Source organism: Virgibacillus sp. NKC19-16, assembly GCF_021560035.1.
GTDB classification, from domain to species: Bacteria; Bacillota; Bacilli; order Bacillales; family Amphibacillaceae; genus Virgibacillus_L; species Virgibacillus_L salidurans.
This window is the reverse complement of the sequence record NZ_CP074373.1, coordinates 3,171,188-3,228,858: the sequence shown is the minus strand read 5'-3', so window position 1 is coordinate 3,228,858 and position 57,671 is coordinate 3,171,188. Positions and strand designations below refer to the sequence as shown.

55 protein-coding genes and 6 pseudogenes (2 of these 61 running past the window's edge) are annotated in these 57,671 nt (G+C 39.3%); 33 read left to right on the top strand and 28 right to left on the bottom strand.

Going from position 1 to position 57,671, the window contains the following annotated elements; genetic code table 11:
- On the top strand, positions 1-76 hold the 3' portion of the coding sequence (locus KFZ58_RS16240; protein WP_235792330.1) for a peptidoglycan-binding protein. 3,371 nt of this gene lie to the left of the window's left edge; only the last 76 of its 3,447 coding nucleotides appear in the window; the start codon falls outside the window, past its left edge; it ends in the stop codon at positions 74-76.
- Positions 77-316: 240 nt separating this feature from the next.
- Positions 317-1,357 carry a YheC/YheD family protein gene (locus KFZ58_RS16235; protein ID WP_235792329.1) on the top strand — a complete coding sequence of 347 codons (1,041 nt, stop codon included), beginning with the start codon at positions 317-319 and terminating at the stop codon, positions 1,355-1,357.
- Between the two features lie 24 nt (positions 1,358-1,381).
- Here the strand turns inward: KFZ58_RS16235 and istB are convergent, their stop codons facing one another.
- Positions 1,382-2,110 (bottom strand): IS21-like element helper ATPase IstB, encoded by a 729-nt coding sequence (gene istB / locus KFZ58_RS16230; RefSeq protein WP_235792328.1) that lies wholly within the window; start codon positions 2,108-2,110, stop codon positions 1,382-1,384.
- Complete coding sequence (gene istA, locus KFZ58_RS16225) at positions 2,103-3,596, bottom strand: IS21 family transposase (protein WP_235792327.1); 1,494 nt, start codon at positions 3,594-3,596, stop codon at positions 2,103-2,105. The genes istB and istA overlap by 8 nt, the downstream gene beginning before the upstream one ends.
- Before the next feature lie 203 nt (positions 3,597-3,799).
- Between istA and KFZ58_RS16220 the strand changes: the two genes are divergently transcribed.
- The 6 genes from KFZ58_RS16220 to KFZ58_RS16190 all read left to right on the top strand — a co-directional run bounded on the left by KFZ58_RS16220 (position 3,800) and on the right by KFZ58_RS16190 (position 9,194).
- The gene (locus KFZ58_RS16220; protein WP_235792326.1) at positions 3,800-3,943 is read left to right on the top strand and encodes a hypothetical protein; all 144 of its coding nucleotides are present in this window, start codon (positions 3,800-3,802) and stop codon (positions 3,941-3,943) included.
- 191 nt (positions 3,944-4,134) lie between these two features.
- Positions 4,135-4,725, top strand: coding sequence for a GrpB family protein (locus KFZ58_RS16215; protein WP_235792325.1), 591 nt, complete (start codon positions 4,135-4,137; stop codon positions 4,723-4,725).
- Positions 4,726-4,870: 145 nt separating this feature from the next.
- A complete protein-coding gene (locus tag KFZ58_RS16210) occupies positions 4,871-5,314 on the top strand; it encodes a VOC family protein (RefSeq protein ID WP_235792324.1) in 444 nt (147 codons plus the stop codon).
- Positions 5,315-5,498: 184 nt separating this feature from the next.
- Positions 5,499-6,329, top strand: coding sequence for an aminoglycoside phosphotransferase family protein (locus KFZ58_RS16205; protein WP_370642319.1), 831 nt, complete (start codon positions 5,499-5,501; stop codon positions 6,327-6,329).
- 562 nt (positions 6,330-6,891) lie between these two features.
- The gene (locus KFZ58_RS16200; protein ID WP_235792323.1) at positions 6,892-8,235 is read left to right on the top strand and encodes an RNA-guided endonuclease TnpB family protein; all 1,344 of its coding nucleotides are present in this window, start codon (positions 6,892-6,894) and stop codon (positions 8,233-8,235) included.
- A 269-nt stretch (positions 8,236-8,504) separates the two neighbouring features.
- Positions 8,505-9,194 (top strand): nucleotidyltransferase domain-containing protein, encoded by a 690-nt coding sequence (locus KFZ58_RS16190; protein WP_255695126.1) that lies wholly within the window; start codon positions 8,505-8,507, stop codon positions 9,192-9,194.
- 130 nt (positions 9,195-9,324) lie between these two features.
- Here KFZ58_RS16190 and KFZ58_RS16185 read toward each other — a convergent pair whose 3' ends face one another.
- Together KFZ58_RS16185 and KFZ58_RS16180 are read right to left on the bottom strand one after the other, a co-directional pair.
- The gene (locus tag KFZ58_RS16185) at positions 9,325-9,780 is read right to left on the bottom strand and encodes a CBO0543 family protein (RefSeq protein ID WP_235792321.1); all 456 of its coding nucleotides are present in this window, start codon (positions 9,778-9,780) and stop codon (positions 9,325-9,327) included.
- Between the two features lie 565 nt (positions 9,781-10,345).
- Entirely contained in the window at positions 10,346-12,289 is a 1,944-nt protein-coding gene (locus KFZ58_RS16180; protein WP_235792320.1) for an LTA synthase family protein, read from the bottom strand.
- A gap of 453 nt (positions 12,290-12,742) precedes the next feature.
- On the opposite strand from KFZ58_RS16180, the gene KFZ58_RS16175 reads away from it, so the two are divergent.
- The 3 genes from KFZ58_RS16175 to KFZ58_RS16165 all read left to right on the top strand — a co-directional run bounded on the left by KFZ58_RS16175 (position 12,743) and on the right by KFZ58_RS16165 (position 16,209).
- Entirely contained in the window at positions 12,743-14,266 is a 1,524-nt protein-coding gene (locus KFZ58_RS16175; protein ID WP_235792319.1) for a flotillin family protein, read from the top strand.
- A 156-nt stretch (positions 14,267-14,422) separates the two neighbouring features.
- Entirely contained in the window at positions 14,423-14,932 is a 510-nt protein-coding gene (locus tag KFZ58_RS16170) for a YfiT family bacillithiol transferase (RefSeq protein WP_235792318.1), read from the top strand.
- Between the two features lie 191 nt (positions 14,933-15,123).
- The gene (locus KFZ58_RS16165) at positions 15,124-16,209 is read left to right on the top strand and encodes a glycosyltransferase family 4 protein (RefSeq protein ID WP_235792317.1); all 1,086 of its coding nucleotides are present in this window, start codon (positions 15,124-15,126) and stop codon (positions 16,207-16,209) included.
- A gap of 52 nt (positions 16,210-16,261) precedes the next feature.
- Here the strand turns inward: KFZ58_RS16165 and KFZ58_RS16160 are convergent, their stop codons facing one another.
- On the bottom strand, positions 16,262-17,299 hold the full coding sequence (locus KFZ58_RS16160) for an LCP family protein (RefSeq protein ID WP_235792316.1): 1,038 nt from the start codon (positions 17,297-17,299) through the stop codon (positions 16,262-16,264).
- Between the two features lie 200 nt (positions 17,300-17,499).
- Positions 17,500-17,904 carry a glycerol-3-phosphate cytidylyltransferase gene (gene tagD, locus KFZ58_RS16155; protein ID WP_235792315.1) on the bottom strand — a complete coding sequence of 135 codons (405 nt, stop codon included), beginning with the start codon at positions 17,902-17,904 and terminating at the stop codon, positions 17,500-17,502.
- A 150-nt stretch (positions 17,905-18,054) separates the two neighbouring features.
- Between tagD and KFZ58_RS16150 the strand changes: the two genes are divergently transcribed.
- A complete protein-coding gene (locus KFZ58_RS16150; protein WP_235792314.1) occupies positions 18,055-18,372 on the top strand; it encodes a hypothetical protein in 318 nt (105 codons plus the stop codon).
- 377 nt (positions 18,373-18,749) lie between these two features.
- Here KFZ58_RS16150 and KFZ58_RS16145 read toward each other — a convergent pair whose 3' ends face one another.
- Genes KFZ58_RS16145 through KFZ58_RS16135 form a run of 3 tightly spaced genes read right to left on the bottom strand, consistent with a single transcriptional unit; the run spans position 18,750 to position 22,308 of the window.
- A complete protein-coding gene (locus KFZ58_RS16145; protein WP_235792313.1) occupies positions 18,750-20,624 on the bottom strand; it encodes a PTS fructose transporter subunit IIABC in 1,875 nt (624 codons plus the stop codon).
- Positions 20,625-20,644: 20 nt separating this feature from the next.
- Positions 20,645-21,562, bottom strand: a complete 918-nt coding sequence (pfkB, locus tag KFZ58_RS16140; protein ID WP_235792312.1) for a 1-phosphofructokinase — start codon at positions 21,560-21,562, stop codon at positions 20,645-20,647.
- Complete coding sequence (locus tag KFZ58_RS16135; protein WP_235792311.1) at positions 21,559-22,308, bottom strand: DeoR/GlpR family DNA-binding transcription regulator; 750 nt, start codon at positions 22,306-22,308, stop codon at positions 21,559-21,561. Before KFZ58_RS16135 ends, pfkB begins: the two co-directional genes overlap by 4 nt.
- 133 nt (positions 22,309-22,441) lie before the next feature.
- Between KFZ58_RS16135 and KFZ58_RS19410 the strand changes: the two are divergent.
- From KFZ58_RS19410 to KFZ58_RS16120, 4 genes and pseudogenes are all read left to right on the top strand, one after another.
- Positions 22,442-22,901, top strand: a pseudogene (locus KFZ58_RS19410) (DUF4274 domain-containing protein).
- Positions 22,902-22,991: 90 nt separating this feature from the next.
- Positions 22,992-23,201 (top strand): annotated as a pseudogene (locus tag KFZ58_RS19405) (T7SS effector LXG polymorphic toxin); the annotation flags it as partial.
- Positions 23,167-23,622: pseudogene (locus KFZ58_RS16125) on the top strand (YrhA family protein). The pseudogenes KFZ58_RS19405 and KFZ58_RS16125, both read left to right, overlap by 35 nt.
- 220 nt (positions 23,623-23,842) lie before the next feature.
- Positions 23,843-24,127, top strand: coding sequence for an SMI1/KNR4 family protein (locus KFZ58_RS16120; protein WP_502654442.1), 285 nt, complete (start codon positions 23,843-23,845; stop codon positions 24,125-24,127).
- Positions 24,128-24,463: 336 nt separating this feature from the next.
- On the opposite strand, the gene KFZ58_RS16115 is transcribed toward KFZ58_RS16120, so the two are convergent.
- Positions 24,464-25,411 (bottom strand): glycine betaine ABC transporter substrate-binding protein, encoded by a 948-nt coding sequence (locus KFZ58_RS16115; protein ID WP_235792309.1) that lies wholly within the window; start codon positions 25,409-25,411, stop codon positions 24,464-24,466.
- Positions 25,412-26,197: 786 nt separating this feature from the next.
- Here KFZ58_RS16115 and KFZ58_RS16110 point away from each other — a divergent pair.
- Positions 26,198-26,812 carry a PH domain-containing protein gene (locus KFZ58_RS16110; RefSeq protein WP_235792308.1) on the top strand — a complete coding sequence of 205 codons (615 nt, stop codon included), beginning with the start codon at positions 26,198-26,200 and terminating at the stop codon, positions 26,810-26,812.
- Between the two features lie 176 nt (positions 26,813-26,988).
- Here KFZ58_RS16110 and KFZ58_RS16105 read toward each other — a convergent pair whose 3' ends face one another.
- From KFZ58_RS16105 to KFZ58_RS16065, 9 genes and pseudogenes are all read right to left on the bottom strand, one after another.
- On the bottom strand, positions 26,989-27,843 hold the full coding sequence (locus tag KFZ58_RS16105) for an aldo/keto reductase (protein WP_235792307.1): 855 nt from the start codon (positions 27,841-27,843) through the stop codon (positions 26,989-26,991).
- A 683-nt stretch (positions 27,844-28,526) separates the two neighbouring features.
- Positions 28,527-29,267: an SDR family NAD(P)-dependent oxidoreductase gene (locus KFZ58_RS16100; RefSeq protein WP_235792306.1), complete on the bottom strand. Its 741-nt coding sequence runs from the start codon at positions 29,265-29,267 to the stop codon at positions 28,527-28,529.
- 283 nt (positions 29,268-29,550) lie between these two features.
- A complete protein-coding gene (locus KFZ58_RS16095) occupies positions 29,551-30,009 on the bottom strand; it encodes a hypothetical protein (RefSeq protein WP_235792305.1) in 459 nt (152 codons plus the stop codon).
- Between the two features lie 89 nt (positions 30,010-30,098).
- A complete protein-coding gene (locus KFZ58_RS16090; RefSeq protein ID WP_235792304.1) occupies positions 30,099-30,428 on the bottom strand; it encodes a type II toxin-antitoxin system PemK/MazF family toxin in 330 nt (109 codons plus the stop codon).
- Positions 30,418-30,588, bottom strand: a complete 171-nt coding sequence (locus KFZ58_RS16085) for a hypothetical protein (protein ID WP_235792303.1) — start codon at positions 30,586-30,588, stop codon at positions 30,418-30,420. Before KFZ58_RS16085 ends, KFZ58_RS16090 begins: the two co-directional genes overlap by 11 nt.
- Positions 30,589-30,681: 93 nt before the next feature.
- Positions 30,682-31,450: pseudogene (locus KFZ58_RS16080) on the bottom strand (tyrosine-type recombinase/integrase).
- Positions 31,451-31,675: 225 nt separating this feature from the next.
- The gene (locus KFZ58_RS19265) at positions 31,676-32,155 is read right to left on the bottom strand and encodes a methylated-DNA--[protein]-cysteine S-methyltransferase (RefSeq protein ID WP_304956802.1); all 480 of its coding nucleotides are present in this window, start codon (positions 32,153-32,155) and stop codon (positions 31,676-31,678) included.
- On the bottom strand, positions 32,145-32,717 hold the full coding sequence (locus tag KFZ58_RS16070; protein ID WP_235792302.1) for a bifunctional transcriptional activator/DNA repair enzyme AdaA: 573 nt from the start codon (positions 32,715-32,717) through the stop codon (positions 32,145-32,147). The genes KFZ58_RS19265 and KFZ58_RS16070 overlap by 11 nt, the downstream gene beginning before the upstream one ends.
- A gap of 37 nt (positions 32,718-32,754) precedes the next feature.
- A complete protein-coding gene (locus KFZ58_RS16065; protein WP_235792301.1) occupies positions 32,755-34,002 on the bottom strand; it encodes an APC family permease in 1,248 nt (415 codons plus the stop codon).
- A gap of 634 nt (positions 34,003-34,636) precedes the next feature.
- On the opposite strand from KFZ58_RS16065, the gene KFZ58_RS16060 reads away from it, so the two are divergent.
- Positions 34,637-35,506, top strand: coding sequence for an AraC family transcriptional regulator (locus tag KFZ58_RS16060; protein WP_235792300.1), 870 nt, complete (start codon positions 34,637-34,639; stop codon positions 35,504-35,506).
- A 182-nt stretch (positions 35,507-35,688) separates the two neighbouring features.
- Here the strand turns inward: KFZ58_RS16060 and KFZ58_RS16055 are convergent, their stop codons facing one another.
- Positions 35,689-37,347: an amidohydrolase gene (locus tag KFZ58_RS16055; RefSeq protein WP_235792299.1), complete on the bottom strand. Its 1,659-nt coding sequence runs from the start codon at positions 37,345-37,347 to the stop codon at positions 35,689-35,691.
- 27 nt (positions 37,348-37,374) lie between these two features.
- Positions 37,375-38,820: a sodium:solute symporter family protein gene (locus tag KFZ58_RS16050; protein WP_235792298.1), complete on the bottom strand. Its 1,446-nt coding sequence runs from the start codon at positions 38,818-38,820 to the stop codon at positions 37,375-37,377.
- A 92-nt stretch (positions 38,821-38,912) separates the two neighbouring features.
- Here KFZ58_RS16050 and KFZ58_RS16045 point away from each other — a divergent pair, with 92 nt between their 5' ends.
- Together KFZ58_RS16045 and KFZ58_RS16040 are read left to right on the top strand one after the other, a co-directional pair.
- Positions 38,913-39,242: a hypothetical protein gene (locus tag KFZ58_RS16045; RefSeq protein WP_235792297.1), complete on the top strand. Its 330-nt coding sequence runs from the start codon at positions 38,913-38,915 to the stop codon at positions 39,240-39,242.
- Positions 39,243-39,319: 77 nt separating this feature from the next.
- The gene (locus tag KFZ58_RS16040) at positions 39,320-40,816 is read left to right on the top strand and encodes a BCCT family transporter (protein WP_235792296.1); all 1,497 of its coding nucleotides are present in this window, start codon (positions 39,320-39,322) and stop codon (positions 40,814-40,816) included.
- A gap of 284 nt (positions 40,817-41,100) precedes the next feature.
- On the opposite strand, the gene KFZ58_RS16035 is transcribed toward KFZ58_RS16040, so the two are convergent.
- Positions 41,101-41,652, bottom strand: a complete 552-nt coding sequence (locus KFZ58_RS16035; RefSeq protein WP_235792295.1) for a TetR/AcrR family transcriptional regulator — start codon at positions 41,650-41,652, stop codon at positions 41,101-41,103.
- Positions 41,653-41,828: 176 nt separating this feature from the next.
- Here KFZ58_RS16035 and KFZ58_RS16030 point away from each other — a divergent pair, with 176 nt between their 5' ends.
- The gene (locus KFZ58_RS16030) at positions 41,829-42,740 is read left to right on the top strand and encodes a DsbA family protein (protein WP_235794762.1); all 912 of its coding nucleotides are present in this window, start codon (positions 41,829-41,831) and stop codon (positions 42,738-42,740) included.
- A gap of 263 nt (positions 42,741-43,003) precedes the next feature.
- Here KFZ58_RS16030 and KFZ58_RS16025 read toward each other — a convergent pair whose 3' ends face one another.
- Positions 43,004-43,723: a GntR family transcriptional regulator gene (locus KFZ58_RS16025; RefSeq protein ID WP_235792294.1), complete on the bottom strand. Its 720-nt coding sequence runs from the start codon at positions 43,721-43,723 to the stop codon at positions 43,004-43,006.
- 63 nt (positions 43,724-43,786) lie between these two features.
- Positions 43,787-44,803, bottom strand: coding sequence for an LCP family protein (locus KFZ58_RS16020; protein ID WP_235792293.1), 1,017 nt, complete (start codon positions 44,801-44,803; stop codon positions 43,787-43,789).
- A 224-nt stretch (positions 44,804-45,027) separates the two neighbouring features.
- On the opposite strand from KFZ58_RS16020, the gene KFZ58_RS16015 reads away from it, so the two are divergent.
- From KFZ58_RS16015 to KFZ58_RS15995, 6 genes and pseudogenes are all read left to right on the top strand, one after another.
- A complete protein-coding gene (locus KFZ58_RS16015) occupies positions 45,028-45,252 on the top strand; it encodes a DUF1659 domain-containing protein (protein ID WP_235792292.1) in 225 nt (74 codons plus the stop codon).
- 106 nt (positions 45,253-45,358) lie between these two features.
- On the top strand, positions 45,359-45,577 hold the full coding sequence (locus KFZ58_RS16010; protein WP_235792291.1) for a DUF2922 domain-containing protein: 219 nt from the start codon (positions 45,359-45,361) through the stop codon (positions 45,575-45,577).
- 795 nt (positions 45,578-46,372) lie between these two features.
- Positions 46,373-46,508, top strand: a pseudogene (locus tag KFZ58_RS16005) (YvrJ family protein).
- 159 nt (positions 46,509-46,667) lie between these two features.
- Complete coding sequence (locus KFZ58_RS16000) at positions 46,668-47,576, top strand: Rpn family recombination-promoting nuclease/putative transposase (protein ID WP_235792290.1); 909 nt, start codon at positions 46,668-46,670, stop codon at positions 47,574-47,576.
- A gap of 51 nt (positions 47,577-47,627) precedes the next feature.
- Complete coding sequence (locus KFZ58_RS19210; RefSeq protein WP_255694936.1) at positions 47,628-47,759, top strand: hypothetical protein; 132 nt, start codon at positions 47,628-47,630, stop codon at positions 47,757-47,759.
- Between the two features lie 62 nt (positions 47,760-47,821).
- Positions 47,822-47,908 (top strand): annotated as a pseudogene (locus KFZ58_RS15995) (YvrJ family protein); the annotation flags it as partial.
- Between the two features lie 170 nt (positions 47,909-48,078).
- Here KFZ58_RS15995 and KFZ58_RS15990 read toward each other — a convergent pair.
- A complete protein-coding gene (locus KFZ58_RS15990; protein ID WP_235792289.1) occupies positions 48,079-48,465 on the bottom strand; it encodes an SDR family NAD(P)-dependent oxidoreductase in 387 nt (128 codons plus the stop codon).
- Positions 48,466-48,657: 192 nt separating this feature from the next.
- Between KFZ58_RS15990 and qoxA the strand changes: the two genes are divergently transcribed.
- From qoxA to KFZ58_RS15970, 4 genes are read left to right on the top strand one after another with little or no spacing between them, the layout of a single operon-like run.
- Positions 48,658-49,605 (top strand): cytochrome aa3 quinol oxidase subunit II, encoded by a 948-nt coding sequence (qoxA, locus tag KFZ58_RS15985; RefSeq protein ID WP_235792288.1) that lies wholly within the window; start codon positions 48,658-48,660, stop codon positions 49,603-49,605.
- Positions 49,606-49,626: 21 nt separating this feature from the next.
- The gene (qoxB, locus tag KFZ58_RS15980; RefSeq protein ID WP_235792287.1) at positions 49,627-51,564 is read left to right on the top strand and encodes a cytochrome aa3 quinol oxidase subunit I; all 1,938 of its coding nucleotides are present in this window, start codon (positions 49,627-49,629) and stop codon (positions 51,562-51,564) included.
- Position 51,565: 1 nt separating this feature from the next.
- Positions 51,566-52,171, top strand: coding sequence for a cytochrome aa3 quinol oxidase subunit III (gene qoxC / locus KFZ58_RS15975; protein WP_235792286.1), 606 nt, complete (start codon positions 51,566-51,568; stop codon positions 52,169-52,171).
- 1 nt (position 52,172) lies between these two features.
- Positions 52,173-52,541 (top strand): cytochrome C oxidase subunit IV family protein, encoded by a 369-nt coding sequence (locus KFZ58_RS15970; protein ID WP_235792285.1) that lies wholly within the window; start codon positions 52,173-52,175, stop codon positions 52,539-52,541.
- A gap of 123 nt (positions 52,542-52,664) precedes the next feature.
- On the opposite strand, the gene KFZ58_RS15965 is transcribed toward KFZ58_RS15970, so the two are convergent.
- Positions 52,665-52,937 (bottom strand): spore morphogenesis/germination protein YwcE, encoded by a 273-nt coding sequence (locus tag KFZ58_RS15965; RefSeq protein ID WP_235792284.1) that lies wholly within the window; start codon positions 52,935-52,937, stop codon positions 52,665-52,667.
- A gap of 817 nt (positions 52,938-53,754) precedes the next feature.
- On the opposite strand from KFZ58_RS15965, the gene KFZ58_RS15960 reads away from it, so the two are divergent.
- Positions 53,755-54,057: a hypothetical protein gene (locus KFZ58_RS15960; protein ID WP_235792283.1), complete on the top strand. Its 303-nt coding sequence runs from the start codon at positions 53,755-53,757 to the stop codon at positions 54,055-54,057.
- Between the two features lie 172 nt (positions 54,058-54,229).
- Here KFZ58_RS15960 and KFZ58_RS15955 read toward each other — a convergent pair whose 3' ends face one another.
- Positions 54,230-55,594 carry an IS4 family transposase gene (locus KFZ58_RS15955; protein WP_235792282.1) on the bottom strand — a complete coding sequence of 455 codons (1,365 nt, stop codon included), beginning with the start codon at positions 55,592-55,594 and terminating at the stop codon, positions 54,230-54,232.
- A 175-nt stretch (positions 55,595-55,769) separates the two neighbouring features.
- Between KFZ58_RS15955 and KFZ58_RS15950 the strand changes: the two genes are divergently transcribed.
- Positions 55,770-57,011: an Nramp family divalent metal transporter gene (locus KFZ58_RS15950; RefSeq protein ID WP_235792281.1), complete on the top strand. Its 1,242-nt coding sequence runs from the start codon at positions 55,770-55,772 to the stop codon at positions 57,009-57,011.
- Positions 57,012-57,140: 129 nt separating this feature from the next.
- Here the strand turns inward: KFZ58_RS15950 and KFZ58_RS15945 are convergent, their stop codons facing one another.
- Positions 57,141-57,671, bottom strand: the final stretch of a protein-coding gene (locus tag KFZ58_RS15945) for an SEC-C metal-binding domain-containing protein (RefSeq protein WP_235792280.1). It continues 1,383 nt past the right edge of the window; the window shows 531 of its 1,914 coding nt (coding positions 1,384-1,914); its start codon lies beyond the right edge, outside the window; its stop codon occupies positions 57,141-57,143.

Genomic DNA, 57,671 nt, shown 5'->3' with positions numbered 1-57,671 from the left:
AGTATCTACAATCTATAATTTATATGAGGAATTAGGAATCTTTAACCTAGTCTTAGATATACCAATGTATAAATAATGATTAGTGGCCCCTCAAAAACAATTCACTTTACACTCTAATAGTCTAGCTCTCTTTTAAAGAGACTAGGCTATTTTTACTATATAAAATTGCTATCCCAATTTTAAAGAGTATAATGAAGGTGCATACGTATCTGTTATACTATATAAGTACATAATTATATTAGATGAAGAATTAAATCACATTTAATGAGAAAAAGACTACTTTAGAATAGAGGAAAGTACAATGATTGTCGGCTTCATGAGAAACTTTAATAATCCGCCCATTATGGCTAAAATAACAGCTATGTTATGTCAGTCTCAGGATATTGATCTTATCTATTTAAGACCTTGGGACGTTGATATACATACCAATATAGTTAAAGGGAAAATGTTTATAAATAATAAATGGGAAGTAGTCAATACAAAATTACCGCTTTTAATTGACATTGCCCCCTATTGCTTTATCAGTAAACATAAAGAAATCATAGAACACCTGCGAGATAATACTGTTTTAACCTATGATCGGAAAAATTCTATAGACAAAGAACGACTGCAGCGGGAATTGTTGAAAGATAAGGACTTTAAACATCTTGTTATACCAACTTGTAAGATACGTGAGTTTAGTGATATTGAATATTTTTTAGATAAATATTCATCTATTGTAATGAAACCAATTGGTGGTGAACGCGGCAGAGGCATATATATTTTAAGAAAAGACGCAGATACCTATATACTCGGTCATCAAAAAGAAGAACAAAGGTTATCTAGAGAAGAGTTACTTACACACTATAAAAATTACATTGAAGGTAAGAGGTATATTTTACAGAAGTATATTTCTTCCAAAACAAAGGATGGGTACCCTTTTGATTGCAGGATTCATGTACAAAAAAGTCGAAAAGGAAAATGGGAAGTAGCCAGGAATTTCATTCGAATTGGTATTGGACAGAAAGTCATATCCAATGTGAATCAAGGTGGTGGCATCAGTGATCCGAAACCATTCCTAAAGGCTAATTTCGGGGAAAGCTGGAAAGATATTAATAAAAGATTAAATCAATTGGCCACAACACTGCCATATAAATTAGAAGAGATTAAAAAGACCCCTGTTATGGCATTAGGATTTGATGTAGCAATTGATACACAAGGAGATCTATATTTATTTGAATCGAATGGTGCTCCAACTACAGCTCCTCTAATAGCTCAGTCTGCTATGTTAAGAACGGAATATTATATGTACATGCTTGAAAATGAAATAGATGTGTTTTGCAAGCAAAAAGTCGAGAATAATGCAAAGAAAAGTTGAGAACTTTGCCAGCCCTTATTTCGGTTAGGAGTGATGATTCGATAATGCATGTTTTACACGGTAACTATCTCCAGTAAAACTCAAGATATGAGCGTGGTGAATGATACGATCTACCAAAGCAGCGGTTAACCGCGCATCCACAAATATTTTATTCCATTGGCTAAACTCTAAGTTAGATGTAATGACAAGGCTGCGCTGTTCATACCAATCAGAGATGAGCTGAAATAGTAATTCAGCACCATCCTTGCTAAACGGAACGTAGCCCATTTCATCTAAAATAATCATACTAACTTTATTAAACTTGTTGCGAAATTGTTGGTAGCGTCCTTCTCTCCACGATTTCTCAAGCAATTCTACCAAATCGGCCACTCGATAAAAACGAACATCATATCCATTTCTACAAGCTTTCCTGCCCAATGCAGTCACAAGATGCGACTTCCCGGTGCCTGGCGCTCCAGTCAATACTAAATTCTCTTTTCTATCTATAAAATGGAGCGATTCAAGTGCGCTTCTGTCAAGTTGTGGAGGGAATCGAACATGATCACTCCACTGATAATTTTCTAATTCCTTTTCATTCATAAACTTAGCCCTTTTGATTAATCGTTCTCCTTTTGCGGCTTCTCTTAAATCCAATTCTTCCTGTAATAGTGTTGTCAAGAACTGCTCTGGATTTTCAAAAGGTACTTTCTCATACACATCTGCCAGATGTGCTAATCGTAGTGCTTTACATTTTTCACGTATTGAATTAGACATGTGACACCTCCACCTTGGTTTTCCTATTTTCCGTAGGTTGAAGTGAGTCGTAAATGCTCCAATTCACATCATAAGGATGATCAATGGTGTTCTGGGATGATGCTCCTTCCACTTCCTCGATAGGTGCTAATTCATAGAATCTATCATTTATTTCCACCATGTCATACTTGGTTATGAAACTAAAAAGCCATTTAACCCGTTCTTTTCGCAGTTCCGTCGATTCAATATTTAAGTGATGGGCGATCCTTCCAGGTAAATAAGGGAAATACCGTGAATATACAATGGATCTTGGTTTTCGCATCCAATTATTTAGTATCGATTTCCATGGTATTTCTCTCGTTTTATTCATATAGGCTCGTGGCCCTTCGGAAAGCATTTCCCCATGCATCGAAACTACCTTATATCGGTCCCAATAGGTGATTAAATGTAATTTGTTATAGTGATAACTATTTGGGACATGCACCGCCTGTTTATCAATGATTACTTCACCATATTTATTAGCAGTAACCGTGGATTCTTTAAATACGGGATATTCATTCTCAGGTAATGCCAAGCCATATTTCTTTTCTTCTTCCATTAAATCAGCAATGATATACCCTTTCTTATAATGTTTTCGCTGATGATCTTTTTTACTATGTTCCAGCAATAAACAGCGCAAGTGCGTTAAATCTTCTATGACAGGTGACGGTGTGAAGAAATTATATCGAACATAGCCCACCTTATTTTCAACATGCCCTTTCTCATTGCCTTTTCTCGCATTGCAGGCTTGTGGCTCAAATCCATAATGGCTGCTGAAACGTTGAAAGGCATCTGTGAAAATAGTTTCCTGCCCTCGTCCTCTAGCTTGAACCACTGCAGCTGAAAGATTATCCAAGCGCAGCTTTCTTGGAACATATCCAGCCTGTACAAAAAGCATTTTAATGCCTTCTAAAAAACATTCCTGATTTTCTGCAGGTAAAGGAACTACTAATCCACCATTACTATATGGGAAACTCATAATTAAACAATGAACATCCTTCACTTTTCCCTCTTGCACAACCTCTGTGACGCCAAAGTCTACCTGGGCTTCCGCCGGTGGATGTGTTAGCCTTTCTGCTTCTTCTTTTATTTCATCAGACTCATCTAACACCTTATCTTTCCACTCTTTCACATAGACGCATACCGTCCGGTATGAACCTGGAAAACCCAACTTCTGTAGCTGTTCAAAAATGTTTTTATTATTTCTTCTTAATTTCTTTTTAAGCGCATAGTCCTCTGTTAACCAATCCGATACAATTTCGCCCCACTTTTCTTCATACATCATTCCTCTCTTTTTCGATTCTCTTTCCTTCGGTAACTGATCCTCATCCGCATACTTCTTCACCGTTTCCCAACAAAAACCAGTACGTTTTACAATTTCGTTGATCGATAGTGATTTAATATTCCTTAATTTTTTGATATGATTAATTTCAGGCATTGCCAGCATTCCTTTCATTACTCCCATCATTAACAGTTTAGTCGCTATTAACGATAGGGTTTTTTGATCGGGCTGGCAAGCCTTTTTTATTTGTGCAACCTTCTAAGATTTTAGTTGCAATACTCTCTACTTTTATTATGCACTAAACAATAGACAAGGATTTATTAGTTCAGTTCAAAAATGAGACGGATACCAAAGGAAAAAGTGATTTAGAAAATGAAAATAAAGCTCTTATGAGAGAAGTAGAAAAATTAAAACAAGAGAAAGAGTTATATGAGAAAAAATATACTGCTATCGAGCACAGCAGAGCATGGCGTGCTACTGCGCCTGTACGTAAAGTGGGGAGTTTTTTGAAGGATAAAGCTAGATTTAAATAGAAATGGCTAATGTTTACGTTACTCCATTCCCCATATTTTCTGATCTACTGCCTTACCTCATTTCATCCAATTTCGGCAGTTATAAATGGTAAAAACTTTATAAAATGGTTACTCAGATTGAGGCCAAAGCGGTCTACTTGGTTTGATAAATTCTTGTAAACAATAATGGTAATATTGAGGAGGTGAATGAATTGTCATCAACTCCGGACAATTCAAATTCAACATCTAAAAATGATGCATATCTTACGAAGGTAACGGTAGGAAATCGTAAAGTCCATAATGCGCCGATTACCCTTTCAGAGTATGATCCGCGCTGGCCAAAGTTGTTTGAACAAGAGGCCAGACGGATTCAATCCGTACTTAGAAATAAGGCATTACAAGTAGGACATGTTGGATCAACTTCAGTGCCTGAACTATGCGCCAAGCCAATTATTGATATTCTGCTGGTTGTGACGGACTCTTCCGATGAGGAGTCGTATATTTCCTCTCTGGAAGAAGCTGGGTATACGTTACATATCCGGGAACCCGAATGGTTTGAACATCGATTATTCAAGGGTCTCGACAAAGACGTCAATCTCCACGTATTTAGTAAAGGTGCATCTGAGATTGACCGAATGCTGCAATTCCGTGATCGGCTACGTTCCAACAATACGGATAGGGATGAATACGCACGAGTTAAACACAACTTGGCTCAGCGTAAATGGCGACATGTGCAAGACTACGCAGATGCGAAAAATTCGATAGTCCAGGAAATTATGGAGCGAGCAAATGCAGTCGATTAGAAAGTATGACTAATCCTGTTTCTGTTTATTCATCTTCGGCATTATCAAATATCAATATAAATGAGAAAGTAACCATTAAAAAAAAGAAAGTCTATTCATGTGTCGAATTCTTACTAAGGAACATACTTAAAGGAGTTGATATCGTATGAATCGAATTAATCTCATTACTTTAGGTGTAAAAGATATTGGAAATTCACTTAAATTTTACCGTGACATCGGTTTTGAAGCATCGGTCACAGGAGACGAGGAAAAACCTGCTATTGTGTTCTTTAAAAATGAAGGATCAAAGTTAGAGTTATTTCCACTTGAAGAATTGGCAAAGGATATTAATGAAGAAGATCCTCCCGAATTATCAAAAGGAGGTTTCCCGGGCATCACTCTTGCTTATAATGCGAAATCTGAAACTGAGGTTGATGATATTCTTCAATCAGTTAAGAAAGTAGGTGCCGAGGTTGTTAAGGAGCCGAAAAAATTATCATGGGGAGGATATGGAGGATATTTCATTGACCCTGATGGTTATTATTGGGAGGTTGCTTACGGCTCAAACTGGGAATTTGATGAATCAAACATGTTGATTATTAAAGATTAGAGTTACAAAACAACATATATCCAATCGATAATGGATGAAACTCGTTTAAAATAATACCGCTCTTCAATTAAAGGTGCAATAATTGAATATATATGTGTCGCAATAGGGCCAGATTGTAGCATAATACTTTAAAGAAAAAGGGGGGGTTGGATGTTAAATCGAGTCATTCAACAATTCGAATTGAATGTGTTATCAATTAACGAGTGTTGAAGATTCCCATAGTTCAACAGTTTATAAATGCCATTTGCTTAACGGGGATAATATTTATTTAAAAATACCTTATATAAAGTTGAAATGTCAGCGAGAGTTGGAAGCCTATGAAATCATAAAAGATAGAGTTTCCATTCCTAAAATGTTGGATTATTGGTCTGGTGATGAAGAGTGTCCCGGCGCGTTTTTATTATCTGAATTAAAAGGGCAACCGCTAACAAATAAAGCTTTACCAACAGTAGCATTTCAGGTTGGGGTCCTCCATGCTTCTATGCACCAAATTCAGCCGCCTACTACGTTACAGTTAACCGGCATACAAAATGAATTTCCGGACTGGTTTAATTTTGTAGAACGTCAATTTTATAGTTTTGCTGAAGATGTAAAGGAAATTTTGGATGGTAGTTTATACAAACAGTCTCTTGAAAGGTTTGAAAATATGAAACTACAGCTTCCTCCTTCAGACGGCCCGTGCTTTATACATATGGATTTTCGTCCAGCAAATATTATTGTTGATGGAGATAAAGTCTCAGGCATGATAGATTTTGAAAGTGTACGATTTGGCTCAACAGAAATCGATTTCACCAAACTGTATCGTGATTTTTTAAGCTTCGATTTTACCTTGTATCAATCCTATCAAGAAGGCTATAACACCATAAGACCATTAATTGATTTAGGAGTAGTGTTGCCTTTTTATCAATTTACAGATGCTTTTAATAGTATTGGCTGGTGTAAACGTCGTGGAATTGAAAAGAACGCTTCATTTCTTAGGAAGAATTTTTCAATCCTAAAAAAAGTGTTATTATAAGCCTCAATCGGACGCAAGAATGGAATTAGAATGTTGAGCTATATTATGGAACAACAGTTAATTTCGTTGGATACAAAGATTGTCATCTTACTGGATCAGTTTATATGAAAGGGTGAAAAAGGGAGGCTGGATATTGAAATGGGCTATTTACAATCTGGGCATGGTCTTGACGAGAATGGGTATATTCTAAGTGATGTTTCTGTAGATAAAATTACTGTTGATTACGATCGGTGCATAGGAAATGCTGTTGAACGGCTCTCTAAGTTATTTCCAAATGAATTACACAGTGTTTATCCCTTTCGGCAAGAAGACTCCATCTGAATTGTGTTTCGGGCGCCAGCCCAACAATTCAGGTGGAGATGAATTGTCGTCAGTCGATAGGCTGAACACGTTTCTTGTATTTTCTTACTTTTTTGGCGAACAAAAATTCGCATACCCCTTTGTCCAATGATATAATAGTCATAGATAAGAAGTGTATTATTATGATAAAGAAATTAGACAATAGGTGCCACGTCTATCAAAATAATCCCTATTTGACTCGCTGAGAAAGGTGGTGAACACAATGACTAGAAAGAAAGCCGTTAAAGTATTGCGTAAACAAAAGAAAACCGAAAACATTCAACGTTTTACACAGAAACAAAATATTGGACGTAGTAGTCTTACGGCTAAAGAGTTCCGTCTGCTTCAACGTATGTCGCATAGCTCAAAGGCATTGCGTAATGTTGGATTATACACGATTAAACAAAACTATTTAAACAACGGTAAGATCCCGGCCGCAAAGGAAGTTGACGCTGCAATGCGAGCTGATGTTAACTATTGGGCCGTTCAATCAAACTCCGTTCAAGCCATTCGCAGAACATTGTATGTAGAAGTGAAGAGCTTTTTTGAAGCTCTGAAAAAATGGAAAAAAGACCCAGAGGAGTTCACTGGTCACCCTAAATTTCCGAAATATTCATACGCTACAGATAAACGCATCATTGAAATCTACCAAATTCCAAAAGTGGATAAAGACGGATACTGGGCTATTCCGATGAACGTGGCATTTCGAAAACGTTTCGGTTCTATTAAAATTCGTATGCCTAAAAACTTGTTTAACAAGAAAATATCATACATTGAAATCGTACCAAAGCAAAAAGGTCGGTTCTTTGAGGTGCATTACATTTATGAAATGCAGATCTCTCAGATGAAGAAACAACCAACGACAACGACGAACGCTTTGAGTTGCGATTTAGGTGTAAACCTAATGATGAGTTGTGCAACAAACAATGGCGATACGTTCCTGATTGACGGCAAAAAATTAAAGTCCATCAACCAATACTTCAACAAAACGATAAGCAATCTGCAACAGAAAAATATCGAAAACGGTATTTCAAAACGTGTCGTAACGAACCGTATGGCGAAACTTTGGCACAAACGTGACAGTCAAATCAACGGTTATATTTCACAAGCTGTAGGACTCCTGTTCAAAAAAGTAAAAGCATTAAACATTGATACGATTGTTGTCGGCTACAACGCTGGTTGGAAGCAAGCATCCCGTATAGGGAAAAAGAGCAATCAGAAGTTTGTTCAAATTCCATTCTATAAGCTGATTTCTGCCATCGAAAATAAATGCTTGAAAGAGGGTGTTCGTTTCGTGAAGCAAGAAGAAAGCTATACATCAAAGGCTAGTTTCCTAGACAAAGATACGATTCCTGTTTGGTCGAAAAATGATAAATCGAACTACACCTTCAGTGGTAAACGTATCAATCGTGGTCTGTATCGAAGTAAAACAGGACAATGTATTCACGCTGACGTTAACGGGGCATTGAATATTTTGCATAAATCAAAAATGGTTGAATTGGACGAAGATCTTAAAGTTAAAACGCCAATCAAATTGGAAGTACAAAAACGTAAAGCTGTTGCTTAGCGCATAGCTTAGTGGGTGCGTCAACCATCCATGTGTACCCGACTTGTCGGGGCTTGTAGTACACGCCAGAGCAATCTGAGTGGTGGCTTTTTCCTAAAGGAAGAACGGCTCTTTTTTGAAAGGGGTGGTGCAAGTGGGAAAGCGATCGTTTGTCGTCAGTATCAACCAAAAACAGTGTTTGGGGAGTGCTTAACGGTGCTTGCTATTCAGAGCGTCAAATCGTCTAGAGCATGTAGCGAGGAGACCTGAGTGGCTAACCCAAGCCCCCACTGAAAGGGGAACCACAAGGTTTTCAGTGGGGGTACGTTGACGTATATGGAAGTGTTGCAAGAGGTGATGCGATCGCTATTAAGTCAGATCTGGACCTTTTAGTTGTTTTCAATAGTACGCTGAGTAATGAAGAGAGGGTGGAGTTAAAAGAAATCTCGAATGTATTATCTCAAAAATATCGTTATATAGTTCGCGATGTTGGGATAGCTGTAGCAAATTACGATTATGTAATGGATGCAATGAATTACTACGAACAGGCTTTTCTGAAGGAACTATGCGTTTGTGTATATGGAGAGGATCTTCGAGAACAGTTCGGCCCTTACAAGCTTACTTCTGAGATAGCAGTTAGTTTTAATGGTGACTTTAGCGAAGTTTTTGATCGAACAATTCACCGGTTAGAAACAGCGCCAATAGAGGAGTTTAAAATACTTTCACAAAACATTGCGCGTAAGCTCATTCGAACATATTATTCAATGGTGATGGCCCGATCTCAAATTTGGTCAACTAGACTTGATGAACAGTCTGATGTTTTTATTCGGTATTTTCCAGATAAGGCCCCAATTATTCGTACCTTGCAGAAATGGATAGAGCAGCCACCCACAAGCCGTAAACACGTCCATAAAGTATTGATGAGCGAGGATAAATGGCTCACTGCAAACTTCAAACGTGAAGCACGGATTACTTCCTAAACATGATAACGAAAATCTTCCGCAATACGAACGGGCGCACTTGCATAATAAAGGGCAGCATCCAAATCACCATTGTAGGACCATATTGTTTAATAAAAGAAGGAACTTACGTTTATGCGTTGCTGCATTGCTAAGTTTTTTTATGTACGAATTCTATGAAGACACGAACGAAAATGACTAGGGTAAAGACGCTTATAAACGTATACATCCATGTCCATGTATGGTATTCAATTACGTCAGTATACTTTTCCAATAAAATTTCAGCCAAGGTTAAAGCAGAGGTATATAATACACCTTGTAGGAAGATTCCGGTGCATGTTGAGTGATAAGTTGTTTGATAAAAATAGAGGCAAATGACTGGTAATGTAAGCATTTCAAATTGCAAGCTCGATTCGAAATGCTTTTCAAAAATTTTAACAGGGTAAGCGAGCATTTTTTCTTCTACAACAACTGTACCGGCAATTACTGAGAGATAACTAGTGAACAAAAAAATAATCAGCCAATCTATAAGTGGCAGCTTTCGTAAACTAAAAAAAAGCATTGCCACCCCAACGATAAATGAACTCCATAAAATTATTTTTTCCATAAGCAGCTCCTTCATGCTAATGAATACCTTATAGTTCTGCTTTAAGCCTTTAAGTGCGTGTTCAAAAAGGAGGATAAAAAGGACCGCGTCGGTTAAGTTCGCCACGTCCTGTGCGTCGAAAGTTCGAGGCGGTGTAGTTTCGAGCAAACGTTCTTGCACGCAGGAAAAGTGATTTCCTTTTCCAAGGAGCGGAGAAACAAGCCAACGAGCTTCTCGCGTGTTGTGGTGATTTCTGCGTTGCCCACAGGATGTGGACGGTTTTAGTAGAAGGTCCTCTGCCGAAGTGTTATTTTTACCGGACTTTTTGAACATCCTCTTTAAGTAATAAAACAAATTCTTCGATTAAACAACTCTTGCCTGTAATATGCATCAATTAACTCTTTGTTATGTAATCCTTTCATCAAACTCCTTTTTTTCTGGAGCAGCAAGGAAGTCAGTGGCTCTTTTTATTCCTCTTGAGAGCGGTTTAATCTGTTCCACAGCATTTCTCTTGCAAAGGTATACCCTCTGAAAAAGTAAAAAAAGGAGCTGCTTCGCATAGTATGGAAGCAGCTCCTTTTTGGGTTTATTTATTTTCACCTTGAGGATCTTCAACAAATCGGAATAAGTCACCGTAGATTATATCATCCGAGTAACCTAATTCTTTACTGACTTTGTCATTGATCGGTGCACAGCCTTTTGTTGCCTCAGATTCAGACTCGTTAGTGGATTGAGATTCAGATTCTGTACCGTCGTCCGTATTATTTTGTTCTATAGGTTCGCCTGTTTGGCGATTATAGCATGTTCCGCCAGCGTACACATATTCTTCGCTGACAAAATCACCATTTCTAAAGGCAATATAACCTTTTCGATCATCCACGAAGAGATCATTACCAAAGTGAATATCATTTTCGTTTTCAATACCCGCCATGCTAAGCAATGTTGGTTTCAGATCAATTTGCCCCGAAACTTCAGACTTCACTTCACCTTCCCCGTGACCAGGAATATGAATAAATAATGGTACACGCTGCAATTGGGCAGTATCATATGGCGTAATTTCCTCTTTATCCAGATATTGGGCCATTGCTTGATTGTGATTTTGACTAATTCCATCATGATCACCCATGATTACAATAATGGAATCTTCATATAACCCTGATTCTTTCAAGTGCCCAAAGAATTCTTCAATTGCTTCATCCGTATATCGGGATGTCTGAAAGTAGTTATTCAGTGTGGCCGAATTGGAATCATATTTACCAATGGAGGCATCCTCTTCTCCAATTTCAAACGGATGATGGTTGGTTAAAGTAATCATTTTCGAATAAAATGGTTGCTCCAGTGATTGCAGGTGATCCATGGACTGCTCAAAGAATGGCTTGTCTTTTAATCCCCAGCCAACGGCATTTTCTTGTGTTACGTTATAGGATTCTTCACCAAAGAACTTGTCATAGCCCAGACTTCCATACATCGAATTTCGATTCCAATAACTCTTATTATTTGCATGCATCGTTGCAGAAGTATAGCCATTTTCATTTAACGTTTCCGGTAGTGCATTGTATTCATTACCCGCGTGTGTAAAGAATACAGCGCCACTTGGCAGCGGATATAGTGAATTATCCACTAGAAACTCAGCATCGGAAGATTTCCCTTGTGCTGTCTGATGATAGAAGTTTTCGAAATAGTACGTATCCTCATCCTCGGTTAGACTATTCATAAATGGTGTAACCTCTTGCCCATCCATTTCGTTATTGATAAGAAAACTTTGGACGGATTCCGCATTAATCAGGATAATATTCTTATCCTCTGCCACTCCTTCAAGGTCAGAAACTTCATCGGTTTTCACATGTTCATTTACATAATCCTTGATTTCATTTAATCCATTACCATCCGCAAATACACGCTGGGATTCTGTTTTTGCCTGCTGAACCACATCATAGATATGGTAATTAAATATTCCCATATTCTTCACGAGAACTTCACGGTCAAAACCGCGTGTCAATAGCTGCGGTCTTTCCGTTTCAGCAAGGAAAAAATTACCTGCAAGTAATAATAAGGATATAGCAAGCGCAAAGGCTTTTCCGCTTTTTTGGAAGCTGACTGACACCTTATCCTGTTTCCTTTTGCTTAACAACCAGATGATTACAACATCAGCGATAAGCAGCAAGTCATAAGGCTGAATTAACGTTAAAATACTGGAGCCTAAATCGCTCATATTACTTGCCTGGAACAATTGTGGCAGCGTAATAAAATCATTGAATGACCGATAGAATACCAGATTTGCATAAATAATCAGCGTTCCTATCAGTGCAGTATATCTGATAAATTTCATTTGCCGTGATTGTTTGTTAAACCAGACACTTAATGCAAAGATCAGAAAAACAGATACAAATGGATTAATAAATAAAATAATCTCCTGCAGCTGGTTTTCTATTCCTAAATTAAACATAAACCGGTAAACAATATAAGTTTTAAGCCCCATTAATAAGGTGGCTATTATAAACAATGGTATTTTAGGTTGTTTAAATTTCATTTTCCTTTCCTCCTGATAAGTCTTTCTAAAAAAGTTAATTCGTCTAAGCAATGTTCATTATTTCTATTCTTGCTTGACTACAATCTATATAATTCTTAAATAATTGTATGAATGATTTCTTGTAAACTCTTATTATACACCATATGCCTTTCTAATACTAGTGAAATTTACATGAAATATTTACAACCTATATAAGTACGATGTCACCAGTCGATTTTTTATCAAAATATTCTTATTATTTAAATGCGCTAAATCGAATTCAACATCTTCCTCTGCTGTGTCAGCCGAATTGAAGGGACACACCATTTAAACTATTTAAGACAGTAAAAAACCTCTATGCTACGTTTAAAAACATGGAATTAGGCTTGATTTTTTAAAATTTTTTCTGCATCATAGGGATGTTACATTAATAGGTTAATGGAGTCAATAATTATACGAGAAGGAGATGTTTATTTGGATTTTTTAACTACTGTACCAATATTAATCGGAGTAGTTTTATTAGTAATATTAGGAGGTATTAGTTGGTTCATTTATATGAAGTTAAAATACAAGACCGTTCCGTCTAATATGGCTCTGATTATAACTGGTACGAAATTGGGAGATCCGGAAAAGGAATCAAATATTTTCCAAGATGATCAAGGAAGGTATATGAAGGTTATTCGTGGCGGCGGTCATCGTTTGAGAATGTTTCAAACACATACACCTGTTTCCCTAAATGCTTTCCAATTGAAGATTAAAACACCAAAAGTTTATACAAAACAAGGTGTAGGGATTTTTGGGGAAGCTGTAGCAACAATTAAGGTGGCAGATACACTTGAAGGAATCGTGAAATATGCCGAGCAATTTTTAGGAAGAGATCAGGACGACATTGAATCAGATATTTCTGAAGTTCTTGGTTCAAATTTAAGAGCAATTCTATCAAAAATGACAGTAGAACAAATTAATAGTGATAGAGAAAGTTTCAATGAACAAGTTAGAAAAATTGCGCAGAAACAACTGGATGATATGGGGTTCCGTATTACTTCCTTAGGACTAACTAATTTGGAAGATGATGAAAATTACCTGGAAAACCTGGGTAGACCTAAAATTGCACAAGTGAAAAAAGAAGCTGAAATTGCTGAATCAACGAACCTAAGAGAAACAAAAGTACATAGTGCCCAAATGAATGAGGAAGTAAAGAAAGAAGAATATGATCGAGAGATTGCTATAGCTGAATCACGTAAAGAAAAAGAAATTAACGATGCGCAAATAAAGGCAGAAACAGAAAAAGAAAAAGCAAGAACGGAAGCTGCATATGACTTAGAACGAGCAGAAAGGGAAATTGAGGTCGAAAAAGAACGGTTAAAAATTGTGAGTCAGGAAAAAGAAGAAGAATTGCGCCTGCAGTTATTAGAGCGGGAACGCCAAGTTAAGCTGGAAGAGGAAGAAGTTAAAGTTCGCCAAGCAAAAGCTCAAGCAGAGTATAACGAAAGAGTAAAAGCTGCACAAGCAGAAGCTGAAGCACAAGAAAAAGCAGGCCGGGCGGAAGCAGAAGTTATTAAAATGAAAAGTGAAGCAGAAGTAGAGGCCATTGAGAAACGAGCGAAGGCGCTAAACGAACATAAAGAAGTAATGATGACGGAGATGCTGATTGAAATGCTACCGGAATTTGCGAAGGCTGTGTCCGAACCATTGAGTAATGTGGATTCTATTCGTATTCTTGATGGAGGAAACGGTGACGGAGTTTCAAATTTACCGGGAAGTGTTACGGGTATGATGACGAACCTTCAGGAAAGTTTGTCGCAAATGACTGGTTTAGATCTAAATGAAATAGTGAATAACCTTTCTGGAAAGAATAATTTAAAAGGAAAAGTGAGCGACATTGCTGATTCGTTAAATAAAGAAGAAGGGCAACAGCTTCAAGAGGGATTAACCGAAGCCTCTGTTGCAGTGGAAGAAGACGATGAGGATAAAACAGATAATTCGGAGTCTCAATGAAATATAATCCGGGAAAAATGTTGATTACAGTATGAGCAACAAGCTAATTAGCAACACCTTTGTTACTCCACAGGTGGCTTGTATGGTAGAATGAAGAGAGGATTTTAAAGTAATATATATACTATTAATTAAGTAAATGGGAAAAGAGGGTTGAAAATGGATCTAAGATTTCCAATTGGAACATTACAAGTTCCTGAAAAAGTAACATTAGAAAATATTCAAGAATGGCTAAAGGAGATCGAAACTTACACAACTCGATTAAGAGAAACGGTTGACTCATTAAGTGATGAGGAATTAAGCAGAAAATATCGTGATGGCAGCTGGACAGTTCGCGAGCTTGTTCATCACATTGCAGATTCTCAGTTGAACATGTATCAACGTTTGAAGCTGGCTTTAACAGATGAGAATCCAACAGTACCAGCTTTTGATCAAGATAAATGGGCTGTTCTGCCGGATACAAAGCTTCCTATAGAAAGTTCCATTAAAATGCTAGAGGGTATAAATGAGCGCATCGTATCTTTAGGACATAGTTTATCTGAAGAGCAATTGACCCGAGCTTTTACCCACAGGGATAACGGGGAGATAACAGTTGCAACAAAAGTTGCGAAATTAGCTTGGCACGAAGAGCATCATTTAGCCCATATAAAGATCGCGTTATCAAAATAATACAATCTGTATGGAATTGGCTTATCGAACTTCGTTAAGCCAATTTTTTTATTAATTTCCCAACTCCCTATCCTCCCATGTTCACACGACACAAAAAAAGTAAAACTACTTCCAAAGCCTATACATTTCCTAAATATATGATAAAATAAACAAGAACAAAGAAACGAGATAATCATGAAGTAGGTGTGCCTATGTGGAATATAAGTGAGTTGGTTATTGCTTTTGTCATATCTTGTGCAACATCGCTACTTGTAACACCGCTGATTAGTAAACTAGCAAAAAAATTAAACGTGGTTGATAAACCGGATAATAATAGAAAGGCCCATAATGGGGCGCGTCCTAGTATGGGCGGGCTGGCAATTTTTATAGGTGCCGCAACCGGATTTATGTATTTGCAGCCGATGCATGAACAGATGAACGCGATAATTATTGGGGCATGCATCATGGTCATCACAGGAATGCTGGATGATATGTTTGAAATAAGGGCATTGTATAAGTTAGCCGGGCAGATTGCTGCAGCGCTTGTGGTTGTGTCTTCCGGGCTTGTTATTGAAAAGCTGACGTTACCTTTTGCGGGTACGGTGTATATGGATGATTTCGGGATTATCCTCACCATACTTTGGATTGTGGCAGCTTCGAATGCGATTAATTTGATTGATGGTTTGGACGGGCTGGCTGCTGGTGTATCGGCAATTGGACTATCTAGTATTCTCGTAATGGCGTTTATAGATTATCGACTTGTCGTCGTTTATTTGAGTGTTATTTTAATAGGCAGCTGTATTGGGTTTCTTTTTCATAATTTCCATCCAGCGAAGATTTTTATGGGGGATACAGGGGCATTGTTTCTCGGCTATTCGATAGCGATTGTGGCGATGCTTGGGCTGTTTAAAAATGTGGCGTTCTTTAGTTTTATTGTCCCGATTATCGTTATTGCTGTTCCTGTTTTTGATACGATACTTGCCATTATTCGCCGCGCGATCAATCATCAGGGAATTGCTACAGCGGACAAGCAGCATATTCATTATAAGTTGATGCATATGGGCTATTCGCATCGCGCCTCGGTCTTGATCATTTATGCATTTAGTGTATTCTTCGGACTTATGGCGATTATCTTTAACAGTGCAACGCTTTTGACATCGCTCTTCCTATTTGGTGTCATTATCATAGGCATTCAGTTAATCGCAGAAATTGCTGGTGTGACGATTTATAATCGTCAACCACTCTTGGACGGTTTTCGTAGATTAGTAGGGATTAGGAACTTAGATAAAATGAAATAGGAAATAAAAAGAAGCTGCTAGTCCCAATTTGGGATTAGCAGCTTCTTTTTTCTTAATAGGCGCCTGATGCTTTTTCGGTTTCGTTCTCATTTTCAACTGTTGTACTGTCTGCGATGTCTAGGTGCTCTTGTAATTTGGTTTGTGTCTCATCTAGTGCAACAGGATCCAGTTGCCAGTAATACGTACCTGCCGGCTGATAATCATAGCCTTCCAGTGTGGAAGTGTTAATAGCTAAGTCTTCGCTGTTGGTCGCATAAGAGATGAAGCTTCTCATTTCACCAAATGTCATGTTTGTAACCATATTATCCCCAACAGCTTCGATGACATCATCGAATTTTAATATAGAATTTGCAGATAATGCTTTATCTACAACGCCCTTTATAAGATCTTGCTGTCTTTTACCGCGTTCGATATCATTATCGAGCTTCCTGGTACGTGCTAAGGCGAGAGCTTCCTCTCCATTCAACTCCTGTTCGCCAGGATATAGGTGAATGGCGCCACGCTCATCCATGGAATTGGACTCTGTGAACTCGTATGGTACTTCAGCAGTTATTCCGCCTAAGGCATCAACAACGTCAACAAATGCATGGAAATTAACTTTTGCATAATAATCAACGGGAATTTCTAGCAAATTCTCAACCGTTTCTACCGTTGCTTCCGTTCCGCCATGTGCATGTGCGTGGTTAATTTTTGTTTCATAACCGACTTCCGGGACATACACATAGGAATCACGGGGGATGCTAACTAATTCGACGCTGTTGTCATCCTTATTAAGTGTTGCCAGCATGAGCGCATCCGTTCGCGCGCTCTCTGCATTATCCCGGTGATTATTTGAATCCACTCCCATAATCAGGATAGAAACATTATCTTCAGTAGGGTCAACTGCTACCTCTCGTAGATCTGACTTTTCTCTTCCGTCATCTACATGGGAATCTGATAAAACAGTATCAGCTTTAATATATAAATACGCTCCATAACTTAATACTGCTACAAAAGCAATAAGAGGTATGAGAATAAGATATGCTCTTTTACGTAATTTTCGTTTTCGTTTTCTTCCGCTTCTTGTTGGATCAGGATTATTTTTAACCATATAAATTCTCCTTTTAAGGCTTCTGACATTTTTCAGCAAGTAATGTCAAACTTCGCATGCAAAACCATCTACTATTTTACTATGAATTGCTTGATTAGTAAATTAAAATTAGATTACAATTTTGTAAGAATTATAGAATTAAATCGGAGCTCACTGTATATAGGGTGTTTGGAGTTTTAAAAAAGTTGTGCGTAACGAGGTTAATAGAGGTCATCTCGCAGGTGAATCATGTTATTTTTAATGCGAGTACTGGAAATCCCCCTCGTTCTTGGCAAATAAACAACGTCACAATATTCATGTAAGAAGTCAAATTCGCCTCTCCAATCGTCACCCATAACAAAAGTATCAATATCATGCTTTTTCACATCTGTGATTTTTTGATCCCATGTTTTCTCCGGGATTACCATGTCAACATAGCGAATAGCTTCCATAATCAATTTACGATCATCATAATTATAATATGCCTCTTTGCTTTTTTTCATGTTAAATTCATCAGTTGAGAGGCCCACAATTAAATAATCGCCCATCTCTTTGGCGCGGCGAAGAATATGAATATGACCACTATGAATTAAGTCAAATGTTCCATAGGTGATTATTTTCTTCATCGAAGGCACCTCCAGTTCATAGTATAACATGATATCGGTCTTCGTACATTAGCATTTTTAAAATAAGAAAAGACTAGTACAGTTGGAGGCGCTAGTCTTACTAGGGTGTTAATCTGCGGGAATTTGAATAAAAAGAAGGTGGTATGAAATATGTTCGATGCTGGTTGGCTTAACATCGGCAGTTTGGTACTTGGATTAGTAGCTTGGATAATTCCTATTATTAATCTTGTGGTAGGTAAAAAACAGATGAATAAGAAATGGATTGCTCTTACCATTATCAGTTTCAGCGCTTGCGCTATCGCAATATGTTTACAAATTTTTTATAACCTTTACTTGGTAAACATTAAAGACTGGTCTGCTCTGTCTGAAATGCGTGCTGTAGCTGTTGCTTCAACAGTGCTTGTCGTTGTTACCATTTTATTAAATGCACTTACGCTGTTTTTATATCGGAATAGGGGCGTATTGTAAAACAATCGGGTGCGAGTGTCCAATACGCTTTTTTATGTAAAAAAGCAGGGGTGGATATTTTGAAAGTTGCTTTTTTGATAGGGGCGGCACCATATTGAAGATTATCGTGATAGTAAACGGGCGTTTATAGATACTCCTGTATTTTTATCCGATTCAATACGGACGTTGAAGGATGTCAAAAAACATCGATCCGGCATTTGATTCTCTGTTCCGATGGGACGTTTAGGAGAAATAGATAAAGTAGTATTTGTTGAGTGATGCATCCAGTTATATCGCTGGAACTGTAATTCCTATTGATGGAGGAATTACTGCAGAGGATTAACATAGCAGAAGCAGGAGAAGTTCTTCTCCTGCTTCTGGCATATATTACTACCCCATTATTCTACCGGTTTTCTCCAAAGGCCAAGGACCAGGGAGGAGATGACCGCTCCGATGAGTAGGGCAACTAGGAAAAGAATCGCGTTATCTGCTAATGGAATCACAAAAATGCCTCCATGGGGAGCCGGTATAGTGCTGCTCCAAAGCTGTGTTAAACCACCAGCAGTTACTGCGCCCAGTACGGACGAGCCGATAACGCGAATCGGATCTGCCGCGGCAAATGGAATGGCTCCTTCTGTGATAAAAGAGAGACCCATGACATAGTTCGTGACGCCTGATTTCCGTTCATTTTCCGTAAACTTATTTTTAAAGAATGTGGTTGCTAATGCAATCGCGAGCGGCGGGACCATCCCGCCTACCATCGCAGCTGCCATAAGGCTTCCATCTCCAGTTTCAGTAAATATCCCGATGGAAAAGGCGTAAGCAGCCTTGTTAAAAGGGCCACCCATATCAATCGCCATCATACCGCCAAGCAATGCACCAAGAATCACCGCGTTCCCTGTACCGAGGTTTTCCAAGAAGGTAACCATTGCTGTATTGATCGTCGCAAACACAGGTCCGATGAGAAAGTACATAAAAATCCCGATAAGAAAAAGTCCTGCGACTGGATAAAGTAAGATTGATTTTAAACCATCCAGTGACTTCGGCAATCCACGAAAGGCTCTTTTCACTAAAAGAACGAGATAACCAGCAAGGAAACCTGCAACAAGTCCGCCGAGGAAGCCAGCATCACTGTTAACTGCCATCAAGCCACCGACAAGACCAGGCATCAACCCGGGTCTGTCTGCGATACTCATGGCAATATAACCGGCAAGTATCGGGATCAGGAAGTAGAATGCATTGCTGCCAACAACATTAAAGAACTCAAAAAGTTCATGATCGCTTCCCAGGAAGCCTTCAACTAAAAAGGAGATTGCCATCAGGATTCCGCCGCCGACGACAAATGGAAGCATATGAGAGATACCGTTCATCAAATCTTTATAAATTTTCCGCCAGATGGAAGATGATTTTTCTGCTTCACTATCCGCATCACTGACATTTTCCGCTTGAAGCGTAGGAGCATCTTGATTGATTGCCTTTGTAATTAATTCTTCTGCTTTATTAATTCCATCACTAACTGGTCTTTCCAGTACAGGTTTTCGATCAAAACGAGCCATTTCCACATTTTTATCTGCAGCAATAATGACACCGGCCGCTTTTTCAATTTCTTCATTCGTCAGTGCATTTTTGGCACCATCTGATCCGTTCGTCTCCACCCGGATATTTACATCCATCTCAGTGGCTTTTTTCTTTAGAGCATCTTCGGCCATATAGGTATGAGCAATTCCTGTTGGGCAGGCTGTAACCGCTACAACGAATGGCTTGTCGCTCTCCTGCTTAGAATAATCAGTCTCCTGATCGTCTGCTTCCGGCTGACTTTCTGTTTCTTCTTGCTGAAAAAGAGCATGGACATCATCCGGGGAGCTAGCTTGTTTTAATTGTTCAACAAAATCTTGATCGATTAGCATTTTGGAAAGTGCTGCTAAGGTTTGTAAATGTGTATCATTCGCACCATCCGGCACCGCAATCATGAAAAACAGATACGTCGGTTGCCCATCAAGTGCTTCATAATCTAGTCCGCCCCTGCTTTTGGCAAAAAGCACTGTTGGTTCATTGACAGCATTTGTTTTAGCATGTGGCATGGCAATCCCATCACCCAAGCCGGTGGATGTCTGCGCTTCCCTTTTTAAAATTGCTTCTTTAAATGCCTTGGAATCATTAATCACATGATTTTCCTGAAGACGCTGAACCATTTCATCAATTGCACCAGGCTTATCTGCAGCCTGCATATCCATGATCATGGTATCTTTACGCAATAAATCATTGATTCTCATGGTCTCAAATCCTTTCTTTTTTATCTATCAATACGGCTAATCTCTACTTTTTCCAGCAAGGGGAGAATATCCATACGTTTAGCCAAATCATCAGAAAAAGCAGTAGCACTTCCTGTCGCCAGACTCATTCGGAATGCTTCACTCGCATCATTTGTCTTCATATATTTACCGGTAAATCCTGCGATCATGGAGTCTCCTGAACCAACAGAGTTTTTGACTTCCCCTTTTGGACTCCATCCGTAATAAATTCCATTTGCTGTAAAAAGCAGTGCACCATCTCCAGCCATGGAAACGATGGCATGTTTCGCTCCTAAATCCAATAATTTTTCCCCGTAATATATGATGTCTTCCCGATTGTTCAAAACAACACCAAACATCTCCGCTAACTCTTCCACATTTGGTTTCACCAGTAGCGGTTTATAGGCCAAAGCTGATCGCAAGGCATTTCCTGTTGTGTCGATAATAAACGTGGCGTTTGCAGTTACAATTTGTTCCACCAGCTTTTGATAATAATTCCCAGGCAAAGAAGCAGGCTTGCTTCCTGATAAAACAACCGTGTCCTGACGAGTTATTTTTCCTAGTTGGCGCATGAGTTTGTCCGTCTCTGCGGGTGAAATATCTGGTCCGTGGCCATTAATTTCCGTTTCTTTATCTGATTTAAGTTTAATATTGGTTCTCGTTTCACCTTGAATAGGGATGAAATCTGTATTTATCCCATCGTTTTGCAATTGTTTTGCTACATAGTCACCGGTGTAACCGCCCAGAAAGCCCAATGCTGTATTTTCGTATTCCAATTCATGCAGGATACGGGAAACATTAATCCCTTTGCCACCCGGGAATTTCATCTCATTATCCATTCTGTTCAGCCCCCCAAGATTTAAATGGTTGACGTGAATGACATAGTCAATGGAAGGGTTGAGCGTTAACGTATAAATCATTGCTTCACCTCCAAAATGGTTGTTTCTTCTTTGTAGTGCTGCATATTACTTTCTATATAGTCTGTCACAATGGATATTTCCTCCATATCAAATACCTTTGCAAAACTTACTTTATCCCATTTCGAATGATCTGCTAAAACAAAGGTGGCAGCAGCTTGTTGATGCGCCATTTTCTTTAATGCTGCCTCCTCAGGATCGGGTGTCGTACATCCAAAACTTGCGTCAATCCCATTCATGCCTAAAAATGCTTTGTTAAAACGATAGTTATGCAATGTATTCAAACTGTCAGAACCTATAATGGCTTTTGTCGAATGTTTGATCATTCCGCCAATCAGATAAACTTGAACTTGTTGCTCGGCAAGGGCTGAAGCATGCTGGATGCCATTTGTCACAACAGTGATATTTTTATCTTTCAAATAGGGGGTTAATGCAAGGGTTGTCGTACCAGCATCCATGAATATGACATCATTTACTTCAATAAGAGACGCAGCCAATTTTCCAATCGATTCTTTTTCTTGAATGTTTTTGAATGATTTTTCAGAAGCAGTTAATTCCTCATCCAATTGATATGTCCGATTTGCACCACCATGGATGCGTTTTAATTTTCCTTCATTTTCAAGCTGTCCCAGATCTCTTCTAATCGTTGATTCTGAACAGCCAATCCGCTTCATTAAATCCTGTGACTTCACAATCCCGTCCTGTTTCAACATCCTTAAGATAAATGCATGCCGTTCTTCTGTTAACATCCCGTTACCCCTCCTTTACCATTATAATAACACCAAAAACAATCAAAAACAATCATAAACCGTTTTTTTTGTTTGTAATGACGGTGTGAGAATAATATTTTATTTAGTAATGAATAGTAAGGAGGTTAATTTTATGGAAAATGGAGAAGAAATAATTTTACTTGAGGAATTACTTTATAGTACAGACGAAGACTATGTAGTAAAACAGATAAGAAAATTAGATAATCCTTTAATTCTTCATTTTTTTTGCTGCTAATTATAATTGGAATAACGGGTTTAATATACCAGAAGCTATTTTGGAAAATAAGTTTTGTGATTTTGGTACAGGTTTGCTAATGTTTTATTATTCGGATGGCTACCGAAAGTTAGAAAAACCTGAAGAAGTTTTAAATTCTTCCTTAGAAGAGTGGAAAAATTATTTAAATAAAGTTTATAATAAACTAGTGAATAGAGAATTCAGTTCTCAAAATATATCTTTTGACCCTGGTTTATCTAAAATCGAAAAATTCAAACTTAAGAAAAAAGATTTCGACATTCCTGATATGCTTATAGAAAAATCACCAGGTGAAATAGTTGAAATACCTAAAATATAAAACTGTATTACTTCCTTGATTGGCAATTGCTTGTCAAGGTTTAATTTATTTAGGTGATTCATCGACATTAGGTGAACGGAATTTTTCCATCAGACTCAGGCGGGCAGGAAAAAGGTGAACATCACTCTGGAGAAATTACATAGGTTTGATTCCGAAAGCATCAAAGCGCTGGATAAATCCCAAAATGATCTGGATATCATGCAAACCTATATCAATGAACTTGGCGGAATGGTTTCCTGTGCCATTTTAAAGAAGGGGAAAGTATATGACTCGTTTAAAAGACTTATTAACCGAGGTTGAAAAATTTGAAAATAAATATGGAAGTAAACTAAGAAATCCAGTATCTGATCAGGAAATTCAAAGAATAAAAAATTTCAAGAAAAATATAAATACTATTATAATTCCTAAGCAATATATAAATTTTTTAAAAAATGTAAATGGGTTAGACTTTAATGGATTAGTGATTTATGGAGTTGATAAAGCTTTTTTAGATAAAGAAATAGAAGAAGAAATATATGGTTTTATTGAGACAAATGAACTTTGGCATGAGAATGAATGACAAAGAAAATATGTATTTTTTGGGGATTCAGATGTTGCTTGGTATTGCTATGATTTGGATGACAAGATGTATGTAGAACTTGATAAGCCGTCAGAAACATTAATAGAATCATACAAAGACTTTGATACTATGATAACCGATGCGCTTGAAACAATTATATAACTTAACAATTTAAAAAGCGAAATGGGAGTTTTTATGAAGTTTAATTCCATAGTATATCCATTACCAGAAGGAAACTTTATTGAGAAAGAAGAAAAAACGTGGGGAATTAGTCTTCCAATAGTATTTAGAGATCTGTTATCAAAATATAACGGCGGTACCAGAAAAAAATGAATTTAATACAGCAGATCATTCGTATGCAATAGACAGGTTTTTATGTGTTTTGGAAAACACTGAAGAAAATGACTACGGTGTTTATGATATTGATGTAACATTGACTCGTATTGAAGTGCGGCTTACCGATAATGAAGATTTAGTTGGGGTTGATTTATTACCTATAGCTATATTGTTTGCCGGGGATTATTTATGTTTAGATTATAGAGAATCTGATAACCACCCTACTGTTTGTGTATGGGACCATGAGGAATCAGGTGATTTAGATCCAGTAACTTATTACTGTTCTGAGAACTTTGATGAATTTCTAAGTATATTGTATAAAGGTAACTAGAAGTATAAAAGTGCTTGTTGATTCGTACATTTACAAACGCGCATGTAAATAGTGATGCTTGAATGGGTCAGTTCTAAACATATATCTTTTGAACTTGCTCCGGAGAATGTTCTACCTTTATAACCTGGACACGGTGTAACTATTGGTATATTTGATATAGAAAGAAGATCAGTTGTTTAAATATAAATTAAGTCTTGATTAGCAAATATAAAAAGTACCCTATAGGTAGCTTTTTTAAAGTGTCTGCTCTATAGGGTGCATTTTATTGTTCTATCAGGCTTTTTTGGCACGTAACATAGCAATGGCTTTGATGGAGCTATGACTTCCGTTCATCTATTAATTAAGACCGTCTAACCATTCCTCTACTAAATCCGGATTTTCATCCATAAATGCTTGTGCAGCAGCTTCCGGATCCATTCCTTCTTGAACGTCAAACATCATTTCCTGTGTATCTTCTTTCGTGATGCTAAATTGACTGATAAGCTGATGTGCCGCCGGTGCATCTTCTTCAAATCCTGTTCGTGATACTGATAATATATCGTCTGGGTCACCAAATGCATTTTGTGGATCTTCTAAGATTTTTAAATCATACTCATTGAAGGTCCAATGAGGTGTCCACAACGTGACAACGATGGGCTCTTCATTATTAATGGCATCTCCTAAGGAAGTGGACATGGCAGCACCTGAGCTTTCTACAAGTGTCCAATCATTCAGTTCATACCCCGGAATCACTGAATCTTCCATTAATTGCATTTGACCGGCTCCCGGGCTGATGCCGGTGATTTCCCATTCAAGCTGTTCACCAATATCATTTGTGTTGTCTCTCAGATCCTCAATAGAATTAATATCCTCCATGTAAGAGGGGACAACTAAGCCGAGTTCTACTTCTTCTGTAACGGTGCCGATTTCTACGAGGTCATCTTGATACTCTTCCCAATAACTGCCATGTGTATTTGGTAGCCATGCGCCAACAATTACATCTGTAGCTCCGTCAGCTAAGCCGGTATATTGTACACCAACATCCGTTTGGTTAACTTCGACCGTATAACCGATTTCTTCAAGTAAGAGTTTAGCCAAATATGTATTCACTAGGTTGGACACATAATCATCGCTTCCGAGCTGAAGTTCTGTCTGTCCGAGTTCGATTTCACTATTGGTGTTGTTATCTTCTGATCCTTCTGTTTCACTATTTTCGTTATTTTCATTACTGTTTCCACATGCTGCAAGCACTATAGTTAACGTAATAACAGCCAATAGTCCTAAGATTCTTTTTTGTTTCCACATTATGTAATTTAATCTCTCCTTTTTTTATTTATGATAGAGATAGTATACTGTAGGAATTCTCTTAAAACAAATACAATAATATTTTCTATTTGGGTAAATATAAGCGTTTGCGCATTTTAAACCAGTTGCAAATTGTCTTTTCGCATAATTTCTCTATTTTATTGAATGATACACTTGATTTGCTGGTTGAATATACCTATAGATGCTAGTGAATTTACCAGTAGAGGTGTAATTTATACTAGGAAAAAAGACTATTGACGCTCCCTACATTAGTCTTGGCAGAATGCAATATCGAGAGGATAAATCCAAAAAAGGCTTCAAAGCTAAACTCACTAGAGTGGATCCAATCTCTAGATAGAACTAAAATTTGTTTAGTCATATGCCGGAGTTCATTCTATATGGATGGATATTCAACATTTATCCTAAAAAAAATTAATGCTATGTTTTTTCAGTATTTACAATCCCTTAACCAACGCTATTCGTGATTAATAGGCTGATAAGGCCTATATATCAGGGGAAATAAGCAAAATCCTCTCTTCTATTTTCAATAATTATATGATAGCCACATCTTATTTGAGTAGGGAACGTGTCGCACCGGTTATCGCGCCCTTTTCTTTAATAAAGCAGTTAGGTAACTTTATGATGTAGCTTGTTTCTTGCCCTCATTAATTGGGGGAGGGGTGGATTTAGAATAGAAGAAAAACACAAATGAAAACTCTCTCCCTTACCGATCGTTTTATATGTTACAATCACTGTGAGACTTTAAATGAAGGGGGAACTGTACATATGTTCAAAAAGTTAGCTTCAGATGCTCTAGGTTTATCCGATATTGGTAAAATTATCGGGCCGGAAGACTATGATAAAACGGATGCAGATGATTATGTCAGGCATGAAGATGATGAACAAATTTACTTCTTGATCAAAACAAAAGCAGACGAGTATTGTTTCACCAACCTGGCGCTGATTCATGTGGACGGGGAAAATGCAACTTCCTCTAAACAGACCTTAAGGCGTTACCCTTATTCCCAGCATAAAATTTCTGATGTAGTCATGGAAACAGCAGGAAAAGTCGATATGGATATTGAAATTAAATTCCAGATTGGAAACCAAGTGCTTAGCATTGATGTGCATAAGGAGGAAATTGATAAACTAAAAGATCTGTACAAAGCACTGCTATATATATCCGAAATCACACACGCGAATGAGGTTATGCTGGATATGACCAGCCAAAGTCTTGATAAAGCTGTTTCTGTTCTACAAAATTCAAGAACCTCCGAAACAAACCTGGCTGGGCAATATAAAGAAATAACGGAATTTGGGTTTTCCTGGGTCCAGTCATCCCGTGAAAAGTATCATAAAAAAGATTTTGGTGAAGTTTTTGAGAAGTATATTAATAATTAATTTGTTAGTCGGTTTTGTCCTTGAGGCTGTTTCTCAAGGACTTTCCTGATTAAGAAAGTCTATTGAGCACCACATTTATATGTTTTTCAGTTTCAAAACGAATATCGATGACTATATATCAGAAACGGCAGCACCTTCATGGACCGAATACAATACGATGTTCATATTTGACCTGTCTATACATATTCGTGATATTCGTTGGGGTCCTGCCCTTCTACACGGCCGGCTTCCCCTTTATCCAATGAATCAATTGTTTCCATATCCTCAGGGGCTAATTCAAAGTTGGTACTATTGATATTATCTTTTTGATGCATTGGATTACTCGATTTTGGAATAGAAAATACGCCGGCCTGATAGTTCCAGTTTAAAATAATCTGTGCCGGAGTTTTATCGTATTTATCCGCAATTTCTTTAATTGTGGCATTGTTCAGCACGTCATTCAGATAACCCCGACCAAAAGAGCTCCAGGCTTCAGTAAGAATACCCCGTTTCGCGTCTTCTTCAACCATACGGTTATTATTAAAATACGGATGACGCTCCACTTGGTTTGTAGCAGGAGTCACACCTGTTTCTGCGATAATGTTGTCCAGATGTTCGGCTTCAAAGTTTGAAACGCCGATGGTTCGGATTAATCCTTGTTTTTGAGCATCCACTAAAGCCTTCCAAGCTTCTACATATTTGCCGTCTTTGGGATTCGGCCAATGAATTAAATACTTGTCAAAATATTTTAATCCAGTGCGGCGTAAAGATTCTTGAATAAAGATAAACGCCTTGTCGTATTCATGGTAAGAGCCGGGCAATTTCGTACTGATTAAAATTTCTTCTCTGGGCAGTGCGGACCTGCGCACAGCTTCACCGACAATACCTTCATTGTCATAGTTTGTTGAAGTATCGATTAAACGGTATCCTGCGTTTAAGGCGTTTAAAATTTCAAATGTACCCTGATCACCATTAATGCCGATCGTGCCTAATCCCACAAGGGGAAGCGAGCCGCCATCATTTAGAATAAAATTGTTATTATCAACAGTCAAAGTCTCATCTCCTTTAAAATCGTTGTAATGCGAGCCTGAGAATGATAGAAAAAGGTATTTCCTTCACCTCTGCCAATATGAAACCAACAGAAATCTTCACCAAACAGGGCTTCCGGTTAAAACAACTGCCGGTCAATTGTCAAGCTCAGGTCACATTACCAGTATTTCATGTTTTCAACTCTCTTCTTGAGTTGTCCATCATTACTATACCCAATTTAAAAAAATCCTACACCAATCGGAACTAATTGAGGAGTTGAGGACATTATGCTTTTCTAAAAAAGCTGAAGGAACTCGAAAGGAGGGATCGCTAAGCAGGGTTCGACTGGAAAGAGAATTTACAGCAATCCGTCATCCTAATATCGTTACACCAAATTGTTGACTTACCTGCATAATTATAATAACAAACACAACAAGTTCAATGGTTAGGGATGTTAAAAGACCGCAGGAACATGAAACCTAATTTGCAGACAATATGTCATCAACCATATTGAAAAGATAATAACTGGAATAATGATTTTGTAATTCTTATAGTTGCTACTGGAAAATCAGAAAATAATACTAAACAAAAGTCATTTGATTCCTCGTGTAGAATAGCCTAAATCTATCTTCTAGGTTGCTTTTCGAATTGATTTATTTTCTTGTATTGTATCTCTTATACTTTTTTCAAACTGCTTTGTTCCTTCTTAACGTCCAACAGTCCAGCCACCGTCAACCTTAATTTCAGCCCCCTGCATATAATCTGATTCATCAGAAGCTAAGAAAACTGCTACCGTTGCAATCTCCTCTGGTTTGCCGGCCCTACCTGCAGGAATATCGTTTAGTCTCTCATCTTGAATTCCTTCAGTCATAGGTGTCTCAATGAACCCTGGTGCGATTAAATTAGCTTTTACTCCCTTATCACCAAAATCATAAACCAATTGTTTTGTAAACCCATTTATAGCATGTTTGCTCGTTACGTAAGTGTTACCACCTGCACCGGCAACAAATGTAGATTGCGATCCGACGTTAATAATATTTCCTTTGCCTTTCTCTAAAAATATAGGCATAATGGCTTTCGTGGCAAGGTATGGCCCCTTAACATTTACATCCATTACTTTATCAAATGTTTCTTCGTCCGTTTCAACGACATTTTCATAGGCATCATGAATACCAGCTCCGTTATACAATACATCAATCGTGCCGTATTCTTCTACTGCTTTATTAACACCATCTTCGACTGATGTCCGATTCGTTATGTCAATTTTTACAAATATTGCTTCTCCATTATTCTGTTCAATATCGTTAACAATACGTTGACCTTGATCTTCTTCTAAACCAACAACGATCACCTTAGCCCCTTCTTTTGCAAACATTTTAGCTGTAGCTTCTCCAAGGCCTGATGTACCACCGACAATCACTCCAACTTTATCATCTAATTTTCCCATTCTTATTTCCTCCCTTATCATTCTATACACTATTTATTGTAGAACTACATCGCAAAAAGATAAACGTTATTGCTTAGTGATGGGTTAAAAAAAACTCGTATCTGAGATCTCTCCACACAAGGTTACAATATATTTTTATTTATTCAATATTTTGACCCTAACTAATACGCAAGACGGGCGCTCATTTATTCCGTTCTTGCGCCCAATTCTTTAAGTTCATTTTTTCACAACCTTATAATACGAATCTTCTTTGTTGGATATGTTCCTTTCAAGTAATTCACCATTAGCCGGTTGTTATCTTAATATTTTCTACGCTAATTTTTACGTTTTCTTTTTTAGAAACAATCTTAATAATATCTTCAACTATTTGTTGAATTGTCGCATCATCAATTTTTGTACCCTTCGGTAAACCTATTGATACGTCAATGTCAATATTCCCTTTAACAGAACTAGAACTAGTACTTACTATTATTCCTATCGACCCCTTTTCAAGTCCCGTTTGCTTTGGAATGGATACTATAAGTTCCTTTTTGATTTCGTTCAATAAATTTATTATTTCCTCATTTCCTCCATTTGTCGGAGTAGCTTCTACTTCCTGTGGCTCTTTCAGGCTATTGGTTAGTGCATATTTTAATGTATCACGTAATTCCGTATCAGCTTCACTTATCGTTTTTGCGTATGCTGGGATATTATAACTTACTAATAAAATAATTAAAATAAGACTAACAGCTAGCTTTTTCATACTCATCACCCCAGTTTAGTTTTTGGAACTAAACTGGTCTTATTCAAGATAATGGCCCTATTGTAGAACTAAGACCAAAAATCGCATTACTAAAATAGCTTTTTACACATATTGAGTACTCGTTCAAGATCATCGTTATGTAACTCGCCTATGTGACGCTTCAGTTCATTACCATGCACAGAAACAATTTTGGAAGTACGAGCCACAGACGGTTTTAATAAACCTGCTTCCTCCCAATACTCCAAAACAACATCAAATTGATTTCTAGGCTGTTGGTTTGTAACTGGCGCAATAATGACATCCATATCTAATGCCAATTCATTTCCAACAATAATAACAGGGCGCTGTTTGGTTTGACGACTTCCCTTAAAAAGGACATCTGCTAACCAAACATCACCCTGTTTCATTTTACTGCTCATTGTATATGTCGTCCTCCTCATTATCCCACCAGGAGTAATTTTCGCCTAGCAAAATGACATCCGTAGCCATATATTTTTCTTTAATTTTATCGAGTACTTTTTGTCTTTCTTGCTCACTCAACGTGTCAATTTCCTTTATAATTCTTTCAGGAACGGACATATAACACACCTCCATTAAGCTATACTTTCATTATACCTTATATTATCGGTAACATAAATGTTCAATTCCATTTTTTTAGTTAAGGAATGTATGTCAAAAATACTTGCTATAAAAGTCATGTCGCAATTTCCCGCTTAGATGCGCGTAAATCCTGGTTGTTTCACTCTTTTCATGTCCTAAAAGACTTTGAATTACTTCAAGGGGAGCCCCGTTGTCAACCATATGTGTTGCATAACTGTGGCGTAATTGGTGGGGATGAATTGTTTTTTTGATTCCAGCTCGATTGGAAATATGTTTAATAACATATCTTAGAGAATCTACACTCATACGTCTTTTAGGGTTGCGTTCTGTGACAAATAAACAAAGGTTGTCATCATCACGTTCATCTAGATACCTTTTTAACCAAATTGCACAACGTATATTAAAATAAACTTCCCTTTCCTTATCCCCTTTACCGTGTACAATTACAGAGTTTCCTACGAAATTAATATCATCTCCGTTTAACTTTGCGACCTCACCGATACGGCAGCCGGTTGAATAAAAAAACTCAGGATAAAGCATTTTCCATCGATGTATGGCAACCTTCACGGAGATGCTCAATTTCGTGTTTGGAAAGAAATTTGTGGATTCGCTGTCCTAATTTAGGTTCTTTTAACTTGGCAGCTGGATTTTTTATAATATAACCTTCCTCATGTGTCCACTTTAACAACGACTTAATGAATCGTATGCGATGTCCCAAACTAGATGGTTTTAAATGTCCACCTGCTACAACCAGATATTGTTTCAATTTTTCTGTTGTAAACTCACTCATTTTGATATCATCGAAATGACGCTTTAAAAGATTGTATTGAAAACCATACATCTTCAAAGTAAGAGAGGAATATACTGCAATCCCACTCACTATTACTAAAGGTAGTAAAACTCGCACAAATTCCAAAGCTAAGCCCATATTAGAATCCTCCTTTCCCACTTTTCAATTGATTCAATTTTGACATAATTTATTCCGCAAGGTGGGCAGATTCTGAAAAAATATTGTACTGCAAACGCGCCCTTTCGTATTCTGGAAGATTGATTTTCCGTGGGGTATTTAAATAAGGACACCTTCAATATGAAGTAGTTGCTTTTTCATTTCTATGCCTCCAACATATCCAGTCAGACTTTTACTTTTTCCAATAACCCGGTGACACGGAAATATAATCGGCAATGGATTCATACTGTTTGCATGTCCTACAGCACGAATAGCTTGCGGTCGATCAATAGAACGAGCAATTTCAGAATAAGATTTTGTTTCCCCATAAGGAATGGCTTGCAATGCTTTCCATGTTTGCTTTTGGAATGATGTCCCTTCAAGTTCAAATGGTAAATCAAAACCCTTACGTTCTCCACCAATATATTCATGAAACTGTTCTCGAATAGGTTTTCCCAGCTCAGAGCTCTTTTTAACAGTATGATTTTCAACAAAAGTTAACCAATGATGATCGGTTAAAAATACGCGTGCAATCGTTCCGTTTTCCTTTAGCACAAATCTTAAAAGCCCAATATCTGTTTGACATTCGTCATAAATCATAGCTAAAATCCTTTCTATATTGTTGGGGTGTATACTGAGTCTGTTTTTGAAAGGCATGATAAAAACTTGATGAGTTTTGAAATCCTACTTCATAACAAATATCAATAGTTGACATGTCTGTGTTTTTTAAAAGATGAACGGCCTTACGCACTCGTAGATTCTCTAAGTAGGTGCGTGGTGTTCTTGATGTGTGCTCTTTAAAAAGTCGTCCTAAATAATAAGGGCTTATACCAATGTTTTGCGCTATTTGTTTCAATGTAAGGTTTTCCGTATAATTCTCTTGAATATATGCCTTTGTGTCATTAATGAGATCCGTTTTGGGATCAAAATTCACGATATCCGGCTGGCACCTTTTGCAGGGGCGAAAACCTGCCTGTTTTGCCTCTTCTACTGTTTGAAAAAAGGTGATATTTTCTTTATTGGGACACCTGGACTTACAAGATGGGCGGCAGAAAATTCCTGTTGTTTTCACCGCGTAGAAAAACAGGCCGTCATAGGAATCATCACAGCTATTAGCAATTCTTACCATGTCATTTAAAGAAAGCTCTGTATTAACAACCATTTCATTCAACTCCTGTCTTTCATTACTTTAACACCTTTTACACCTTTTTGTTACAAAAAAACATGTAAATTCCATATATAGAAACAACCACAAATGGAACAATGATGTACGACCGAAAAAATGGAAGGACGAGGGCACATAAAACCATGGCGGTCAATGAACACAACCAAGGTAAAGTTCCTTTTTTAAACAGTTTAACACCAGCAGCCATTGAAAGAATATAAACAAGAATTCCTAACGATGTTGGAATAAATAAAATATCATTAAACGTAAGAGAAAGAGCTTTTGTAATGACAACTCCCGCCCCTGCAAATATAACCACAAACAAAACCATGCGCCTTGATACTTGGTTTTTTGGGTGTAACACAGAAAAATATGAAGGAAATGCCCCATCTCTACTTAATGAATAACCAAGCTGAGTAAGACTAGCGACAAATGCATTTGCTGTTCCAGTACAAATAATGAAGGCAAGAGTACCGGTAAGCATTTGAGCATTTACACCGAGGGTATTATTTATAATGACGGCAATAGGCGATAAATTACTCTCCTGATCACCGTACGTCCCTGTTCCAATGGTTATAAAACTTAGGGCAAGAAAAAGTACGCCGATAATTATGACACTAATAACGGTGCTTCTAACAATATTTTTACTTGGTTGCTTAAAATTATTTGCAAGATTGCTAATCGCCTCCCAACCAAAAAAGGCCCAAAAAATGGCGGTTATAGCAGATCCGATTGAACCACTTCCGTTAGGAAAAAAGGGAGTAAATTGATTCCAGCTTATACTAGGAATAGCCAATACAATCGTTATTACTAACAGAAGAAATAAACATCCACTTAACAATAATGCTATTTTGCCACTTACCTGAATGCCATAATAATTAGTGATTCCAGCAATAGCCAATATCAATATGGCAGAAAATGTTATTTGAATCTGGGAAAAATCAAAAGCATTCCCTAAATAATAAGCTCCTGTTAAGGCAACGATGGTCTGCCCAACTGCCGCTGTGACAAAGTAGAACCATCCAATAATATTTCCTAAGTGTTTCCCAAATGAATATCTGACAAAAGTTGCAGCCCCTCCAGCATCTGGGTAATCCCTTGCTAAACAAGCAAATGAATAGGCAAGAGGAAAGCTAATAATGATCACGAACACCCAAGATAATATGGATGCCGGCCCAGCTATGGACGCAGTAACACTGGATAAAAAAAGCACTCCTGATCCTAAAACTGCTGCAATATATAAAGCAATTCCTTGAAATAATCCAATAGATTTATTGGTCATGTAGTCACCTCATTTCTACATGTATTATACCAATGTAGAATTGAGGTACACTTCCGGATTTTTGCGGTTTAATTCTTTATAGCAGTTCTTATGGGGCTTGTTTTTCAATATTTGTGATTTATATAGGGACGGTCCATAAAAAATAGAAGATTGTAAGCAGTCATTTATTCCAGATAATGGCCCTATCGCGGCAATGTCACAATAGGTTTGTTAATGTAATTGTATCAAACTTTTTCCTACGACTAGTCAAGTATAAGTAATAAATTAAATCATTATTTTTGTGCATAGGAAATACACCTCAGTTGTTTATAAATCATCAAACTTTATTCTAAATTTTCCTGTGAATAATTCAGGTTGATAGATAAAAATATCGCCATTTTGACGTTGTTGTTAAATGCACAAAAAATGATCACTTCTTAATTGTACTTTACTAAGAATAGAGTTTGTCATAGTAGCAACCGCAACCTATTGATATGACACATATCATAAATAAAGAATAAAAATACATCCCTCTTTGCATTCAGTTATAATGGGATAGAATTGCAACGTGATTATTTTTATATAAAAAATATCAAGTTTTGCTTACTATCATTGATTTATACTATATATAGGTTAAAGAAAGGATTGATTTGGAGTGCTAAAAGATTTAAATGATGCCATTGATTTTATTGAAAAACACTTAATGGATGATATTTCGGTTCAAGACGTTGCTGAATATGTTGGGGAGTCTGATTTCCATTTTAGAAAGATTTTTCAAGCGATTGCTGGGATATCACTCAGTCATTATATTAAGCAACGTAAACTCTCCATGGCCAATCATGAACTGCTTCAAGGAGAAAGTGTTACAGATGTAGCTTTCAAGTATGGATACGAATCAGTAGAGGGATTTTCCAGAGCTTTTAAAAATTGGAGCAGTTACCTTCCCTCTGAGGTTAGAAAAACGAATACTATCCTTTCTTTTCCAAAATTATCTTTTTATATCAATGTTCAAGGAGGAAATACAATGGAAGCGAAAATAGTTACTTTACCTGCTTTTCGTTTTGCTGGAGTACAAAAAAGAGTGCCGATGCAGTTTGAAGGAGTCAATCAAGCGATTGTTGAATTAACAGAGAGTATTACAGATGAACAAATGGAAGAGATGCATCGATTACAGAATATGGATCCCAAAGAAATTGTTAACGTATCATACGACGCAGATGGAAAGTTTATCAAAGAAGAAGGCGACTTAACTCATATGATTGGTGTTTTAACGACAATGGAAGGGGTCAATGACAACTTAGATACGATTGCTGTTCCAGCACACACATGGGTTGTCTTTCCAAATGAAGGTCCGTTTCCTTCAACTTTGCAAAATACAATGGCGAGAACCGCTTCCGAATGGCTGCCGTCATCCAATTACGAACTCGTTCATTTACCTTCGTTTTCTTTAACAATAATGGATAGCGAGAAAGAAGACTATGCCTACAGCGAGATCTGGTTGCCCGTTCGAAGGAAACCGGAATAAGGAACGAAAATTGGTTAAAAACAATCCGGGTTTATTCTTATAAAAGCGAGAAACGTGATAATTCCGTTTCTCGCTTTTGATATGGTATTAAATTAAATAAAAAGTTAAACTTACTAGTAGAATGGTATTTTATATTAGCAAAAAAGGCTAGTGTCGCTCCGTGCACTAGCCTTGGCAGAATATTAACTAGTTACGAGCGTCTCCCGTCCATATACAGGTTTCCCATCAATAAATGTAGCTTTGATTGCGATGTCTTTAATAGTATCCGGATCAACGGTTGTTGGATCTTCTTCAAGTATTGCAAAATCCGCCTGTTTTCCGATTTCTAGACTTCCTGATGTTTTTTCGTCAAAATTCAACGCCGCACCGTAAATCGTCATCGCTTTTAGGGCGGTGACCACATCGATACGCTGCTCTGGCCCTAGAAGTTTTCCTTCTCTCGTTTTTCGGTTCACGGCAGCCCATACCGAAAATAATGGCGAGATTGGTGTAACCGGACAATCCGAATGAAGGGTAAACAATAAGTTATTCTTCACAGCATCAGCCAGTGGACTTATACGACGAGCCCGCTCTGGACCGAGAAAAATCCGTTCGTGTCTGTCTCCCCAATAATACACATGGTTAATGAAAAATGACCCGGCGACATCAATTGCAGCCATTTTAGCTAAGTCATCCGGAGTGCCTGTTTGCACATGCTCAATTCGATGTCGATGATCCGGACGGGGATGTTTCTCAATCGCGTGTTCATAGGCATCCAGGATAGATCCAATGGCATGATCACCATTCCCATGTGTTGTCACCCGGAATCCGCGTTTATGCAAATCCAGAACCTCTTCTTGAAAAGTTTCCTGGTCATGAATCAGGTCACCGTAAATATCCGGGTTTTGATGATAGGGCTGTCTTAATGCGCCGGTCAACCCCTGGATAGAGCCATCCTGAAACATTTTCGCACTGTCCAGTTCAGCAAGACCATTGGAACGTTCTCTGATTTCTTTATCTAATTGCGCGTGCGTATAGCCTGCGAAAGGTGCGTTATCTGCAAGCAGGTGGTGCATGATCATTAATTTTGTGCGCATCGGGTTGAGCCCGCGTTTTGCAGCTTCGAGATGGGCTTCTAATTCCTCTAGGTCATTTACCTTTGCATCAGAATTTGTGGTGATCCCTTGAGCGAGATATTCTTCGGATGCTTTTTCTAACGCATCTAGCCTTTGATCAAGATCCTCCTTTGGAACTTGACTCGAAACCGGAGTGATGGCGCCCGGTTCATATAAAACACCATTCAGATGTCCGGATTCATCCCTGCCGAAATGTCCCCCGGATTGTGGATCAGGAGCCATGTCCTCAAGCCCTCCATATTCCAGTGCTAGGGAGTTGGCCACAGCTAAGTGTCCGGAAATATGTTTAATGATGACAGGGTTATTTGGTGATACTTTATCGAGATCCTCTCTTGTTGGATGACGCTTCTCATATAAAAGGGTGTCATCATAACCATATCCCTGGATCCATTCGTGGCTAGGCGTTTCTTTTACTTTTGCCGCGATAGCTTCTGTTATATCTTGAATTGTTTCATTGGGTGGTGTGCTGCAATTTACCTGATCCTGCATTAATGCATACATCATGATGTGATTGTGCGTATCAATAAACCCTGGTAACAATGTCGCCCCTTTTACATCAACGACATTTGTCTTTTCCGTAATACGAATCGAATCTTTAGGAGGCTCGGGTTCAGCCCAAATACCGATGATGCTTCCATTTGCGACCGCGACAGAACCAGCCCGTCTATTTTGACGATCAAGTGTTAATACATTTGCATTTGTAAATAGTAGACTTGCTTCGCTCATAGTAATTCCCCTTTTCTGACGTGAAATTTATTTTGCTTTCTCAAGCTCCTGCGTTGGGTCATCCACCTTTTTCATGGAAAAGTAATAAGCCGTAACTTTTTCCTCTGAAGAATGCGTCGTACATAAGCTTACTACTACCAATAAAATAAATGACGTGATCAAACCTGGAATAATCACATGTAGTCCAAATGGATCACCTGCAAGGCTCCAGATGAAAGCAACGCCTAAGGAACCAATGACACTCGTAATCATTCCTGTTTTCGTAGCCCTTTTCCAAAACATGGCCGCAAGTACTGGCGCAACCATCGTTATGGCAGATAGCGATAATGCATAGGTGTAAATGGCGATGATGTCTGTAATTAGGAGGGCGACAACCAAACCTCCAATTGCCATACCTGCCACAGAGAGCCGCGATACGTTAAGTACCTGCTTGCTGCTGGCATTCGGGGCGATCCAACCTTGATAAACATCTTTTGAAATGTTCATAGCACCACTTAATAGAAATGACGTCGCACCTGTTAATACTGCCGCAAACAGAGATACCATAAAAAATCCACCAATAGCAGGAGGAAACACCGCTGTTAAAAATTCCGTGTATACGAGGTCAGGATGGGTGTCCGATGGTATGGACTGACGAGCAATAATGCCAATGCCAATCGAAAAAAGCGCGATACATAATGTGATCAAAAACCCAATCGAAACCCCTCTGACAGCAATTTTTTCCGTCTTAGCAGCTGAAATACGCTGCCATGACGTTTGCCATACTAAATAGAAAGGACCAAAAATGATCATATAATTAATCAGTTCCGTTGTATCCATGGCGAAAAGGTCAAAGTATTCGGGTGATGTGTTATTCACAACAACCTCAGCCCCACCAACATAGTTTAATGCCATAAAGAACATAATGATGAGCCCTGCAAGAATTAATACGGATTGTATCGCATCGGTCCAAGCAACACTCGGCAAACCGCCCATCAATGTAAAACTGACACAAATGACGAACCCGATCAGCATTGCTGAAACAAAAGAGATATCAACAATCGTTGTTAAAACAGAACCCATCCCGACAATTTGCATACCAAAGGTTGGTGTCATGTAAAGCAAACTAATAATCAGTGATGGTATAATCCCTGAAGCCTTCCCAAAACGACGAACAAATAGGTCAGGCAGTGTGTATAATTTCAGTTTGCGTATCGTTGCACCAAGGAGTACAGCAAGCAAAATGGAAAAGAATGCTGTAGGGAATTTTGTCATAAACCAGGTTAGCCCAACTTCAAATCCCTTACCAGCAGACCCGATGACAGCCGCAGACCCTAAGGAAGTAGCAATAATACTCCCTGCGATGGGGAAAAATCCCAAACTAAAATTAGCCATGGTATAATCATCGGCCGTTTTTATTTTCCGTGCGAAAAAACCCCCTACTGCTAAAATCCCGATTAAAAATGTTCCCAGCCAAACAATATACCAGCTCAATGATCTCACGCACCTTTCTCTATGTATAATCTAAGAAGCTATTATTTTAAATAGAATTATCATGTTATTTTGTTATTTTACTTTATAAGTTTATGGAAGAAAACATTGTTCTAATGTTCGTACCAGTTGGTGGGCGATATGCTCGTCAAATCGGGAGAGACGCGCGTCAAACCGGGAGAGAGCCTGTCCGAACCGGGCCAACCGGGAGAGATGCACGTCAAACCGGGAGAGAGCCTATCCGAACCGGGAGAGACGCGCTTCAAACCGGGAGGGGTGCCCGTCAAACCGGGAGACAGCCAGCACCTCGAAATCAAGAGAGAACGCTAAAGCACTGCACAATCGAGAAGATGCACATCAAATCGGGAGACTACACCCAAAAAAAATCCATTCTTATAACTATCATTCTCGCTTTTCGTGTTTAGTTTCATAAAAATGTTTGGGTTGGGTATACTGTAGTGTGATATAATAAGTGAAATTCTAGAAACAGAAAGGACATGTTATGAAGAAAAAAGAATCTTACAAAAATCCGGTATTTTTTATCTCTGCAATTATTCTTAGCTTGTTAGTTATCATTGGTGCTTTCATGCCAGAGCAATTTGGCACCGTAGCCCAGGCACTTTTTGATTTTACGACGGTTAATTTTGGGTGGTTTTATTTACTGGCAGTATTTGTTATTATTCTATTTCTCGTTGGAATTTCCATGAGTAAATATGGAAAAATGCGGTTAGGGCCTGCAGATTCACGCCCGGAATACCCATTCTTTACATGGGTTGGTATGCTGTTTTCGGCGGGATTTGGTGTATCGCTTGTTTTCTGGAGCGTCGCAGAACCGATGAGTCACTTTTTTGTGACACCGTTTCCTGGCCTTGAGCCTCAAACCGAGGAAGCGGCTAGGGTGGCGATGGGTTATTCTTTATTCCACTGGGGAATTAGTCAGTGGGCCGTATTTGCGATTGCAGGACTAGCAATTGCTTTTATTCAATTCAGAAAAAGAAGAAGTGGATTGGTTTCTGTTGCTATCGAACCCGTTATCGGGAAAAACAGGGGGGTAGCGAATACGATTAATATATTGGCTGTCATTGCTACAGTCATGGGTGTTGCGACAACTGTTGGGTTATCGTTTATCCAGCTTAATGGGGGATTGTCATCCGTATTTGGGATTCCGAATAATATCGGGGTTCAGGTCATCATAGCTCTAGTCATGATGGCTTGCTATTTAGTTTCTTCCGGTACAGGATTGGATCGAGGAATAAAATGGCTGAGTAATATAAATTTAGGGTTGGCTCTGCTTATCATGGTAATTGTATTTTTACTTGGTCCAACGGTATTTATTTTAAACTCGTTTGTATTGGGCTTAGGCGATTACATAACCAATTTTATTCAGTATAGTCTGCGCTTGACGCCATATGCAGGCGGCGAGTGGGTATATGATTGGACGATATTCTACTGGGCATGGGCCATCGCCTGGTCTCCATTTGTAGGAGCATTTGTAGCACGGGTATCAAGAGGCAGAACCATCCGTGAATTTGTAGCAGGTGTGATGGTAGTACCGCCCGCTATTGCCTGTGTCTGGATTGCCGTATTTGGCGGAACAGCACTCTACAGTGATTTAAATAATGGAACACAAATTGCAGAGGCGGTTAATGAAGATGTAACAGTGGCCTTATTTCAAGCATTGGAAGCTGTGCCTTTTACAGACATCTTATCGGTCATCTCGATATTGCTGATTTTTACATTCATGGTAACTTCCGCTGACTCAGCAACGTATATCTTAGGTACCATGACATCCAAAGGAAGTCTAAATCCAGCCCTGATCACCAAAATCATCTGGGGTGTTCTTATCACAGCAATCGCCCTTGTATTATTATTTACAGGCGGATTGAATGCACTGCAAACAGCATCATTAACAGCAGCATTGCCATTTACAGTCATCCTGCTGATTATGGTTGTATCGATATGGAAATCGATTAAAGGAGAATACAAGAAAGATAAATAAAAACGAAGCAGCTAAACGTTATGTGTTTAGCTGCTTTTTTTGAAATAACGCTCATAAAATGATTTTCACTTTCTTGACAGAAGACTTCGAAAACGGGAGAGGGTGTGTCCAAATCGGGAGACAGCAATGCCGTACCGGGAGAGAGCACCCCGAAAACGGGAGAGAACGTGTCCGAACCGGGAGAGAGCATTCCGAAAACGGGAAACTGCACCCAGGGGAAAACTTTCTGCAGGAGGGTTCTGTCCCATCGCTACGCTAACGCGGCAGAGCGGTAGGACAGACTCTTACACCCCATACAATATATAAGGAATGGCTGATTTGATAAATTCCGCCGGTGGTATCTCCTTATCATTTCTTCTCCATTCTACAGAAGCTCCGTAAATTCCCCAGCTTAACATGACAGCAGTCACCTTTAGAGCCTCAATCTCTTCCGCTTTATTTCGTTTTACTAACATGTTGTAAAAAATGAATTCGAGCTGTTCCCTAATAATACGGGCAATGGTATCTTCGTATCCTCTATGGCATCGATTTGATAACGACGTTTGGAAATTTGTGATCGCTATAAAGATGCTAACCAACGTTTCTTCATTTAGTTCGTTATTTTGATAGTAATCACAGTTCAAATTAACGAATAATACTTCTGATAATGCCTTGTCTAATAAATCATATATATCTTCAAAATGATAATAAAATGTGGCACGATTAATCATAGCCTCTGTTGTAATATCCTTGATCGTAATATTCTTGAATTCCTTTTTATCTGAAAGCTCAATAAAAGAATCCATGATTAACCTGCGTGTGCGTATAATTCGGGGATCTGTCTTTGTTTGAGCCAATCAAAAACGCCTCCTCATCTTTCAACACTTTCCTCAATATGTTGTATAAACAACAAGTTGAATGAATTATTGGTGTTTGTATTTTTCATTATGCACTAGAATTGAATTGTAAAGCAATAGATAGCACTCGCTTATTCTATAGAAATGAGGGGAATTAATTGCAAAACAATAATAATATGATTTGTGATGCAGAAACAGGTGTATGCGGCGTAACTGAAGAAGAGGAAATGGAGATGATTGATTTTAACCAACCCAAAAAGTCGATTAATCTTTATTATGTGACGGATCCTATTTGTTCTCATTGCTGGGCAATTGAACCAGTTCTTCGTCGATTTGTAGAGCAGTATGGAGATCATTTCAATTTTCATACGGTCATGGGTGGCTTGCTGGAAAAATGGCATGACGGCCCTATCGATCCTGCGAACGGAATTTATAAGCCAGCCGATGTTGCTGGTCACTGGAGAGAGGTTGGAGAACAATCAAGAATGCCAATTGATGGGACCTTAATGATTGATAATCCAGTAGCGTCCTCATTCCCGCCTTCTCGCGTGTTTAAGGTAATTCAAAAAAATCATAATGAAAGATTAGCATTTGAATATTTGCGCCGCGCAAGAGAAGCACTGTTCGCATTTAATCAGAATATTTCAGATAAATTCGTTATGATTGAAATTGTAAATAAACTTGGTCTTGATGGAGAAGCCATTATAAATGAAGCGGAACAACCAATCGGACAACAATTACTCGAGGAAGATTTTGGCCTCGCAGGAAGATTGGGCGCCAGGGGATTTCCTACCATCATTATGATTAATGAGGAAAATAAAGGCGTAAAAATTGTTGGTGGTCGCCCGTTTGAATACTATGTTGACGGGTTAAAACAAGTTCTAAATACGCAAAGATTGCAGCCAAAACAACAAGCTTCCCTTCCTAGTTTGCTTGAGGAGGAAAAGCTTCTATTCTCCAAAGAAATTGAAGTAATGTACGATGTTGAACAATCAGACCTTGACACTTTCATTGAAAAAGAACTCTCAGCCGATCAATATCAAAAGAAGGAAATTTTAGGGGAGTTTTATTTTGCAACAACGAAATAAGGAGAATGGTCAGACATACGTGCAAGATTGAACTCATCAATAGAAAGCGAGCAGCAATCAAAGCTGCTCGCTTTCTATTTGATGGAAATTAGAAATAAATTAATAGTAATCTATAGCGGTTCTGCAGCGTTATTCAACGTTTTCACTCCGTCTTCTTCCCTATAACTTTAATCCATTTGCGTTCCATGTAGGATAGAATCCGTTCTCAAGTAGGTGGTTAAGTCGAATTAGGCTCAACCATGTGTCAGAGAGTCGCTCTCAAGTTATTTCTTCCTCGACAGGTTTATTTTAAAGGAGTACATATCCGACCGGTAAAAGGCGTGCTCAAATTCTACAAAATTACCATCGACATCTACTAATTTTCGATCGGCAATTAACAGGCTTTCGTCGCTAGAGATTCCAAGTAAAGCTGCATCTTCCTCTTCTGCTTTCCCTGCAGTTATGACTTGCTCTGCTTCTAAGGTGTGTATGTCTAATTTTCGCTCAAGCAAATCATATATGGTGACTTTATTCAAATCATAGGTGGAAATCTTTTTTCCTAAGTGTATGGGATAATAGTGATTTTCAATGCCCATTGGCGTGTTGTCTGCGTATCGGACCCTTTTAAAATGATAAGCTTTCGCGAGTCCTGTAGCGTTTTGAAGGTGTTCAGGTAACTCAATCATTTCCGATTCAATCAGCTTTGCTCCTGGCTCCATTCCCATTCGTTGAATCGTCTCGGTTGTACTGCTTAAGCTGCCGAGCCAGTCGTTGATCGGTTTTAGCGAGATAAACGTGCCTTTCCCCGGAAGTTTCTTGAGAACACCTTCACTCACTAATTGGTCTATCGCCTGCCTGACCGTGCTGCGGCTGACATAATATGCGTCGATGATTTCGCGTTCACTTGGGATTTTATCCTCATACATCCCTTGTAAAATATTCTGTTCGAGTTTTAATTTTAATTGGATATATAATGGAATTGAATTATTGTAATCCAATGTCATATTTATTCACCCTTGTTCCATGGAATTTTGTAGCGACTGCGAGGCGACATAGGGATGGTGTTGCTAATAATATTCCTCATCATCCTCCGCAAAATCGCTATCCTCATCTACAACAGGCAAATCAAGGTGCTCCCTGAGTTCTGTTTGCATCTGGGCTCTGCTTTCTTCTTCTACCTGATAATACCAGCCCCCATTCGTATACCCGCCCGCGCCATCAAGGTTGACGGTTTCGATAGCGACTTGCTCATCCAGGCCATAAGATAGGAAGCTCCTGATTTCACTAAAATTTATATTTGTCGTCATGTTTGATCCGACAGCTGTGATTAATTCGTCTAGTTTGAAGACAGACGAAGGGGATGTTGCTTTGCTTGCAATTGCTGCGAGAATTTCCTGCTGCCGTTTTCCTCGTTCGACGTCGTTGTCCTGCTTTCGCGTTCGGGCCATGGCCAACGCTTCTTCACCATTTAAATTTTGCTCCCCGGGATATAAGTGAATCGAATCCCTGTCATCATTCGAGTCGGACTCTGTGAATTCATATGGCACATCATACTTGATCCCGTCTAATGCATCGACAACCTCAACAAATCCCTCAAAATTCATACGTACAAAGTAATCCACAGGTACGTGCAGGAAATTTTCCACCGTTTCAATCGTTGCTTCCGGGCCGCCGAATGCATGCGCATGATTTATTTTCGTGTTGTAATCGACTTCAGGAATGTAAACATAAGAATCCCTCGGTATGCTCAATATTTTAACCGTGCTATCCTCCTTATTGAAGGTCGCAAGCAGCAATGCATCTGAGCGGCTTTGATCTAAATTATCCCGGTGCTCGTTACTATCCACACCAATAAAAAGAACCGAAACATTATCCTCCACTGGATTGACATGCCCCTCCCTTAGTGGTGATGTTTCATTCTCACGACCTATTTCCTCATGTGAGTCATCTATCGTGCCAGCCGTCCTGTCAACTAAATACACAGCATAACCTGCACCAATCCCAATAAGGAAAATGAAAATGATTCCACTATATAGAAGCAATTTTTTCTTTGATAATTTCGTAAAACGCTTTTTGCTGGACATAGACTGACTCCTCATGGTTTCTTAGTCCCTATTTTACAGATTATATACGAAGATTGACAGGATAATGTATATTTACGTGAATTAATTTTCTAACGTAAGGTTCTTTTTTCTATAATCGATGTGATTTTCGTATTGGTGGCATGTAAAAATAAAAAAGTTTTTTCATCATATATGCCCCCAGATGTACGCTGCATTCGATTGTATGGGTGAAGGAGGTGGTAAACATGGCAGTAGCAGATAAAGTCAGTTCCTCGCTGCGTTTGGTTCTGTACGATGGTGATGACACCATGACAGGCGAGCCAATGTATAAGTACAAAAGCTTCAACAATGTAAAAACAGAAGCAGTCGCGGATCAACTGTTGCCGATTGCAGAAGCCGTTGCAGCATTGCAAGAGCGTCCCCTATACAACATCGAGCGCAGAGACAACTCCGAAATTAGAGAGGGCTAATTCGGAGGCAATCGGTAAATGGCGATTAATCTAGAAGTAATGTCAGCTTAGAGATTAGAGCCATTATCGGCACAGTAAAATTTAATGTAAGAAGGGGGGTTAAACCATGACCAAAAAGATTGAGCTTAAATTTCGCAACGAGGACGAAAAGATTGTCACATATTCATTAGACAACCCAATCGAGCCGGTGGACCCAGAAGCAGTCAACGCTGCAATGGACGAAATTATCACGCAAAATGCCTTCACTTCATCAGGCGGCGACGTAATAGTGAAAGACAGCGCCCGTATTGTTGAGCGTACCGTGGAGGACATTGAGTTGGGATAATGAAGTGATCGGGCGTGCTTGGAGGCACGTGCGACGTGAAATAGATGGAATAATGCAGAACATGACCAGCGGCTCGGCCACTGGTCTGTTTTGGTAGTAGGGAGAGTGGTGTGCGACGTTGAACGGGAGAGGGCCGTCCGGAATCGGGAGAGCGGGGCGTTGGAACGGGAGAGCGCGGTTCGAAATCGGGAGAGAGTCATGTCGGAACGGGAGAGAGTCGTCCGGAATCGGGAGAGCGCCGTCCCTCGGGTGAGCCACATTCTTGCTCGAGTAGAAGCTATTGTCGCTCGAGTGAAGCAATCCCCCGCTCGCTCGCGCCCCAGCACCCCAAGGTCGAGCGAGAGCCAGCTTTGGTCGAGCAGCGGTACTTCAAAGTCGCGCCCCAGCACCTCAAGGTCGAGCGAGAGCCATCCTTGGGCGAGCATCGTTACCCCAAAGTCGCGCGCCAGGTTATAAAATTTTTACTGTCGCTTGAGTGAGCGACATTCTCGCGCGAGTAGGAGCTATTCTTGCTCGAGTGAAGCAATTTCCCTCTCGCTCGCGCCCCAGCACCTCAAGGTCGAGCGAGAGCCGGCCTTGAACGAGCATCGTTACCCCAAAGTCGCGCGCCAGGTTATAAAATTTTTACTGTCGCTTGAGTGAGTCACATTCTCGCGCGAGTAGGAGCTATTGTCGCTCGAAATTGGTAGAGAAGCCCGTCAATCCGGGAGAGAGCATCCCAAAACCCAGGAGAGCGCGCCATGCCTCGCCTATTCGAGCATAAGAACACCATTCACCAGAAAGGAGGCGCCATCAATGGAAACTTGGGTATCGTTCGTAACAGAAGTTGGCTTTCCCATTGCGGTGACATTTTATTTGCTGCACCGCATTGAAGGAAAGCTCAAACCTGTTAATCGAATCGATTCATGCACTACCAGAGAAAATGAAATGATAAAAAAATCGGTTTTCTGTTTATGCAGAGAACCGATTTTTAAATCTAAAGGAAATAGTATAGTAAAAAATCATTAGAACTTTTAGCCTCAGCCATTATTATCTATTAGTTATAAATTATGATAAAATAAAGATAAAAATTGGGTGGGTAGGTGATATAATGAAAATACAGAATCCACATGATAAATTTTTTAAAGAAACATTTGGAAAAGTAGAAGTGGCCAAAGACTTTTTGAACAATTATTTACCAGAGCGTATAATGAATGTAATAAATTTAAATACAATTGAACCGCAAAAGGACAGTTTTATTAATGAGGAATTGCAAGAAGGCTTTTCGGATATGTTATTTCAGGTGGATATAAATCAAGAGGAAGGATATATTTATTTCCTTTTCGAACACAAAAGTTATAACAGCAAGGATATAGCTCTTCAGTTACTCAAATATATGTTGGAAATTTGGAATGTGAAAGTCAAAAAAGAACAAAATGCATTGCCTGTGATCATTCCTTTAGTTATTTATCATGGTAGTGAAACTTGGAATAGCAAGGGCTCATTAGCGGGAATGATAAAAGGGTATATAGGACTTCCACAGTATTTACAACGATTTATCCCAGAGTATGAATATTTACTGTATGACCTATCAGAATACACCAACGAGGAAATTAAAGGAGAGGCACAACTGCGAATTGTGCTCACTATTTTTAGAGATATATTTACCAAGAGCGATGAAGAACTCAAGGTTTCTATTTTAAAAGCGGCTGAATACCTGCAAGAACTAGAAGATAGAGAAACGGGGACCGAGTATTTTGAAACCTTAATGAGATATATTTACCACGCAAGAGATAGTTTTACGGTGAAAGATGCGAATGAAATCATTGATAAATTGGAAACGACCTATTCAGAAGGGAGTGAAGTGGTGATGACTTTAGCTGAAGTACTGCGAAAGGAAGTCAAAGAAGAAGTGGTTCGAAACGCCATGAATGAAGGGTTAGAACTAGGTCTTATTGCAAAACTCACAGGACTATCCGAATCTGAAGTGAAGGAAATAATAGATGAGATAGAGAACTAGCTGAGATAGTGTTCCTGTCTCTTTGTCCCACACAGAAGGGAGAGAGTGCCAATGACTTTAGTTGAAACATTGCGAAAAGAAGGGTCTAAACGTCGCGAAGAAGAAGTGGTTCGAAATGCCCTGAATGAAGGGTTAGAACCAGGTTTCATCGCAAAGCTTACAGGCTATCAGAAGCTGAAGTAAAGCAAATAACAAATGAGATAGAGAACTAGCTGGGATAGTGAGCTTTTCCCTCTGGATCCACGGTGACATTTTATTTGCACCACCGCATTGAAGGAAAACTCAACCTGTTAATCGAATCGATTCACGCGCTACCAGAGAAAATGAAATGATAAGAAATCGGTTTTCTGTTTGTGCAGAGAACCGATTTTATAAATCAGCTTCATTGTAAAATGAAATACAACAGCTAAATAAATAGAAAGAGGACAAATTGCTGCCTATTTGGATGAAGGCGTTTCGCTAATAGAAATTAGCATAGCGGGGGACAGGCCCCACATAAAGCCTAATCTGCCTGCATGCCGCCATCCACGTTATACAGTGCCCCGTTAACAAATGATGCCTTATCAGAAGCAAGGAACATCACAACTTGCGCTACTTCTTTTGGCATTCCAAAGCGACCTGCAGGAATCCCTTGTTTGATCGCTTCTGCTGCTGATTCAGGATCATCAGGAGATGTGTTCTGTTGAATACTCGTCAACATTTGCGTATCGATTGCTGCCGGAGCGACTGCATTTACACGGACACCATTTTCTGCTGCCTCAAGCGCTGCTGTTTTTGTTAACCCCGCTACGCTATGTTTGGAAGCAACATAACCAGCCATGCCCGCTGAGCCAATGTATGCCGCATTAGATGCTGCATTAATGATGCTGCCGTACTCTTGAGATTCCATTTAAGCGTAGCGAGGGACAGTCCCCCTAAAAAGTGACGATTTTATCACAAAAATATCACGAGGATATGAAAATTATATAAAAAAATGGTAAAATGCTTCGATAAATCTGCTTCAGTTGTTAACATTTCGGGTAATAGGTATAAGTAGCAAAACATATAAGCAGTTAATTTTGTCAATGCAGGGGTGTTTTTAATGAAGAAAAAACGGCATTCGTTTAAAAAAGGCTTTGCCCTTCTGCTGCTTGCCGTCGTAGCTTTATTTCTAAGCGGCTGTGGCGAATTGGCTGTGCTTGACCCAAAAGGTCCTGTAGCACAGAGCCAGAAGGATTTGATCTTGTATTCCCTTATTTTCATGGTTGGGATTATTGTTGTAGTATTTAGCTTATTTGCTTTTATGTTGTATAAATACCGTGATAACAAGCCTAATCGAAAAGAGGGAGATTATAAACCAAACCTTCATGGAAATTTGAAAATTGAAATTGTCTGGACAGTTATCCCGATACTTATTGTCACCGCCTTATCGATTCCGACGGTGGAAACGATATTTGATCTTGAAGAACCGCCGGAATCCAGTGCTGATAGGGAACCACTGGTCGTTTATGCGACTTCAGCAGACTGGAAATGGTTTTTCAGTTACCCGGAGCAGGGGATTGAGACTGTGGATTACTTAAATATCCCGACGGACAGAGCTATAGAATTCCGTCTATCTTCTGCTGAATCGATGGCATCTTTCTGGGTCCCGCAACTTGGCGGACAGAAGTATAACATGGCTGGTATGGAAAATATCCTTTACCTGCAGGCCGATGAGACCGGTGTCTTTCAAGGCCGTAATGCGAACTTCACGGGCGAAGGTTTTACCGGACAGACATTTGATGTCAATGCGCAGGAGGAAGAAGCATTTAACGAATGGGTGGAAGCGACTCAGAATCAGGCACCGGAATTGACGCAGCAAACATACGATGAGTTGTTGAAACCCGGATTATTAGAAGATGAGATGGAATTTTCTTCGACGCACCTGGCGTTTGTTGATCATGGAAGCAATGACGGCCGGGATTATGCAGTAGAGCGGCACTGGGACTTGTACGGGGAACAACTGCATCTGGAAAATAACTCCGAATGGAGCGAAGAGCTAGAACAGTAAGTAGAAAGCAGGTGAGGATTAATGCAATTGGATGAATTTTTTGTTACCGGTGAACCGTTGATTTATGCTGGGATGGTAGGCATCGTGCTCGTCTCATCAGCCATTATCTTTCTGTTAACGTATTTTAAAAAATGGAAATGGCTATGGCGGGAATGGTTGACTACTGTCGATCATAAAAAAATCGGTATCATGTATATATTAAGTGCGCTGGCAATGTTGTTCCGTGCAGGCGCAGATGCGCTAATGATGCGGACACAGCTGGCGTTTCCGGATATGAATTTTTTAAATGCACAGCACTATGATGAAGTTTTTACAACACATGGGACGATTATGATTATTTTTATGGCAATGCCGTTTTTAATCGGATTAATGAATATTGTCGTTCCACTACAAATTGGAGCACGGGATTTTGCTTTTCCGTTTTTGAACGCACTTAGTTTTTGGTCCTTTTTCTTTGGTGCGATGCTATTTAATCTTTCTTTCGTTATCGGAGGGGCACCGGATGCTGGTTGGACAAACTATGCCCCGCTTGCCGGATCTGCACTTAGCCCCGGGCCGGGAATTAATTTTTACCTGCTCGGTGTGCAATTAGCGGGGATCGGGACATTGGCTACAGGGATTAACCTGATGGTAACGATTTTAAGGATGCGTGCACCTGGCATGACATTATTTAAAATGCCGATATTCACGTGGTCCACGTTGATTACATCGTTTATTATCATTTTTGCATTCCCGATCTTAACGGTTGCACTTGGCTTGTTTACGATAGACCGTATTTTTGGATCACAGTTCTTTACACTGACAGGAGAAGGGCTGCCAATGATGTGGGCAAATCTGTTCTGGATGTGGGGACATCCAGAGGTTTACATTGTTATTTTGCCAGCGTTTGGTATCTTTTCGGAAATTATTGCGACCTTCGCACGAAAACGGCTATTCGGATATACGGCGATGGTCTGGGCGATTATTGTTATCGCGGGACTGAGTTTCGTCGTGTGGGTGCACCACTTCTTTACGATGGGTGCCGGCGCATTTGTCAACTCTATTTTCTCGATTACGACGATGATGATTGCCGTGCCGACAGGGGTGAAAATCTTCAATTGGCTGGCGACGCTGTATAAGTCACGAATTACTGCAAAGGTACCAATGTTGTGGTCCTTGGCATTTATACCGAGTTTCACGATGGGTGGGGTCACCGGTGTTATGCTCGGAATGGCAGCAACAGATTACCAGTATCATAACACATACTTCCTTGTTTCCCATTTCCACTATGTGTTGATTCCGGGTACTGTTTTTGCTTGTTTTGCCGGTCTCATCTTCTGGTATCCGAAAATGTTTGGACATAAATTAAATGAGCGAATTGGTAAATGGAGCTTCTGGTTATTCTTAATTGGATTCCATGTTTGTTTCTTCCCGCAGTACTTCTTGGGACTTGATGGCATGGCAAGAAGGATTTTTACCATTGGACCGGAATGGATGACGCTCAATCTGGTTTCAACACTTGGCGGATTTACCATGGGTCTGGCTTTCGCTATCTTCGTCTACGGTATCTATTACAGTTACCGGTACAGTGAACGCGAAGTCGGTGTAGACGACTGGGGCATTGGTAGGACGCTGGAATGGGCGACACCTACACCAATACCGAAATATAATTTTGCTACCATTCCACATGTTGAAAGTCATGATGCCTTTATTGATATGAAGGAAAAAGGACAGACAACCTTTGATGAGGAAAAATTAGCACCGATCCATATGCCAAGCAACACCGGGCAGCCGTTTATTATGATGGCTATTCTATTCTTTGCAAGTTTTGCCCTTGTGTTTGAGTGGATTACATTGGCAGTGATCGGACTGATTGGTGTCCTTGTGATGATGGTTATCCGTTCGTTCGATTATAATGAAGGCTACCATATCGATGTGGATGAAATTAAACGAACAGAGCGCGCGGCAAGGGGGTTATAGGATGAGTGAAAATGAAATGAAATCAGTTCCCTTGGAATACAGGACGAATGAAGGGCAGATGAAAATTGTTGGCTTCTGGATTTTCCTTGCTGCTGAAATATCATTATTTGCAACGTTATTTGCAACATATGCCGTATTATTTGGCAGAACGGCAGATGCGCCGACACCGGCAGAATTATTTCAGCCGGGAATCGTGTTATTCATGACCATCCTCCTCTTAACGAGTAGTTTTACCTGTGGGATAGCTATTCACAGGATGCGTGAAGGAACCTTGAAAGGCCTGATTACCTGGCTGGTTATTACAGTTGTACTTGGTCTTACGTTTCTGGGCTTTGAGGTTTATGAATTTGTCCATTATGTGAGTGAAGGGGCAACACTGCCTTCAAGTGCTTTCTGGTCGGCCTTCTATGTTCTGGCAGGTACGCATGGCATCCACGTGGCACTAGGAATCGGCTGGATAATCCTCCTTCTGATTCAGCTCAAACAGCGGGGGATCACTGCAGTCACTAGCAGGAAGGTGTTTATTATCGGGTTATATTGGCACTTCCTTGATGTCATCTGGATTTTCATATTTACCGGTGTTTATTTGATTGGGATGGTGATTTAATATGGAAAAACAATCCAGGAGATACCCTGTAAAACACATCATTGGATTTCTTGTATCGATTGCCTTGACCATCATAGCCGCTTGGACAGCGCTTGGTTCGGATCTGCCGGATATGTGGATTATCTTAAGCATTTTGGCTTTGGCTGTTATTCAGGCGGGGATCCAGTTGTTTATGTTTATGCACATCATTGAATCGGGTGCAACACATGCCCCGTGGAATATGATGTTTCACGCTGCTGTGGTGGCAAGTATTGTTGTAGCAGGATCGCTGTTCACGATGTCATTTGGATTTACACATGACCATGATGATGAAGGCGGACACCAAGAACATGAGCAAATGGAGCAGCATGAAGATCAAGGTGGTCATTGATTTTTTGATACGGAAAGGAATTCATGGAGAAAACCCGAAGTTAGATTGATTCTGTTTGTGTAGAAATGTTATAACCATAGAAAAACCCCACTTATTCTTAGGGAATGAGTGGGGCTTTTTGATTTACTGCAGGTTTCTTTTTCTATATGACATGAATTTGACTTCGTATATGATAAACATGACCCAAGCGACTTCAGCAACAATAAGACTCAAGTAAAACATAATCCATGAGATAGAGAATGGATCGGGCGGTGTCTGGAACATAACCGCGAAAAAGTAGAGCCACATTCCTACCAACAGTACAGATTGGATGAGGGCATATAACTTCTTATTTAAACGGAGGAACAAAAATGGTGTCAATGTTGCAAGCACCATAAACATAATCGTGATACTCATGTAAATCAACTCCTTATTGATATGATTTAATGAAAGGGGTTTCTCTTCTATTTATTATAAAGGAAATTCTTGAATTTGTCACAAAGATGACACATTTTATGTACAGAATGAACGGGCGGGAGGTTCATTCAGAGCACTAAAATCCTTTACTTGAGCGGGAGAGGATCACAATCGAGCACCAGCGGAATTTAGCAGTCTGTTGCTCGCCTTGGAGGAGTTATTGCTCGAATTGAATGAGTTGTCGCTCGTACCGGTGATGCTGTTGCTCGAGCGAGCGTGAGGGATGTTTATTCGAGCACTAAAAGCTTTTACTTGAGCGGGAAAGGGTCTCACTCGAGCACCAGCGGAATTTAGCAGTCTGTTGCTCGCCTTGGAGGAGTTATTGCTCGAATTGAATGAGTTGTCGCTCGTACCGGTGATGCTGTTGCTTGAGCGAGCGTGAGGGATGTTTATTCGAGCACTAAAAGCTTTTACTTGAGCGGGAAAGGATTACACTCGAGCACCAGCTACAATTTAGCGCTTTGATGCCCGCCCTGGAGGTATTGTTGCTCGAATTGAATGAGTTGTCGCTCGTACCGGTAATGCTGTTGCTTGAGCGAGCGTGAGTGATGTTCACTCGAGCACTATAGAAATTTCTATCGTTTAAGGGACAGCATCCCTTATGTTCTTAAGACGAGCAAATAGGAAGCAGAAGAACGGTCCCCATGCTTCCTGCGCATGCACCAGCCAAACCTTCTTTTCATACGTTATCCTGATTACTATTTTTCAGCAATCAGTCGATGGAACACAATCAAAGAGCTATAAAGGGGTTTTGTTTATGGGGAAGGTTAAAGCAGGTGTGATTTCGTTTTTTCTATTATTCCTGGTAGCTTGCGGGGCGAATATTAGCGACGAGGAACTGTACGATGAGGCAATCAGCATTCTGGAATCGGATTTTGCTGAGCCCAATGCGTTTACATTGGAATATTCCTCGCTTGAGATGACCGAGATTGAAGAGTTAGATGATAACCTGTATGAGGTAAGCGGTAATGTGTTTGATCAGTATCAAAATGGCGCGTCATTTACTGTGAAAATCAGCATAGACGGTGATGTGATGGACTATGAGTGGATGGTAGAGTAGTGTATTGAGGGGTCTGTCCCCATAGCCATCAAGCTAACAAAAGATAATAAAGTAGAAGTATTTAATTTTGTTAGCTCTTCTTATTTTCTCACGCCTAATTTAAAAAAGCGCATGACAAAATGAGCCTCTGGAGGAGACTTTTTTCAGAAAATAATTATATTTTTCCGTTCTTTTACGCTACTTCTGGAACATATTGCTTATGAACAATATGCAAGATGTCAAATACGGTTGGCTTTTGCTGTTTGCGACTCTTCCTTCCATTTGTTTTTATGCTTATATAAATCCGATTAAAAAATCTAGGTAATTTTCCTTTCTTAGTCATGGCAAATATTATAGACAAATGTTCTTTGACGATGTCTATAGATTTATATTCACTTACCTCCATTTGTTCCTCTTTATAAAGGATCCTGCGGCATTGAAAGGCCGCAGCCGAGCACACAATGATTTGTATCAATGTACCATATAAATGGCATTCGAATCGTTCCTGTTTCATCTCTTTTATTTCGTCGATCTTGAATAAGGATTTCCAGGTTTTAAATAAAATTTCAATTTGCCATCTCAACGAATAAAGAGAGTAAATTTCTTCACTTCCTACCATTTCCTGTGGTATATTGGTGGCAAACATGTTGATGGAAACATGTTTCTGTGCGGAAGGGGTGCTTTTCCCCTTCCTATTTTTTATGTTTAGTTGAGCTTGTCTCTGTTGTTCCTGTTCCTCCGTCAACTTGGTCATCACCACGCGTGCTATAAGTGGGTCTTCCTTTTTCGCTCCGATTCGCACATCCGTTAGTTCGATATCTTCACCTGGCTTTAATGGATCCATTATTTCCATCGTATTAAGTTTCTGCCAATTTCCTTGTTCATCTTTTTGATAAAGGTTTGTATCAGATTTTAATCTGCTTATAAAATAGCCGCCGTTCTTGGCAATGGTCAATAAATTTCTTTGTGAGAAATAACCCAAATCACGTAAAAATAAATCACCGGTCTCAATATCGTTCTGAATAGATGCTGGATATGTACTGTCATTATCTTTTCCATTTTGTACTTGAAGGTGGCGAAAAATGCCTTGATATAATTCATATTCCAGTTGAATTTTGATCCCGGATCCATTTGGGCCTTCAAACTTCTTATAATCGGAGGGTAAATCAAAGGCGGTAGAATCCATAATTCGAATGGTATTAAACAATCGTTTTTCAACGATAGGCAGAGCAGTCACCACCTGCGTCATTAATAAAGAATGAAAGATCTTTTTCAAAAAATCCACCGCCGTTTCATCAAAACGCTGATTTAATCCCTCTGTAGTAATTTGTAATCCAAAAAGGCCAGAAAACTGCGCACATAATTCAGTAAGTGATTTCGTTCCCATAGATTCACCTAAGAACGAGCAGAACTGCAGGAAATATTCCGGTTTAAGCTTTGATTTCCTTTGCGTAAAATCTACGCTTCTAGCTATCTGCTCAACTTGCTTTGGAGTAAAAAGATGTTCCAATTCTTTCTTAAAATTTCGAAGTTCTTTATCTTTGATCATGTCTGACATAAATAAAACTCCTCCCCAATAATTATTTTTGAGAGAAGTTTAGTAAAAAATTTCCTTTTTTTCCAAGTTATATGCTTAGCTTGATGGCTATGGGGACAGACCCCTCAATAGGTTTAAAACTAAAAAAGTAGGGTACCCCACTACTATATTATTTTTTAAATTAGGTGGTGGAGGCATGTCTCAACAGGAGGCAACGCAGAAAAAGGCATTCAAGGAAAAATTGAAGGTAATAGGCCCGGGTGCCATTATTTCTGCATCGTTTATTGGACCAGGGACAATTACGACAGCAACGCAAGCAGGTGCCTCGTATGGATATGCACTTTTATGGGCAGTGGTATTTTCCATCATTACGACGATGGTGTTGCAGGTAATGGTAGCCCGTCTGGGAATTATTGCACAAAAAGGGCTCGGGGCAGCGATACACGATCAATTTGCAAACCCAATTTTAAAATATACGGTCACTGGTTTCGTGCTCGCTTCCATATACATCGGATGTGCTGCTTATATGAGTGGCGATTTGAATGGAACGTCACTCGGTATTTCTACATTGACAGGATGGTCGATCAATATCATCGGTCCGGTTGTAGGAATTATCATATTGTTCCTCGGTTTAAGCGGCAGTTATAAATTAATTGAAAAAGTCATGATTATCCTTGTTGTCATTATGAGTATTGTATTTATCACAACCATGATTGTGGCAAAGCCGGATATTGGTGGAATATTATCAGGAGTGTTTGCTCCTTCCATGCCGACCGGTTCGATTATCACGATTGTTGCGCTGATTGGTACGACTGTTGTGCCATATAATTTATTTATTCATTCTACAACTGTGCAGGAAAAATGGAATAAACCCTCACATTTAAAGGATTCACGCTGGGATATTTTTATAACGATTGGGGTGGGTGGTTTAATCACAGCAGCCATCCTGATTACTTCCGGCACGTTAATGAGGGGTGTGGAGGTTGAAACGGTTGCGGATCTAGCCTTGCAATTGGAGCCGATTTTAGGTAGCTGGGCTGAGACGTTTCTAGCGATTGGTATATTTTCAGCTGGTTTCTCTTCCACAACTGCCTCCGCTCTTGGTGCGGCAATGGTAGCCAGCAGTATGTTGAAGTGGGAAAATGGAATGAAAAATTGGCGTTTTAAAGCCGTATTTGGCTCCGTTATTCTGATTGGTATCCTTTCCTTCATTTTAAATTTCGAGCCATTAGAAATACTCCTTTTCGCCCAGGCGCTAAATGGTATTCTTCTTCCAGGCATCGCCATTTTAATCATGATCATTATGAACAACAAAAAACTACTAGGCAACTATAGAAACTCGATAAAAATGAATGTGGTTGGCAGCATTATCGTAATTATTTGCTTAGCGCTCGGGGCGCATAGCTTAATTACAGCGATCGGCGACTTTCTTGGGTAATTCGGGTGGTGCCTGTCACCACCCGAAATTTGTCAAATTATGTCGAATGCGTGTGCATGTTTATGGGGCCGCTGTTCCTCACTACGTTAACGCTTTAGCGTGACGAAGGACGGGGCCCCATAAGCATAATCACAATTCCTCCAACAATCCTTGAGCTCCCTCCCATAGATGCGCACATCCTTGGGTGTACTCAATCGCTTCACTTTCGTCGCCAATGCCTATATAGGCGTAGCTAGTTTTCGGAATTGGTTTATTTCCAAGCAAGTAGTCTTTGACATACGGATTTTCCTTCGTTGCTTTTTTTAGAAAAGCTTTTGTCTCATGAGTGATTCCGCTTATAAGATAGTTTAATAACGCCTTATTAAAAAGGAAATTTGCTGACGTTTCATCTTCATATTGTTTGATTAAATTTTTGGCCGGTATATATTTTTCCTCTTCAATATATAAAGGTAGCAGCTCGTATCTGATTCCCTGGTTATCATTTGGATTTAATTCCAGTAATTCCTCGTATTGCTCCATCGCGGATTCTTTGTCACCCAGCTTGTACCGGATTGTTGCATAACTCTCTTTTGCCTGCATATAGGCCTTAGTTTCGGTCATCATCCAGAAATGGCCTTTATTTTCGTTGAAAAAATCTTTACCTAAATCTTTTTCTCCGGC

Bases quoted from the DNA above. Each gene is read 5' to 3' on its own strand.
- KFZ58_RS16095 (WP_235792305.1), bottom strand. From the start codon at position 30,009: ATGAAAAAGCTAGCTGTTAGTCTTATTTTAATTATTTTATTAGTAAGT.
- KFZ58_RS16015 (WP_235792292.1), top strand. From the start codon at position 45,028: ATGGCAGTAGCAGATAAAGTCAGTTCCTCGCTGCGTTTGGTTCTGTAC.
- KFZ58_RS16160 (WP_235792316.1), bottom strand. From the start codon at position 17,299: ATGGTTAAAAATAATCCTGATCCAACAAGAAGCGGAAGAAAACGAAAA.
- qoxC (WP_235792286.1), top strand. From the start codon at position 51,566: ATGAGTGAAAATGAAATGAAATCAGTTCCCTTGGAATACAGGACGAAT.
- KFZ58_RS16115 (WP_235792309.1), bottom strand. From the start codon at position 25,411: ATGTGGAAACAAAAAAGAATCTTAGGACTATTGGCTGTTATTACGTTA.
- KFZ58_RS15960 (WP_235792283.1), top strand. From the start codon at position 53,755: ATGGGGAAGGTTAAAGCAGGTGTGATTTCGTTTTTTCTATTATTCCTG.
- KFZ58_RS16030 (WP_235794762.1), top strand. From the start codon at position 41,829: ATGATTTGTGATGCAGAAACAGGTGTATGCGGCGTAACTGAAGAAGAG.
- KFZ58_RS16235 (WP_235792329.1), top strand. From the start codon at position 317: ATGAGAAACTTTAATAATCCGCCCATTATGGCTAAAATAACAGCTATG.
- KFZ58_RS16070 (WP_235792302.1), bottom strand. From the start codon at position 32,717: ATGGTTGTTAATACAGAGCTTTCTTTAAATGACATGGTAAGAATTGCT.
- tagD (WP_235792315.1), bottom strand. From the start codon at position 17,904: ATGAAGAAAATAATCACCTATGGAACATTTGACTTAATTCATAGTGGT.
- KFZ58_RS15990 (WP_235792289.1), bottom strand. From the start codon at position 48,465: ATGGAATCTCAAGAGTACGGCAGCATCATTAATGCAGCATCTAATGCG.
- KFZ58_RS16020 (WP_235792293.1), bottom strand. From the start codon at position 44,803: ATGTCCAGCAAAAAGCGTTTTACGAAATTATCAAAGAAAAAATTGCTT.
- KFZ58_RS15970 (WP_235792285.1), top strand. From the start codon at position 52,173: ATGGAAAAACAATCCAGGAGATACCCTGTAAAACACATCATTGGATTT.
- KFZ58_RS19210 (WP_255694936.1), top strand. From the start codon at position 47,628: ATGACTTTAGTTGAAACATTGCGAAAAGAAGGGTCTAAACGTCGCGAA.
- KFZ58_RS16165 (WP_235792317.1), top strand. From the start codon at position 15,124: ATGTGGAATATAAGTGAGTTGGTTATTGCTTTTGTCATATCTTGTGCA.
- KFZ58_RS16010 (WP_235792291.1), top strand. From the start codon at position 45,359: ATGACCAAAAAGATTGAGCTTAAATTTCGCAACGAGGACGAAAAGATT.
- KFZ58_RS16210 (WP_235792324.1), top strand. From the start codon at position 4,871: ATGAATCGAATTAATCTCATTACTTTAGGTGTAAAAGATATTGGAAAT.
- KFZ58_RS16170 (WP_235792318.1), top strand. From the start codon at position 14,423: ATGGATCTAAGATTTCCAATTGGAACATTACAAGTTCCTGAAAAAGTA.
- KFZ58_RS16220 (WP_235792326.1), top strand. From the start codon at position 3,800: ATGAGAGAAGTAGAAAAATTAAAACAAGAGAAAGAGTTATATGAGAAA.
- KFZ58_RS16045 (WP_235792297.1), top strand. From the start codon at position 38,913: ATGGAAGAAAACATTGTTCTAATGTTCGTACCAGTTGGTGGGCGATAT.
- istA (WP_235792327.1), bottom strand. From the start codon at position 3,596: ATGATGGGAGTAATGAAAGGAATGCTGGCAATGCCTGAAATTAATCAT.
- KFZ58_RS15950 (WP_235792281.1), top strand. From the start codon at position 55,770: ATGTCTCAACAGGAGGCAACGCAGAAAAAGGCATTCAAGGAAAAATTG.
- KFZ58_RS15955 (WP_235792282.1), bottom strand. From the start codon at position 55,594: ATGTCAGACATGATCAAAGATAAAGAACTTCGAAATTTTAAGAAAGAA.
- qoxB (WP_235792287.1), top strand. From the start codon at position 49,627: ATGCAATTGGATGAATTTTTTGTTACCGGTGAACCGTTGATTTATGCT.
- istB (WP_235792328.1), bottom strand. From the start codon at position 2,110: ATGTCTAATTCAATACGTGAAAAATGTAAAGCACTACGATTAGCACAT.
- KFZ58_RS16085 (WP_235792303.1), bottom strand. From the start codon at position 30,588: ATGTCCGTTCCTGAAAGAATTATAAAGGAAATTGACACGTTGAGTGAG.
- KFZ58_RS16200 (WP_235792323.1), top strand. From the start codon at position 6,892: ATGACTAGAAAGAAAGCCGTTAAAGTATTGCGTAAACAAAAGAAAACC.
- KFZ58_RS19265 (WP_304956802.1), bottom strand. From the start codon at position 32,155: ATGATTTATGACGAATGTCAAACAGATATTGGGCTTTTAAGATTTGTG.
- KFZ58_RS16185 (WP_235792321.1), bottom strand. From the start codon at position 9,780: ATGGAAAAAATAATTTTATGGAGTTCATTTATCGTTGGGGTGGCAATG.
- qoxA (WP_235792288.1), top strand. From the start codon at position 48,658: ATGAAGAAAAAACGGCATTCGTTTAAAAAAGGCTTTGCCCTTCTGCTG.
- KFZ58_RS16110 (WP_235792308.1), top strand. From the start codon at position 26,198: ATGTTCAAAAAGTTAGCTTCAGATGCTCTAGGTTTATCCGATATTGGT.
- KFZ58_RS16180 (WP_235792320.1), bottom strand. From the start codon at position 12,289: ATGAAATTTAAACAACCTAAAATACCATTGTTTATAATAGCCACCTTA.
- KFZ58_RS16000 (WP_235792290.1), top strand. From the start codon at position 46,668: ATGAAAATACAGAATCCACATGATAAATTTTTTAAAGAAACATTTGGA.
- KFZ58_RS16055 (WP_235792299.1), bottom strand. From the start codon at position 37,347: ATGAGCGAAGCAAGTCTACTATTTACAAATGCAAATGTATTAACACTT.
- KFZ58_RS15965 (WP_235792284.1), bottom strand. From the start codon at position 52,937: ATGAGTATCACGATTATGTTTATGGTGCTTGCAACATTGACACCATTT.
- KFZ58_RS16135 (WP_235792311.1), bottom strand. From the start codon at position 22,308: ATGTTAACAGAAGAACGGCATGCATTTATCTTAAGGATGTTGAAACAG.
- pfkB (WP_235792312.1), bottom strand. From the start codon at position 21,562: ATGATTTATACGTTAACGCTCAACCCTTCCATTGACTATGTCATTCAC.
- KFZ58_RS16040 (WP_235792296.1), top strand. From the start codon at position 39,320: ATGAAGAAAAAAGAATCTTACAAAAATCCGGTATTTTTTATCTCTGCA.
- KFZ58_RS16100 (WP_235792306.1), bottom strand. From the start codon at position 29,267: ATGGGAAAATTAGATGATAAAGTTGGAGTGATTGTCGGTGGTACATCA.
- KFZ58_RS16025 (WP_235792294.1), bottom strand. From the start codon at position 43,723: ATGACATTGGATTACAATAATTCAATTCCATTATATATCCAATTAAAA.
- KFZ58_RS16065 (WP_235792301.1), bottom strand. From the start codon at position 34,002: ATGACCAATAAATCTATTGGATTATTTCAAGGAATTGCTTTATATATT.
- KFZ58_RS16145 (WP_235792313.1), bottom strand. From the start codon at position 20,624: ATGAGAATCAATGATTTATTGCGTAAAGATACCATGATCATGGATATG.
- KFZ58_RS16090 (WP_235792304.1), bottom strand. From the start codon at position 30,428: ATGAGCAGTAAAATGAAACAGGGTGATGTTTGGTTAGCAGATGTCCTT.
- KFZ58_RS16205 (WP_370642319.1), top strand. From the start codon at position 5,499: ATGTGTTATCAATTAACGAGTGTTGAAGATTCCCATAGTTCAACAGTT.
- KFZ58_RS16150 (WP_235792314.1), top strand. From the start codon at position 18,055: ATGTTCGATGCTGGTTGGCTTAACATCGGCAGTTTGGTACTTGGATTA.